General features: G+C 69.9%; 58 protein-coding genes, 1 tRNA gene and 1 riboswitch (2 of these 60 only partly in view). Of the genes, 25 read left to right on the top strand and 34 right to left on the bottom strand.

All coding sequences use genetic code 11. The features are described from left to right. On the top strand, window positions 1-77 hold the 3' end of the coding sequence (locus tag ACIBEJ_RS39475; RefSeq protein ID WP_397188069.1) for a hypothetical protein. Its footprint begins 364 nt before the window's first position; the window shows 77 of its 441 coding nt (coding positions 365-441); the start codon falls outside the window, past its left edge; it ends in the stop codon at window positions 75-77. A 7-nt stretch (window positions 78-84) separates the two neighbouring features. Here ACIBEJ_RS39475 and ACIBEJ_RS39470 read toward each other — a convergent pair whose 3' ends face one another. Both ACIBEJ_RS39470 and ACIBEJ_RS39465 read right to left on the bottom strand, forming a co-directional pair. Beyond that, window positions 85-1,158 carry a hypothetical protein gene (locus tag ACIBEJ_RS39470; protein ID WP_397188068.1) on the bottom strand — a complete coding sequence of 358 codons (1,074 nt, stop codon included), beginning with the start codon at window positions 1,156-1,158 and terminating at the stop codon, window positions 85-87. A 288-nt stretch (window positions 1,159-1,446) separates the two neighbouring features. Beyond that, window positions 1,447-1,959 (bottom strand): hypothetical protein, encoded by a 513-nt coding sequence (locus ACIBEJ_RS39465; protein WP_397188067.1) that lies wholly within the window; start codon window positions 1,957-1,959, stop codon window positions 1,447-1,449. Window positions 1,960-2,117: 158 nt separating this feature from the next. Between ACIBEJ_RS39465 and ACIBEJ_RS39460 the strand changes: the two genes are divergently transcribed. Together ACIBEJ_RS39460 and ACIBEJ_RS39455 are read left to right on the top strand one after the other, a co-directional pair. Next, window positions 2,118-2,654 carry a peptidylprolyl isomerase gene (locus ACIBEJ_RS39460; protein WP_397188066.1) on the top strand — a complete coding sequence of 179 codons (537 nt, stop codon included), beginning with the start codon at window positions 2,118-2,120 and terminating at the stop codon, window positions 2,652-2,654. Window positions 2,655-2,698: 44 nt separating this feature from the next. Continuing rightward, window positions 2,699-3,553 carry a rhomboid family intramembrane serine protease gene (locus ACIBEJ_RS39455; RefSeq protein ID WP_397188065.1) on the top strand — a complete coding sequence of 285 codons (855 nt, stop codon included), beginning with the start codon at window positions 2,699-2,701 and terminating at the stop codon, window positions 3,551-3,553. 34 nt (window positions 3,554-3,587) lie between these two features. Here ACIBEJ_RS39455 and ACIBEJ_RS39450 read toward each other — a convergent pair whose 3' ends face one another. Next, entirely contained in the window at window positions 3,588-3,833 is a 246-nt protein-coding gene (locus tag ACIBEJ_RS39450) for a cell division protein CrgA (protein WP_397188064.1), read from the bottom strand. A gap of 145 nt (window positions 3,834-3,978) precedes the next feature. Between ACIBEJ_RS39450 and ACIBEJ_RS39445 the strand changes: the two genes are divergently transcribed. The 3 genes from ACIBEJ_RS39445 to ACIBEJ_RS39435 are packed head-to-tail and all read left to right on the top strand — an operon-like array spanning window position 3,979 to window position 5,356. Further along, window positions 3,979-4,614, top strand: a complete 636-nt coding sequence (locus ACIBEJ_RS39445) for a class E sortase (protein ID WP_397188063.1) — start codon at window positions 3,979-3,981, stop codon at window positions 4,612-4,614. A 3-nt stretch (window positions 4,615-4,617) separates the two neighbouring features. Then, the gene (locus ACIBEJ_RS39440; RefSeq protein ID WP_397188062.1) at window positions 4,618-4,776 is read left to right on the top strand and encodes a hypothetical protein; all 159 of its coding nucleotides are present in this window, start codon (window positions 4,618-4,620) and stop codon (window positions 4,774-4,776) included. Window positions 4,777-4,783: 7 nt separating this feature from the next. Then, entirely contained in the window at window positions 4,784-5,356 is a 573-nt protein-coding gene (locus tag ACIBEJ_RS39435; protein WP_397188061.1) for an anthranilate synthase component II, read from the top strand. A 148-nt stretch (window positions 5,357-5,504) separates the two neighbouring features. On the opposite strand, the gene pknB is transcribed toward ACIBEJ_RS39435, so the two are convergent. The 7 genes from pknB to ACIBEJ_RS39400 form a co-directional block, all read right to left on the bottom strand. Further along, window positions 5,505-7,343, bottom strand: coding sequence for a Stk1 family PASTA domain-containing Ser/Thr kinase (pknB, locus tag ACIBEJ_RS39430; protein ID WP_397188060.1), 1,839 nt, complete (start codon window positions 7,341-7,343; stop codon window positions 5,505-5,507). Between the two features lie 94 nt (window positions 7,344-7,437). Beyond that, window positions 7,438-8,946: a serine/threonine-protein kinase gene (locus tag ACIBEJ_RS39425; protein WP_397188059.1), complete on the bottom strand. Its 1,509-nt coding sequence runs from the start codon at window positions 8,944-8,946 to the stop codon at window positions 7,438-7,440. Beyond that, entirely contained in the window at window positions 8,943-10,409 is a 1,467-nt protein-coding gene (locus tag ACIBEJ_RS39420) for a peptidoglycan D,D-transpeptidase FtsI family protein (protein ID WP_397188058.1), read from the bottom strand. The genes ACIBEJ_RS39425 and ACIBEJ_RS39420 overlap by 4 nt, the downstream gene beginning before the upstream one ends. Continuing rightward, window positions 10,406-11,773 (bottom strand): FtsW/RodA/SpoVE family cell cycle protein, encoded by a 1,368-nt coding sequence (locus tag ACIBEJ_RS39415; RefSeq protein ID WP_397188305.1) that lies wholly within the window; start codon window positions 11,771-11,773, stop codon window positions 10,406-10,408. Before ACIBEJ_RS39415 ends, ACIBEJ_RS39420 begins: the two co-directional genes overlap by 4 nt. 44 nt (window positions 11,774-11,817) lie before the next feature. Beyond that, the gene (locus ACIBEJ_RS39410; protein WP_397188057.1) at window positions 11,818-13,092 is read right to left on the bottom strand and encodes a Stp1/IreP family PP2C-type Ser/Thr phosphatase; all 1,275 of its coding nucleotides are present in this window, start codon (window positions 13,090-13,092) and stop codon (window positions 11,818-11,820) included. Then, window positions 13,089-13,559, bottom strand: coding sequence for an FHA domain-containing protein (locus tag ACIBEJ_RS39405; RefSeq protein ID WP_379615684.1), 471 nt, complete (start codon window positions 13,557-13,559; stop codon window positions 13,089-13,091). The genes ACIBEJ_RS39410 and ACIBEJ_RS39405 overlap by 4 nt, the downstream gene beginning before the upstream one ends. Window positions 13,560-13,576: 17 nt before the next feature. Then, window positions 13,577-14,317, bottom strand: a complete 741-nt coding sequence (locus tag ACIBEJ_RS39400) for an FhaA domain-containing protein (protein WP_397188056.1) — start codon at window positions 14,315-14,317, stop codon at window positions 13,577-13,579. 198 nt (window positions 14,318-14,515) lie between these two features. On the opposite strand from ACIBEJ_RS39400, the gene ACIBEJ_RS39395 reads away from it, so the two are divergent. After that, window positions 14,516-14,598 (top strand) — tRNA-Leu (locus tag ACIBEJ_RS39395). A gap of 433 nt (window positions 14,599-15,031) precedes the next feature. Here the strand turns inward: ACIBEJ_RS39395 and ACIBEJ_RS39390 are convergent. Both ACIBEJ_RS39390 and ACIBEJ_RS39385 read right to left on the bottom strand, forming a co-directional pair. Next, entirely contained in the window at window positions 15,032-16,042 is a 1,011-nt protein-coding gene (locus tag ACIBEJ_RS39390) for a hemolysin family protein (protein ID WP_397188055.1), read from the bottom strand. Between the two features lie 2 nt (window positions 16,043-16,044). Further along, the gene (locus ACIBEJ_RS39385) at window positions 16,045-17,394 is read right to left on the bottom strand and encodes a hemolysin family protein (RefSeq protein ID WP_397188054.1); all 1,350 of its coding nucleotides are present in this window, start codon (window positions 17,392-17,394) and stop codon (window positions 16,045-16,047) included. 247 nt (window positions 17,395-17,641) lie between these two features. On the opposite strand from ACIBEJ_RS39385, the gene ACIBEJ_RS39380 reads away from it, so the two are divergent. After that, a complete protein-coding gene (locus ACIBEJ_RS39380) occupies window positions 17,642-18,898 on the top strand; it encodes an LCP family protein (RefSeq protein ID WP_397188053.1) in 1,257 nt (418 codons plus the stop codon). Between the two features lie 184 nt (window positions 18,899-19,082). On the opposite strand, the gene ACIBEJ_RS39375 is transcribed toward ACIBEJ_RS39380, so the two are convergent. Beyond that, the gene (locus ACIBEJ_RS39375) at window positions 19,083-19,736 is read right to left on the bottom strand and encodes a GPP34 family phosphoprotein (RefSeq protein ID WP_397188052.1); all 654 of its coding nucleotides are present in this window, start codon (window positions 19,734-19,736) and stop codon (window positions 19,083-19,085) included. Between the two features lie 53 nt (window positions 19,737-19,789). On the opposite strand from ACIBEJ_RS39375, the gene ACIBEJ_RS39370 reads away from it, so the two are divergent. Further along, entirely contained in the window at window positions 19,790-20,668 is an 879-nt protein-coding gene (locus ACIBEJ_RS39370) for an Fpg/Nei family DNA glycosylase (RefSeq protein ID WP_397188051.1), read from the top strand. On the opposite strand, the gene ACIBEJ_RS39365 is transcribed toward ACIBEJ_RS39370, so the two are convergent. Together ACIBEJ_RS39365 and ACIBEJ_RS39360 are read right to left on the bottom strand one after the other, a co-directional pair. Next, the gene (locus ACIBEJ_RS39365; RefSeq protein ID WP_397188050.1) at window positions 20,661-21,140 is read right to left on the bottom strand and encodes a DUF1203 domain-containing protein; all 480 of its coding nucleotides are present in this window, start codon (window positions 21,138-21,140) and stop codon (window positions 20,661-20,663) included. The two genes, ACIBEJ_RS39370 and ACIBEJ_RS39365, sit on opposite strands and share 8 nt — an antisense overlap. 62 nt (window positions 21,141-21,202) lie before the next feature. After that, window positions 21,203-21,526, bottom strand: coding sequence for a rhodanese-like domain-containing protein (locus tag ACIBEJ_RS39360; protein WP_397188049.1), 324 nt, complete (start codon window positions 21,524-21,526; stop codon window positions 21,203-21,205). A gap of 76 nt (window positions 21,527-21,602) precedes the next feature. Continuing rightward, window positions 21,603-21,717: riboswitch (TPP riboswitch) on the top strand. Window positions 21,718-21,781: 64 nt separating this feature from the next. Between ACIBEJ_RS39360 and ACIBEJ_RS39355 the strand changes: the two genes are divergently transcribed. Then, on the top strand, window positions 21,782-23,098 hold the full coding sequence (locus ACIBEJ_RS39355) for a purine-cytosine permease family protein (RefSeq protein ID WP_397188048.1): 1,317 nt from the start codon (window positions 21,782-21,784) through the stop codon (window positions 23,096-23,098). An 85-nt stretch (window positions 23,099-23,183) separates the two neighbouring features. Here the strand turns inward: ACIBEJ_RS39355 and ACIBEJ_RS39350 are convergent, their stop codons facing one another. Next, window positions 23,184-23,741, bottom strand: coding sequence for a methylated-DNA--[protein]-cysteine S-methyltransferase (locus ACIBEJ_RS39350; RefSeq protein WP_397188047.1), 558 nt, complete (start codon window positions 23,739-23,741; stop codon window positions 23,184-23,186). A 102-nt stretch (window positions 23,742-23,843) separates the two neighbouring features. On the opposite strand from ACIBEJ_RS39350, the gene ACIBEJ_RS39345 reads away from it, so the two are divergent. Both ACIBEJ_RS39345 and ACIBEJ_RS39340 read left to right on the top strand, forming a co-directional pair. After that, complete coding sequence (locus ACIBEJ_RS39345; RefSeq protein ID WP_397188046.1) at window positions 23,844-25,703, top strand: PAS domain S-box protein; 1,860 nt, start codon at window positions 23,844-23,846, stop codon at window positions 25,701-25,703. Window positions 25,704-25,845: 142 nt separating this feature from the next. Next, window positions 25,846-26,277 carry an ATP-binding protein gene (locus tag ACIBEJ_RS39340; protein ID WP_397188044.1) on the top strand — a complete coding sequence of 144 codons (432 nt, stop codon included), beginning with the start codon at window positions 25,846-25,848 and terminating at the stop codon, window positions 26,275-26,277. Here ACIBEJ_RS39340 and ACIBEJ_RS39335 read toward each other — a convergent pair. Genes ACIBEJ_RS39335 through ACIBEJ_RS39325 form a run of 3 tightly spaced genes read right to left on the bottom strand, consistent with a single transcriptional unit; the run spans window position 26,261 to window position 27,324 of the window. Beyond that, complete coding sequence (locus ACIBEJ_RS39335) at window positions 26,261-26,878, bottom strand: YidC/Oxa1 family membrane protein insertase (protein WP_397188043.1); 618 nt, start codon at window positions 26,876-26,878, stop codon at window positions 26,261-26,263. The genes ACIBEJ_RS39340 and ACIBEJ_RS39335 overlap by 17 nt on opposite strands. Before the next feature lie 48 nt (window positions 26,879-26,926). Beyond that, a complete protein-coding gene (locus ACIBEJ_RS39330) occupies window positions 26,927-27,157 on the bottom strand; it encodes a DUF6412 domain-containing protein (RefSeq protein ID WP_397188042.1) in 231 nt (76 codons plus the stop codon). Further along, window positions 27,154-27,324 (bottom strand): hypothetical protein, encoded by a 171-nt coding sequence (locus tag ACIBEJ_RS39325; protein WP_397188041.1) that lies wholly within the window; start codon window positions 27,322-27,324, stop codon window positions 27,154-27,156. The genes ACIBEJ_RS39330 and ACIBEJ_RS39325 overlap by 4 nt, the downstream gene beginning before the upstream one ends. Window positions 27,325-27,407: 83 nt before the next feature. Here ACIBEJ_RS39325 and ACIBEJ_RS39320 point away from each other — a divergent pair, with 83 nt between their 5' ends. Together ACIBEJ_RS39320 and ACIBEJ_RS39315 are read left to right on the top strand one after the other, a co-directional pair. Continuing rightward, window positions 27,408-28,097, top strand: coding sequence for a response regulator transcription factor (locus ACIBEJ_RS39320; RefSeq protein WP_397188040.1), 690 nt, complete (start codon window positions 27,408-27,410; stop codon window positions 28,095-28,097). Further along, window positions 28,094-29,158: a sensor histidine kinase gene (locus ACIBEJ_RS39315; RefSeq protein ID WP_397188039.1), complete on the top strand. Its 1,065-nt coding sequence runs from the start codon at window positions 28,094-28,096 to the stop codon at window positions 29,156-29,158. Before ACIBEJ_RS39320 ends, ACIBEJ_RS39315 begins: the two co-directional genes overlap by 4 nt. A 367-nt stretch (window positions 29,159-29,525) precedes the next feature. Here ACIBEJ_RS39315 and ACIBEJ_RS39310 read toward each other — a convergent pair whose 3' ends face one another. The 4 genes from ACIBEJ_RS39310 to ACIBEJ_RS39295 all read right to left on the bottom strand — a co-directional run bounded on the left by ACIBEJ_RS39310 (window position 29,526) and on the right by ACIBEJ_RS39295 (window position 33,492). After that, the gene (locus tag ACIBEJ_RS39310; protein ID WP_397188038.1) at window positions 29,526-30,995 is read right to left on the bottom strand and encodes a hypothetical protein; all 1,470 of its coding nucleotides are present in this window, start codon (window positions 30,993-30,995) and stop codon (window positions 29,526-29,528) included. Continuing rightward, entirely contained in the window at window positions 30,995-32,335 is a 1,341-nt protein-coding gene (locus ACIBEJ_RS39305; protein WP_397188037.1) for a KGGVGR-motif variant AAA ATPase, read from the bottom strand. The genes ACIBEJ_RS39310 and ACIBEJ_RS39305 overlap by 1 nt, the downstream gene beginning before the upstream one ends. Further along, complete coding sequence (locus tag ACIBEJ_RS39300; protein ID WP_397188036.1) at window positions 32,332-32,808, bottom strand: hypothetical protein; 477 nt, start codon at window positions 32,806-32,808, stop codon at window positions 32,332-32,334. The genes ACIBEJ_RS39305 and ACIBEJ_RS39300 overlap by 4 nt, the downstream gene beginning before the upstream one ends. Before the next feature lie 96 nt (window positions 32,809-32,904). Continuing rightward, a complete protein-coding gene (locus ACIBEJ_RS39295) occupies window positions 32,905-33,492 on the bottom strand; it encodes a DUF6461 domain-containing protein (protein ID WP_397188035.1) in 588 nt (195 codons plus the stop codon). 67 nt (window positions 33,493-33,559) lie between these two features. Here ACIBEJ_RS39295 and ACIBEJ_RS39290 point away from each other — a divergent pair, with 67 nt between their 5' ends. Continuing rightward, a complete protein-coding gene (locus ACIBEJ_RS39290; protein ID WP_397188034.1) occupies window positions 33,560-34,210 on the top strand; it encodes a maleylpyruvate isomerase N-terminal domain-containing protein in 651 nt (216 codons plus the stop codon). Between the two features lie 5 nt (window positions 34,211-34,215). Here the strand turns inward: ACIBEJ_RS39290 and ACIBEJ_RS39285 are convergent, their stop codons facing one another. The 4 genes from ACIBEJ_RS39285 to ACIBEJ_RS39270 all read right to left on the bottom strand — a co-directional run bounded on the left by ACIBEJ_RS39285 (window position 34,216) and on the right by ACIBEJ_RS39270 (window position 35,996). Beyond that, window positions 34,216-34,659, bottom strand: coding sequence for an SRPBCC domain-containing protein (locus tag ACIBEJ_RS39285; RefSeq protein ID WP_397188033.1), 444 nt, complete (start codon window positions 34,657-34,659; stop codon window positions 34,216-34,218). A 12-nt stretch (window positions 34,660-34,671) separates the two neighbouring features. Continuing rightward, window positions 34,672-35,013, bottom strand: a complete 342-nt coding sequence (locus tag ACIBEJ_RS39280; protein ID WP_397188032.1) for an ArsR/SmtB family transcription factor — start codon at window positions 35,011-35,013, stop codon at window positions 34,672-34,674. Further along, window positions 35,010-35,462 (bottom strand): SRPBCC domain-containing protein, encoded by a 453-nt coding sequence (locus ACIBEJ_RS39275; RefSeq protein WP_397188031.1) that lies wholly within the window; start codon window positions 35,460-35,462, stop codon window positions 35,010-35,012. Before ACIBEJ_RS39275 ends, ACIBEJ_RS39280 begins: the two co-directional genes overlap by 4 nt. Window positions 35,463-35,603: 141 nt before the next feature. Further along, window positions 35,604-35,996: a hypothetical protein gene (locus tag ACIBEJ_RS39270; RefSeq protein WP_397188030.1), complete on the bottom strand. Its 393-nt coding sequence runs from the start codon at window positions 35,994-35,996 to the stop codon at window positions 35,604-35,606. A 208-nt stretch (window positions 35,997-36,204) separates the two neighbouring features. Here ACIBEJ_RS39270 and ACIBEJ_RS39265 point away from each other — a divergent pair, with 208 nt between their 5' ends. Continuing rightward, a complete protein-coding gene (locus ACIBEJ_RS39265) occupies window positions 36,205-36,552 on the top strand; it encodes an STAS domain-containing protein (protein WP_184959005.1) in 348 nt (115 codons plus the stop codon). Then, window positions 36,549-37,274 carry a glycosyltransferase family 2 protein gene (locus ACIBEJ_RS39260; RefSeq protein ID WP_397188029.1) on the top strand — a complete coding sequence of 242 codons (726 nt, stop codon included), beginning with the start codon at window positions 36,549-36,551 and terminating at the stop codon, window positions 37,272-37,274. Before ACIBEJ_RS39265 ends, ACIBEJ_RS39260 begins: the two co-directional genes overlap by 4 nt. Window positions 37,275-37,421: 147 nt before the next feature. Here the strand turns inward: ACIBEJ_RS39260 and ACIBEJ_RS39255 are convergent, their stop codons facing one another. Beyond that, on the bottom strand, window positions 37,422-38,276 hold the full coding sequence (locus tag ACIBEJ_RS39255) for an NAD(P)-binding domain-containing protein (protein WP_397188028.1): 855 nt from the start codon (window positions 38,274-38,276) through the stop codon (window positions 37,422-37,424). 55 nt (window positions 38,277-38,331) lie between these two features. On the opposite strand from ACIBEJ_RS39255, the gene ACIBEJ_RS39250 reads away from it, so the two are divergent. Then, complete coding sequence (locus ACIBEJ_RS39250) at window positions 38,332-38,667, top strand: winged helix-turn-helix transcriptional regulator (protein ID WP_397188027.1); 336 nt, start codon at window positions 38,332-38,334, stop codon at window positions 38,665-38,667. On the opposite strand, the gene ACIBEJ_RS39245 is transcribed toward ACIBEJ_RS39250, so the two are convergent. Then, window positions 38,664-40,091 carry a serine hydrolase domain-containing protein gene (locus tag ACIBEJ_RS39245; protein WP_397188026.1) on the bottom strand — a complete coding sequence of 476 codons (1,428 nt, stop codon included), beginning with the start codon at window positions 40,089-40,091 and terminating at the stop codon, window positions 38,664-38,666. The two genes, ACIBEJ_RS39250 and ACIBEJ_RS39245, sit on opposite strands and share 4 nt — an antisense overlap. Window positions 40,092-40,182: 91 nt before the next feature. Between ACIBEJ_RS39245 and mptB the strand changes: the two genes are divergently transcribed. Then, on the top strand, window positions 40,183-41,589 hold the full coding sequence (mptB, locus tag ACIBEJ_RS39240) for a polyprenol phosphomannose-dependent alpha 1,6 mannosyltransferase MptB (protein WP_397188025.1): 1,407 nt from the start codon (window positions 40,183-40,185) through the stop codon (window positions 41,587-41,589). Here the strand turns inward: mptB and ACIBEJ_RS39235 are convergent. Beyond that, on the bottom strand, window positions 41,471-43,675 hold the full coding sequence (locus ACIBEJ_RS39235; RefSeq protein WP_397188024.1) for a hypothetical protein: 2,205 nt from the start codon (window positions 43,673-43,675) through the stop codon (window positions 41,471-41,473). The two genes, mptB and ACIBEJ_RS39235, sit on opposite strands and share 119 nt — an antisense overlap. A 60-nt stretch (window positions 43,676-43,735) precedes the next feature. Between ACIBEJ_RS39235 and ACIBEJ_RS39230 the strand changes: the two genes are divergently transcribed. The 4 genes from ACIBEJ_RS39230 to serS all read left to right on the top strand — a co-directional run bounded on the left by ACIBEJ_RS39230 (window position 43,736) and on the right by serS (window position 47,852). Beyond that, a complete protein-coding gene (locus ACIBEJ_RS39230; RefSeq protein WP_397188023.1) occupies window positions 43,736-44,917 on the top strand; it encodes a glycosyltransferase family 87 protein in 1,182 nt (393 codons plus the stop codon). Window positions 44,918-44,952: 35 nt separating this feature from the next. Further along, window positions 44,953-45,354, top strand: coding sequence for a DUF4446 family protein (locus ACIBEJ_RS39225; protein ID WP_397188022.1), 402 nt, complete (start codon window positions 44,953-44,955; stop codon window positions 45,352-45,354). Window positions 45,355-45,372: 18 nt separating this feature from the next. Further along, on the top strand, window positions 45,373-46,293 hold the full coding sequence (gene pheA, locus ACIBEJ_RS39220) for a prephenate dehydratase (RefSeq protein ID WP_397188021.1): 921 nt from the start codon (window positions 45,373-45,375) through the stop codon (window positions 46,291-46,293). Between the two features lie 296 nt (window positions 46,294-46,589). Continuing rightward, window positions 46,590-47,852 (top strand): serine--tRNA ligase, encoded by a 1,263-nt coding sequence (gene serS, locus ACIBEJ_RS39215; protein WP_397188020.1) that lies wholly within the window; start codon window positions 46,590-46,592, stop codon window positions 47,850-47,852. 229 nt (window positions 47,853-48,081) lie between these two features. Here serS and ACIBEJ_RS39210 read toward each other — a convergent pair whose 3' ends face one another. The 3 genes from ACIBEJ_RS39210 to ACIBEJ_RS39200 all read right to left on the bottom strand — a co-directional run bounded on the left by ACIBEJ_RS39210 (window position 48,082) and on the right by ACIBEJ_RS39200 (window position 52,167). Next, window positions 48,082-49,755 (bottom strand): hypothetical protein, encoded by a 1,674-nt coding sequence (locus ACIBEJ_RS39210; protein ID WP_397188019.1) that lies wholly within the window; start codon window positions 49,753-49,755, stop codon window positions 48,082-48,084. Beyond that, the gene (locus ACIBEJ_RS39205) at window positions 49,752-51,119 is read right to left on the bottom strand and encodes a hypothetical protein (protein ID WP_397188018.1); all 1,368 of its coding nucleotides are present in this window, start codon (window positions 51,117-51,119) and stop codon (window positions 49,752-49,754) included. The genes ACIBEJ_RS39210 and ACIBEJ_RS39205 overlap by 4 nt, the downstream gene beginning before the upstream one ends. A gap of 505 nt (window positions 51,120-51,624) precedes the next feature. Continuing rightward, window positions 51,625-52,167, bottom strand: a complete 543-nt coding sequence (locus tag ACIBEJ_RS39200; RefSeq protein WP_397188017.1) for a TetR family transcriptional regulator — start codon at window positions 52,165-52,167, stop codon at window positions 51,625-51,627. A gap of 89 nt (window positions 52,168-52,256) precedes the next feature. Between ACIBEJ_RS39200 and ACIBEJ_RS39195 the strand changes: the two genes are divergently transcribed. Further along, window positions 52,257-53,402 (top strand): FAD-dependent oxidoreductase, encoded by a 1,146-nt coding sequence (locus ACIBEJ_RS39195; RefSeq protein ID WP_397188016.1) that lies wholly within the window; start codon window positions 52,257-52,259, stop codon window positions 53,400-53,402. An 86-nt stretch (window positions 53,403-53,488) separates the two neighbouring features. Here ACIBEJ_RS39195 and ACIBEJ_RS39190 read toward each other — a convergent pair whose 3' ends face one another. After that, the gene (locus ACIBEJ_RS39190) at window positions 53,489-53,692 is read right to left on the bottom strand and encodes a cold-shock protein (protein ID WP_157248489.1); all 204 of its coding nucleotides are present in this window, start codon (window positions 53,690-53,692) and stop codon (window positions 53,489-53,491) included. Between the two features lie 223 nt (window positions 53,693-53,915). On the opposite strand from ACIBEJ_RS39190, the gene ACIBEJ_RS39185 reads away from it, so the two are divergent. After that, window positions 53,916-53,918: the beginning of an HAD family hydrolase gene (locus ACIBEJ_RS39185; RefSeq protein WP_397188015.1), read on the top strand. The gene runs 795 nt beyond the window's last position; 3 of the gene's 798 nt are visible here — the first part of the coding sequence; the start codon lies at window positions 53,916-53,918; the stop codon falls past the right edge of the window.

The following is a 53,918-nucleotide window of genomic DNA, read 5'->3' as shown; positions in this document are numbered from 1 at the left end:
AGCCCCGGCTGACCGTGACCGGCGAGCCGCCCGTGAAGGGGCTGGCCAAGACCATCATGTGCAAGAAGGTCGACTGACCGGGGTTCAGTCGAAGGTCGGGTGCGGTCCCAGGGCCCAGTATTCGTACAGGCCGTGCCCGACCTGGCCGTCGTACTCGAACCGGCCGACCGCGTCGACCATGCCCCACATGCGCGCCGCGTCGTCCGGGAGCGTATAGGTGACACCCTGGACCACCGGGCCGGGGCCCTGGTACATCCCGTGCTTCCAGTCGGGCTCCAGGCCGTACCCGGTGCCGACCATCAGGTGGACGGGCAGGATCGGGCGGGCGTGGACCTCGAACGGCTTGCCGCCGGGCGGGGAGAAGCCGATCACGGCCTCGACCACGTCACGGGTGCCGGGGGCGTAGACGGGCTGGTATTCGGGGCGGCCGAGGTACTCCTCCTCCCGGCCGTCGGACCAGACCCGCGTCGCCTCCTCCAGCACCCTGCGGCCCTTCTCGTCCTCCTGGACGATGCAGAGGATCGCGTGGTCCTCGAACTGCATGGGCGCGTACAGCCAGTAGAAGGTGCCCGGGTTCTTCGCCTGGATGCCGGGCGGCTCCGGCTCGCCCACGGGTCGTACACCCCAGGAACGGTCGCGGGTGCCCTGCCAGCGGTCCGGGGTGACGGCGATCTCCTCGTCGCCGATCACGATGTGTCCGGACCAGCGTCCGGTCTGCGCCATCCGCATCGAGTCGAACATGACCCGCTCCTGCCAGCGCACGAAGTGGCGCGGCTCCAGGGTCGCCGGGATCGTGCCCTCCCAGGTGAGGTCGAAGGACAGGCCATGCTCGTTCGGCTCCAGCAGCACCCGGAGCCGCTTGAGCCCTTCGATGACCTCCACCCGGAACGGGCCGATCCCGGTGTTCATCCGGTCCGCGCCGAGCTCCCGCGAGGCGCGGACCACCCGGTGCAGCCGCTGCGTCCTGACGCAGGCGAAGGCGTCGGTGACGCCCAGGTTGGGGTACTGGCCCACGCCGATGATGAGCATGAGCTCGTCGTTGGCGGCGTGGCAGTTGAAGTAGTAGCGGTCGTAGAAGTTGCGGTCGGAGGTGGCCACGTGCCGCATGACCTGGGGTGTCTGGTGGATCGGGTAGTCGTCCAGGGGTGAGAGCGCCATGGCAGCGTTGTAGCAAGCGCTTGGTACGGCGTCAACGGGGGCGGGACCGTATCCACCGGAACGGCGCCCGCGGGGGCGGAGCCGTACCCACTGAAATGGCGCCCACGGGGGGCGGGGCCGCACCCCGCGACAACGGCGCCCACCGGAACGGCCCTAACGGCGGCCGCGGGACAGGACGAACCGCGCCCATGGGGGCGAGGCCGTACCTACTGAGACGGCGCCCACGGGGGTGGGGCCGGGCAGCAGAAAGCGCGCCGCCTCTGTGGTGGCGCGCTTTCTGCTGATAAATCAGGACATCTTGCGAGATGCCTCGTTGGCCGTGGACGAGATGTGGTCCGCGGTCTTGTCCGCCGCATCGGAGACCCGGTCGGCAGCCTTATCCGCCCGGTCGTTCACCCATTGGGAGGCGTCCGAGGCGGAGTCCTTCATGTGGTCGGTCCACTGCTGCGCGTTGCGGCGGTAGAACATGTAGCCCATAGCGCCCACCGCGAGACCGGTCATCAGCAGGATCACCGGCCATCGGCGGGACTTGGGCGGTGTCGGATCGATCTTGTGCGCGGCCTGCGTCAGCATGGTGCTGACGGCCGGCGCGAGCCGATCCTCCACCTGGTGCGCCGCGTCTTCCAACCTCGGCGCTGCCCAGTATCGGGCGTCTTCGATGCGCTGGGCGGTGGCCACCTTGGCCTGGTCCGCCATCGGCGCGAGCCGGCGGCCCGCATGCACGGCCTGGGCCTTGACGCGGCCCATCCATGTCTCGGGTACTTCGATCACCGCACGGCGTCTTCTCAGTGTCAGGGACACGACAACCTCCCCTGTCGTTGGGGCCCCGAGCCTGACCTTCCCGGTACAAGGCGGCTCAATCATCGGCAGCCGTGGGAGGATGCTGCAAACGGCCTCACGGCCATTGTCATCGAAACACCACAAAACCAACCCTGTGCATAGAGGGGGGCAGCTGTCTCGTGGCTGAGAAGCTGATCGCAAACCTGCAGACAAACCACGGCCTGATCCGGATCAAGCTCTTTCCCGAGCTCGCTCCGAACACGGTCGCCAACTTCGTCGAGCTCGCCGAGGGGACGCGCGAGTGGACCCACCCGGAGACCGGTGAGAAGTCGAACAAGCCGCTCTACAACGGCACGATCTTCCACCGCGTCATCGACGGCTTCATGATCCAGGGCGGTGACCCGCTCGGCCAGGGCGTCGGCGGCCCCGGCTACGCCTTCGACGACGAGATCCACGCCCAGAACAACTTCAACCGCCCGTACCTGCTGGCCATGGCCAACGCGGGCGTGCGGATGGGCAAGGGCACCAACGGCTCGCAGTTCTTCATCACCGTGAGCGCTCAGCCGCACCTCAACGGAGGTCACACGATCTTCGGCGAGGTCATCGAGGGCAAGAACGTCGTGGACGCCATCGGCAAGGTGCCCACCGGCCGCAACGACCGCCCGCAGCAGGACGTGGTCATCGAGTCGCTCACGTTCGACCGCCAGCCCGCCTGATTTCTGGTGCGCGTCGGGCGGGCTGCAGGCCATAGGCTGCGAGCATGACCAGCCAGCCGCCCAGCCCGCCCGAGCAGCCTGCCGAGGCGGTGCCGACGTGTTACCGGCATCCCGACCGTGAGACCTGGGTCCGTTGCCAGCGCTGCGACCGCCCCATCTGCCCCGACTGCATGCGTGACGCGGCCGTGGGCTTCCAGTGCCCCGAGTGCGTCGCGCAGGGCAACCAGGGTGTACGGCAGGCCAAGGCGACCTTCGGCGGCACGGTCGTCAGCACGCCCTACGTCACCTGGGCCATCCTGGGGATCAACATCCTGGTCTTCGGCGCCCAGTACCTCACCGGCAACGTCGTCACGCGCGAGCTGGGGATGTGGCCGGTGGGCGTCGCCTTCGGCGAGCAGTACCACCGGCTGATCACCGCCGCGTTCGTGCACGGCGGAGTTTTCCACATCCTGTTCAACAGCTGGGCGCTGTACGTCGTCGGCCCGTACCTGGAGCGCGCCTTCGGGCACGTGAAGTTCACGGCCATCTACGTCGTCAGCGCGCTCGGCGGCTCCACGCTCGGCTACTGGCTGGACACGCCCGACACGCTCACCGTCGGCGCGTCCGGTGCCATCTTCGGCCTGTTCGGCGCGATCTTCGTGGTCGGCAGGAAGCTCAACATGGACGTGCGCGGCATCGCCGTGCTGATCGTGATCAACCTGGTGATCACGTTCCTGCCCGGTTTCAACATCAGCTGGACCGGCCACGTGGGCGGTCTGATCACCGGATCGGCCCTGGCCGCGGCGCTGGCGTACGCCCCCAAGAACAACCGCGCCGTGTGGCAGACGCTGACCGTGGTGGGGGCGGTGGTCGTCCTCGGCGTGCTCGTGTTGCTCCGGACGTCCGCGATCGTGAGCTGACTTTCCCCAGGTGTGGAAAAGACTGTGGAAAGAACTAACGCCAGCGGGTGGAAAGCACCACACCGAAGATGATGAAAACGAACCCGATCAGTAGGTTCCAGTTCTGCAGGCCGCCGATGAAGGGCGCATCGGGCGCGATGTAGTAGATGGCGATCCACAGGATGCCGATGATCCACGCGGCCACCATGGTCGGCGCCAGCCAGCGGGGGCTGACCTTGACCTGCTGGGTCTTCTGCGGCGGGGTGTAGACCGCCTTCTTGCGAGCCTTGGGCTTGGACACTGGATAACTCCTGCTGAGGGCCTGGGGCATCCGGATCGTCCACAGGCTCTGTGGGTAGCGTAGTTGAAGCGTGGCCAAGGATAGTCGCCACGCGCATGACATGGCGATCCCCAGCGACCGGATCACTGCCCAATACCCTGGCCGGGTGAGGGCCATCCTGCGGACCGTGGGGGAGCTGAGCATCACGGCGGGCGTGATCATGCTGCTCTTCTGCGCCTACCTTCTCTGGGGCACCAGCGCCTACACCCAGCGCCAGCAACTCCTGCTGCAGCAGCAACTCGCGGAGGAGAGCGTGGAGCCGGCGCAGCCGGCCGCCGACGGCAAGGTCCCCAAGATCTCGCTGGGCAAGGCGCTGGCGCTGCTGCGCATCCCCAAGCTGGGCCGCGACTACCGGTACGCGGTGGTCGAGGGCGTGGAGACCGACCACCTGAAGAAGGGCCCGGGCCACTACCCGGGTACGGCGCTGCCCGGCCAGGTCGGCAACTTCGTGGTCTCCGGTCACCGGACGACGTACTCGGCGCCGTTCAACCGGATCGACGAGCTCCAGCGTGACGACGAGATCGTCGTGGAGGCCCGCGAGGCCCGCTACACCTACCGGGTGACCTCCCAGGACATCGTCGAACCCAACGAGATCGAGATCATCGCCCCCGTGCCCGGCAAGCCCGACATCAGCCCCATTCGCTCATATATCACGCTCTCTACCTGTCATCCCGAGTACTCGGCCGCCCAACGACTGATCGTCTACGGCGTGCTCAAGGAGACCGAGGAACGAAAGGTCTGACACATGTACGGCTGGCTCTGGCGCAAGCTCCCGGACCCGCTGGGCAAACGGCTCCTGACGGCCGCGGTCCTGGCCGCGATCGCGGCAGCCGTACTCTGGTATGCGGTCTTTCCGCTGCTCGAACCCGCGGTGACGCTCGACGAGGTCACCGTCAGAAAGTGAGCTCCACGTGACGAGGGTGCTGGTCGTCGACAACCACGACAGCTTCGTCCACACCATCGTCCAGTACCTGCGCGAACTGGGCGCCCGCTGCGACGTGCGCCCGCGCGACGAGGTGCTGCCGGGCGACGCGGACGGGTTCGACGCGGTGCTGATCAGCCCGGGGCCCGGCACGCCCGAGGCGTCCGGCGTGAGCGTCCCGCTGGTCCACCACGCGGCGAACCACGGCCTGCCGCTGCTGGGCGTCTGCCTCGGCCACCAGGCCATCGCCGTGGCCTACGGCGCGGCCGTATCGACCGCCCCCGAGCTCATGCACGGCCGCACCAGTCAGATCGCGCACGACGGCAAGACCGTCTACGAGGGCCTGCCCAGCCCGGTCGAGATGACCCGCTACCACTCGCTGGCCGTGGACCCGGCGACGGTCCCCGACGTCCTGGAGGTCGTCTCCCGGACCCCCGACGGCGTCATCATGGGCCTGCGCCACCGCACGGCCCCCGTGGAAGGCATCCAGTTCCACCCAGAGTCGATCCTTTCCCATCATGGGCACCGACTCCTGGCAAACTGGCTGAACTCCACGCTGTAACGCGCTCGGGGCCGCGTACGACTACTCATTAAGCGTCCCCGCCGTTGCCCCCGAGCGGCGGGGGCGCCTTTTCACGCACCCGGTTCTCACGCACCCGGCCGGGAACGCCGGCGGGCCCCCCGGAAACCGGAGGGCCCGCCGTCTGGCCTCAGAAACCGCCGTCGTCGCCCGGCGGCTCGTCCTCCGTCGGCTCACCCGTCGGCTCGCCCGTGGGGAACGGCGGGTCGGTGCTCGGAATCTCGGTGGGCTGCTCCTCAGGGCCGGTCGAGACCACGATCGTGACCTGGGTCTTGGGCGCCAGCTTGGTTCCCTCACCCGGGTTCTGCTGGATGACGACGCCCTCCGGCTTGTCCGGGCTGGACTGCTGGATCACCCTGACCCGGAACCCGGCCGCGCGCAGCGCCGCGGAGGCGTCGGCCTCGGTGAGGTCGACCACGCTCGGCACCTCGGACAGCTCCGTGGGCACGAAGAGCGTGACGGTGCTGCCCTCGTTGACCTCGGCGCCGGACTCGGGGTCGGTCTTGTAGACCTTGCCCTGCGCCTTGCTCGAAGTACCGGTCTTGAAGACGGGTTTCAGCCCGAGGTCGGTCAGCAGCGTGCGGGCCTCGTCCCTGTCGAGCCCGATGAGCCCGTCGGGCACCTTGACCTTCTGCACGCCCTTGGACACGGTGAGCGTCACCTCGCCGCCCTTGGGCACCTCGGCGCCGACCGCGGGATTGGTGGAGATCACGACGCCCTTCTTGACGTCGCTGCTGAACTCCTCCTCCACCTTGGGCACGAGCCCCAGCGAGGTGATCTCCGTCTCGGCTTCCTTCTGCGTCTTGCCGGTCAGCAGCGGCACCTTCACCGGCGCCGCGGCGGTGGGCGTGCCGCCTCCGCCGCCGCCGAGGAAGGCGTAGGCGACGCCGATGAACGCGCCGATGATCAGCAACGGGATCACGATCCACAGGGCGGTCTTGACCGCCTTGTTGCCGCCTCCGCCGCCCGCGCGCCGGCGACCGCCACGGCCGCCGTGCTCGGTGTCGCCGTACTCGTAGGGCGGGATCGCGCCCGTGCGGCCGGTCGCCGGGCCGCCCTGCTGCTGCGTGGCGGCCATCGTGCGGGTGCCGCCGTAGTTGGTCATCGCCATCGTCTGGGCGTCGACCGGCATCCCCGACATCGCGCGCTGGATGTCGGCGCGCATGTCCTGGGCGCTCTGGTAGCGCTGGGCGGGGTCCTTGGCCATCGCCTTGAGCACGATCGCGTCGGCCCACGCGGGGATCTCGGGGTCGATCTGCGACGGCGGGATGGGCTCCTCGCGCACATGCTGGTAGGCGATCGCGACGGGGGAGTCGCCGGTGAACGGCGGCTGCCCGGTCAGCAGCTCGTAGAGCACGCACCCGGTGGAGTAGATGTCGCTGCGGGCGTCGACGCGCTCGCCGCGCGCCTGCTCGGGCGACAGGTACTGGGCGGTCCCTATCACCTGCGCGGTCTGCGTCATGGTGGCGGCCGAGTCGGCCATGGCGCGGGCGATGCCGAAGTCCATCACCTTGACGTCGCCGGCGCGGGTGATCATCACGTTGGCCGGCTTGATGTCGCGGTGCACGATGCCGCCGCGGTGGCTGTAGTCGAGCGCCCGCAGGATGCCGTCGACCAGCTCGACCGCGCGCTCCGGCATCAGCCGCCGGTCCTGGCGCAGCAGGTCGCGCAGCGTCCTGCCGTCCACGTACTCCATGACGATGTAGGGCACGGGGGTGCCCTCGGTGCCGTCTTCTCCGGTGTCGTAGACCGCGACGACGGCGGGGTGGTTCAGGGAAGCCGCCGACTGCGCTTCGCGTCGGAACCTGGCCTGGAACGTGTGGTCCCTGGCCAGGTCGGACCGGAGCGTCTTGATCGCGACGATGCGGTCCAGCCGGATGTCTCGGGCACGATACACCTCGGCCATGCCGCCGCGCCCGACGACACCGTCGAGTTCGTAGCGACCACCGAGTAGCCGAGGCTGAGTCATTTCCTGCACTGTCCCTTACCGTTCATCTTGGGTACCGGCCTGCACCGTGCTGTAACGAGTGGCCGCCGGTGTCCATCATCAACCCCGAGACGCATCACGTCTCCTCCTTCGGCGGGTTTGTGTCACCCGGGTCAGGTGAGGCCGTCGGTGTCGGTGTCGGCGTCATCGTGGGCGTTGGGGTGGGTGTCGGAGTCGGAGTCCGGGTCCGGGTCGTCGTCGGGGTCGGTTTCGGAGTCGGCTTCTGACTTGGAGTTGCCGACGAGCTTACGGTAGCTGACCGCGAGGTTACCGGCCTCGTCGACTTCACCGGAACCACCGGCGGGCGCGGGGTCGGCGACTTCGACTTGCGAGGTTTGACCTCCGCGGGCCGGTTAAGGGAGGCCTGGGTGGGTTCTGCCACGTCAGGCGGGGGTAGCGGCTCCTGCCCCTTCGTGGCCATGAACGCGGCGAAACCTACCGCCGCCACGGAGGCCGCGGTGGCGAAAAGCACCACGGTCCGCCGTCCCTTGCGGGCCGCCGGGGCCTGCCGCGTGGTGAGCGGCGCGCCGCCGCCGAGGTCGTCGGTGGTGCGATCGGACCCCTCGGGCTGCGAATACCCCCGCGCGACGTCCCCGCCCGCGCCCTGCTGGGACACACCGGTGTACGGCTGGCGCACACCACCCGGCTGGGGGGCGCTGCCCGCACCCGTGTACGCCTGGGGGGCGCTGCCCGCACCCGTGTACGGCTCCCGCACCCGGAACCCGGCCGGGTCGGTGAACATGCTCAGGTCGGTCCCCTGCTGGAGCGAGGCCAGCGAGTCGCGCAGCACGTACGCCCGGTCGGCCAGCTCCATAGCCGACCCCGGCCGGCGCTCGGGATCCTTCGACAACAACGCCATGACCAGCTCGCGCACCGGCCGCGGCACGTCCGCGCCCAGCGGGGGCGGCGGCTCGTTGAGGTGCATGAGCGCGATGGCGACCTGGGTGTCGGCCTGGAACGGCGGCCGCCCGGCCAGGCACTCGTAGGCCACGACGCCGAGGGAGTAAAGGTCTGTCGCCGGGGTGAGGGTCGTGCCCTGGGCCTGTTCGGGGCTGACGTACTGGGCGGTGCCGAGAACGGTGCCCGTCTGGGTGACCGGCGCGGCCTCCAGCGCCCTGGCGATGCCGAAGTCGGTCACCTTGATCTTGCCGTCGGGGGTGACCATCAGGTTGCCGGGCTTGATGTCGCGGTGGATCACGCCGGAGCTGTGGGCGGTGTGCAGCGCCTTGGCGGTCTGGTTCATGACGTCGAGCGCCACCTCGGGCCCGAGCGCCCCGTTGCGCGCGAGGATCGCCGACAGGGGCTCGCCCTGGACCAGCTCCATGACGAGGAAGGCCAGGTCGGCCTGCTCGCCGTAGTCGAAGACCTGCGCGATGCCGGGGTCGGCGAGCCCGGCGGTGATGCGCGCCTCGTTGCGGAAGCGGCTACGGAAGGTCGGGTCGCCGGAGACGTGGCTGCGCAGCACCTTGACGGCGACCTCGCGGGCGAGCAACTGGTCGCGGGCACGCCATACCTCGCCCATGCCGCCCGCGGCGATGCGGGAGACCAGGAGGTAGCGGTTGGCGAGCAGCGTGCCCGGGGTCACCTGTCGAGCACCGCCTCGGTGATGGCCTTGCCGATCGGCGCGGCGACGCCGCCGCCGGTGGCCTCCTCGCCGACCCTGGCGGCGCCGGACTCGACGAAGACGGCCACGGCCACCTGCGGGTCCTGGGCGGGGGCGAAGGAGATGAACCAGGCGTGGGGCGCCCGGCCCTGGCGGGTCTCCGCGGTGCCGGTCTTGCCGCCGACCTCGACGCCGGGGATCTGGGCGTTCTTGGCGGTGCCGTTGGCGACCACGCTGACCATCATGCCCTTGAGCTTGGCGGCGTTCTCGGGGCTCATCGCCTCGGAGAGCTCCTCGGGCTCGCCCTGGTCGACCGCGTCGCCCTTGGCGTCGGTGATCTTGTTGACGAGGTAGGGCTTCATGACCGAGCCGTTGTTGGCGATGCCCGCGGCGACCATGGCCATCTGCAGGGGCGTCATCACCGCGCTGCGCTGGCCGATCGAGGTCATCGCGATGGCGGCGGGGTCGTCGGCCTCCTCCTTGCCGATCGTGCTGGCCTCGACCGCCATGGGGATGCTCAGCGGCTCGCCCACGCCGAACCTCTTGGCCTGCTCGGCGATCTTGGCGTAGCCCAGGTCAAGGCCGATCTTGCCGAACGGGGTGTTGCACGAGCGCTCCAGCGCGTACACCATCGGCACCTGCCCGGTGCCGCAGGCCGCGCCGCCGTAGTTGGGCAGCGTGGTGGTGGTGTTCGGCAGGCTGAGGCGGGTGGGCGCGTCCACGACCGTCTGGCCGTCGCGGCTGGAGTCGTCCTCCAGCCAGGCGGCGGTGGTGACGACCTTGAACGTCGAGCCGGGCGCGTAGAAGTCCCCGATCGCACGGTTGATCAGCGGCTTGTCGGGGTCCTTCGCCAGCTTGTCGTACGCCGAGAACGCCGCCGGCTTCTCCGGCACGGAGATCTTGGCCGGGTCGTAGGTCGGCAGCGAGACCAGGGCGAGGATCTTGCCGGTCTTGGGCTCGATCGCGACCGCGGCCCCGCGCTTGCCGCTCTGGCGCAGCGCGTCGTAGGCGGCCTTCTGCGCCTTGGGGTTGATCGTCAGGTCCACGTTGGCGCCCTTGGTGGGCTCGCCGGTGAACAGGTCGATGCTGCGGCGCAGGAGCAGGTCGGAGCTGGAGCCGTCGAGCAGGCTGTTCTCCGAGCGCTCGACGGCCGACTCGCTCTCGGGGGAGAAGAAGCCGGTGACGTGCGCGTAGAGCGGGCCCTCCGGGTACTCCCTGACGAAGCGGAACGTGCCCTTGGTCTCCTTGGACTGCGCCAGGATCGTCTTGCCGCTGGCGGTGATGCGTCCGCGCTGGACGGCGTAGCGCTCGTAGTAGTTGCGGGTGTTTCTGGCGTCCTCGCGGTAGCCGTCGGCCTTGACCGCCTGCAGATAGTTGACGTTGATCATGAGCAGCGCGAACATGGCCAGGCAGGCCACGGCCGCGCGCTTGAGTGTGCTGTTCATCGCTGGAACACCTGCGTCAGTCCTTCGTCCTGGATCGCCTGGGGCGGAGGCCTTCTCGCTGCGTCCGACATGCGTACCAAAAGGGCGATAAGTATCCAGTTAGCCAGTAGGGCGGAACCACCCTGGGACATGAACGGGGTGACCAGTCCGGTCAGCGGGATCAGGTTCGTGACGCCGCCGACGATGATGAAGACCTGCCAGGCCAGCAGGAAGGACAGACCGCCCGCCAGAAGCTTGGTGAACGGGTCGCGGGCCGCGATGGAGGTGCGCAGGCCGCGCTCCACGATCAGCGCGTAGACCATGAGCAGCGCCATCAGGCCGGTCAGCCCGATCTCCTCGCCGGTCGCGGCGAAGATGAAGTCGGAGAAGGCCAGCGGGATCAGGTCGGGGTGACCCTGCCCGAGGCCGCTGCCGAGGATGCCGCCCGAGCCCATCGCGAACAGGCCCTGCATGAGCTGGGCGCTGCCGCCGAGCTCCCGGTCGAAGAACTCCGGCCGGCCCGGGTCGAGCCAGACCTCGAAGCGGGCGCCCACGTGGTCGAAGAGCATCCCGGCCAGTACGGCGCCGCCCACGAACAGCAGGATGCCGATGATGACCCACGAGATGCGCTGGGTGGCGACGTAGAGCATCGCGATGAACGTGCCGAACAGCAGCAGCGACGAGCCGAGGTCCTTCTGCATGACCAGCACGCCGAGGCTGACGCCCCAGGTGATGAGGACAGGGCCGAGGTCGCGGGCGCGGGGCAGGTCGATGAAGAGCAGCCGGCGCCCGGCCAGCGCGAGCACGTCGCGCTTGGCGACCAGGTATCCGGCGAAGAAGATGACCAGGGCCAGCTTCGCGAACTCGGCGGGCTGGATCTGGCCGATGCCCGGGATGCCGATCCAGATGCGGGCGCCGTTGATGTCCTGGCCCAGGCCCGGGATCAGGGGCGAGACCAGCAGGAAGAGCCCGGTTGCGCCGGCGGTGTAGGTCAGCCGCTGCATCGCGCGGTGGTCGCGCAGGAAGATCAGGGTGAGGCTGAACAGCACGATGCCGATCAGCGTCCAGAGCAACTGCGTGTTCGGCGAGGCCAGCTTGGCCGACGGCAGCCCGGAGTCGGACTCCGACAGCCGGTAGATCATCACCAGGCCGAGGCCGTTGACCAGCGTCACCAGTGGCAGGATCAGCGGGTCCGCCCAGGGCGCGAACTTCGCCAGCACCAGGTAGGCGGCCAGCATCAGTCCGCCCAGGCTGAGGCCGTACGTGAGCATGCCGGACGGGATCTGCTCGTCCATGGCCAGGCCGACGTTGGCGTACGCGCCCATCACGACGGCCACCGCGAGCGCGAGCATGAGAAGCTGCGCCACACGCCGTTTCGCGGGCATGGGGACGGGGGCTGCTGCCACTTCGTTACTCACCTGTTCGGACCCTACTGCGACTTCTTCGTCGCTGTTGGGGTGGGCGAGGTGGAAGCCGGCGGAGTTGTCTTGTTCGTGGAGGGCTTCAAGCCACTGATCCTCTTGATGCCGTCATCAATGCTTTCGACAGGGATGCCCTGCTGGATGTCGGCTTTGTCGGGGTCTGAAAGGTTGGATACCTGCAGGCCGGTCCCCTTGACCACCTCGTAGAGCTGGAGCGGCCCGACTTCTTGCTGGATGCCGCGATATATGACCACTTCGTCGCCCCTAGCTCCAACGAAGAACTGGTCCTGGGTCCACTGCCATCCGAAGTAGCCGCCGACGCCTACGCCGACCGCACCGATGGCGAGCACGGTGACCAGCACGGGCCACACCCGGCGACGCTTCTGCGAGCGGCGGGACGTCTGGACGCCCGGCTCGTCGAAGTCGTCGTCGGTGATGGCCGGCTGGGGCGCTGTCACCGCGCTTACTCGCCCCGCCGGACTGCCCGAGGGGTTGCCGCGTGAGCGAGTCATGCCCGCCGCGCCGACGACCGCGGCCTCCGCGGGCACGGGTTGCCCGTCGGTCAGCTCGATCACGTCGGCGAGCACGCACGTGATGTTGTCGGGACCGCCGCCCCGGTTGGCCAGGTCGATCAACTGGCGCACGACCTCTTCCGGGTCGTCGATGTTCGTCAGCGTGGCGTGCAGCGTCTCCGCGCTCACCACCCCCGACAGCCCGTCGGAGCAGAGCAGGTAGCGGTCGCCGATCTGCGCCTCACGGAGCGTGAGGTCGGGATCGACCTCGCCGCTGCCGTCGAGCGCCCTGAGCAGGATCGACCGCTGAGGATGCGTCGCCGCCTCCTCGGGGGTGATCCGCCCGTCGTCGACCAACTGCTGCACCAGCGTGTGATCGTGGGTGATCTGGTAGAGCTCCCCGCGCCTGAGCAGGTAGGCGCGCGAGTCGCCGACGTGCACCAGGGCGACCTGGGTGCCGTTCCAGAGCATGGCGGTCAGGGTGGTGCCCATGCCCTTGAGGCTCGGGTCCCTGCCCACCATCTCGTGCAGCTTGCGGTTGGCGTCGCGTACCGCTGCCTCGATGGCGTTGAGCAGGTCACCCCCCTGCTGGGCCTCTTCGAGCGAGGCCATTGCGGCGATGGCGACGGAGCTCGCCACCTCGCCGTGTGCGTGCCCGCCCATACCGTCCGCGACGGCGAGCAGGCGGCCGCTAGCGTACGCCGAGTCCTCGTTTCCTTCGCGGAGGAGGCCGACGTCCGAGCGGGCGGCGTAGCGGAGTGCGATGGTCATTTGCGCAATTCAATGACTGTCTTGCCGACGCGGATCGGAACACCGAGCGGCACCGGGGTCGGACGGGTGACTTTTGAGCGGTCGAGATACGTGCCGTTGGTCGAACCGAGATCTTCCACGATCCACTGACCGTCCTGAGGGAAGAGCCGGGCGTGCCGGCTGGAAGCGTAGTCGTCGCTGACTACCAGCGTGGCGTCGTTCGCCCGGCCGATGGTGATGGGCGTCTCCGTGAGGTTAATGGTGGTGCCTTGCAGGGGGCCACCCGTCACAACCAGTTGGCGTGGCTCGCCCTTCTTGGGCTTTGGCTTTGCCACGGGTTTGGCGGGTTTGGTGCCCTTGCGTGGCCCCGCGGGAGCAGTGCGTGATCCGAACAAGTCAGTCCGGATCACGCCGACTGCGGCAATGACGAAGAACCACAGCACCGCCAGGAAGGCGAGCCGGATCAGCAGCAGCGTGAGCTCGGACATGGACCGTTTGTCTACCCCTAATCGCGCCGGAACACCAGGGTCGTGCGTCCCAACGTCACTCGCGTGCCGTTCTGGAGCTCGATCCTGCGTACCGGCTGGCCATTGACGAATGTGCCGTTCGTGGATCCCAGGTCGACGAGGGCGACCTGCTGGCCCTCGACGCGCAGCTCCGCGTGGTGACGGGAGACGCCGGGATCGACGAGACGGAGATCGCAGTCGGTGCCCCTGCCCAGCAGGGTCACCGGCGTGGTGAGCTCGTACGAGCGGTCGCCCTGGGGGTCGTCCTGTGTGGACACCAGCAGGCGGGGCCGGCCGTTGAAGGCGTGCGGCCGCGAGGGCGGCAGGTCGCTGGCCGGCTGGCGGATCTCGTCCTGCTCGACCGTGGCGCCGCGGATGACGCCCGACCTGATGCGGAACAACCCGACGGCCAGGTCGCCGGCCGTCTCGAAACGCACCCGGACCGGTCCCACGAAGGAGTAGCCCTGCTCTTTGGCGTACTCCCTGGCGAGGTTGGCCAGCTCGTGGCTGATGCTGTCGGCGTAGACCTCAAGCCGTTCACTGTCCGTGGTGGACAGCTCAACCACGAAGTCGTTGGGCACGAGTGTCCGACCCTGGGCGACGATCGCCGCGCGCTCGTCCATCTCACGCTGAACCGCGCTGGCGACCTCGACCGGCTGAAGGTCAGACTTGAACGCCCGCGCAAAGGCCCCCTCAACCAAGCCTTCGAGCCGTCGCTCGAAGCGCTGAAGGACTCCCACCGGGTACCTCCCTTCCTCCGTGCATATGATCGCGGCCGCAAGAAGCTGCTGCTCCTGGCTTCCGCTCGTTCCACGCGACCGTGAGCCAGGCGCTCGTCGGCAGTCGCGCCCAGCTCATCCGCTCCCGTGTCTTATGCGATCGTATCCGGGTTCAGTACCAGCGGCAGTTCCGTGCTACTGTTTCTCCGCACCCAACAAGGGCGGGTGGCGGAACGGCAGACGCGCACGGTTCAGGTCCGTGTGTCCGAAAGGACGTGAGGGTTCAAATCCCTCCTCGCCCACGAGTAGGCGGAGGTTTGTGGTCGCAGCTCCTTCGGAGCTGCTCCCGCAGGCCTCCTCTTTATTTCCCCCGGGGGATAACCCCCGGACCCCCAGCCAGGCTTTCGCCCGGGCACTTTCCCCTGCCCGAGTCTTCCCCCTGCCCGGGTCTTCGGGCTGTCTGTCTCTGCCCGGGTCTTTGGGCTGCTTGGTTTTCTTGTTGCCCGGCGCGTCCAGGTCATCTTGATTGCCAGGTCCTTCCCTTTTCCCCGGGTTTCTTGATGCCTTGGCCTTGCTGGTGGCAGACCCACAGTGACGAAACGAGCCCCGGTTCGCAAGAGCCGGGGCTGTTCTTTTTGCTGGGCGCCCGCGTCCGGAGAAGGTAGACGCGGGCGCTTGCAACTTGGTTTCTAACCGCTTTCGCGGGTTTCGCCATGAGCGGACAAGATTTGACCCTTAGGCGGCTATCGCCCGCATGTCGAGGAGTTCGCCTAGAAGGTCGGTCAGGCTGACCAAGCCGATTACCGTGCCGTCTGCGCTGGTCACCAGGCCCAGGTGGGCTCTTGCCTCCTGGAGGACGGTCACCGCCTCGGGGACCTGGGTTACGCAGGCTAGCCGTGGCAGGGGGCGGGCCAGATCTGTTGCCGTTGCTTCCTTCTGGAGGATCGCGTCCCTCGCGTGCAGGACGCCCTGGACGTCTGTGCCGGAGCCCACGAGAAGTCTCAGGTGTCCGGTTCTGGCCGCGACCTCCTTGATCCTGGTCGCGTCGGCCTCACCGTTGACGCAGGCGGCGTCGGCTATCGGAACCATGAGGCGTTCGATGCCCTCGGCCTGCAGGCGCAGGGCGCGGGTGAGCAGGTCGTGCTCCTCGCGGTCCAGCAGGCCCATCCTGGCCGACTCGCCGACCAGCATGGCCAGTTGGCGCGGGGTTCTCGTGGTGGCCAGCTCGTCGCGGGCCTCTACGCCGAACAGGCGCAGGATGACATTCGTCACTCCGTTCAGCGTCCACAGCAGCGGCTTCATCAGCGAGGTGAACGCGCGGAACGGCACCGTCAGCAACAACGCCGCCCGCTCCGGGTGGGTCAGCGCCCACGACTTCGGCGCCATCTCACCGATGACCATGTGCAGGAAGGTGACCAGCGCCAGCGCGATCGTCAGCGCGATCGGCATCCGCAGCGACTCCGGTACGCCCATCGCGGCGAAGACCGGCTCCAGATAGTGCTCGATGGCCGGCTCCGTCACCTGGCCGAGGCCCAGCGTGCACAGGGTGATGCCGAGCTGGGCGCCGGCCAGCATGAGCGAGAGCTGCCTGCTGCCGCCCGCGGCGGACTTGGCGGCGAACCTGACCACGCGGTTGCCGCCGGTCGCCACCTCCTCCAGGCGGTGGCGCCTGGCCGAGACGAAGGCGAACTCGGCCGCGACGAACAGGGCGTTGAAGGCCAGCAGCGCGAGGCTTATGATGATCATGGTCATCGGGCGGCCTCCGCGTGGTGCGGGACCGGCGCCAGCCGTACCCACTCGGGGACCCTGCGGCTGAGCGACAGGACCGTGAGTTCGGCGAGGTGCTCATCGGGGTCTTCCGTGAACGGGTCGGTCTCCGGCACGCACTCGACCGTCACCGCGTCGCCCGGCTCCGCCATGCGGCCGAGCCTGGCCAGCACGAGTCCGGCCAGCGTGTCGTAGTCGTCGCTCTCGGGCAGGGCGATGCCGGTCGCGCGCTCGACCTCGTCGAGGCGGAAGGACGCGGGCACCTCCCAGGTGCCGTCGGGGTGCCGGGTGGCGCCCTCGGGCTCGGGGTCGTTCTCGTCGACGAGCTCGCCGACCAGCTCCTCCGCGAGGTCCTCGACGGCTACGACGCCGGCCAGCCCGCCGTACTCGTCGATGACGCAGGCGATGTCGTCCTTGGCCTGGCGCATGCGCTCCAGCACGAGCGGCAGGGGGAGGGAGTCCGGCACCAGCAGCGCGGGACGGGTGATCTCGGCGATCAGGCCGTCCTCCAGGCCGGAGCCGAGCAGTTCGCGGACCCCGGTGACGCCCGCGACGTCGCCGTCGGCGCCCAGGACGGGGTAGCGGGAGTGGCCGTGTTCCCGCATCGCCTCGACCAGGTCGGAGACCGGCCGGTCGGAGCGGAGGACCACGACGCGCGGGCGCGGGACCATGATCTCCTCGGCGTTGCGGTCGCCGAACTCCAGCGCGCGCTCCAGCAGCTCGGAAAGGCGCGGGGGCAGCTCGCCCGCCTGGGTGGACTCGGCGATGATCCGGGAGAGCTCCTCCGGGGTGGCGCCGTGCTCCACCTCCTCGACCGGCTCGATGCCCACCCTGCGCAGCAGGCCCGTGGCGGCGGAGTCGAACAGCCGCACGACGGGGCCGACCACGGCCAGGTAGACCAGCGTGGAGCGGGCCAGGAACTTGGCGACGGGCTCGGGCCTGGCGATGCCGAGGTTCTTGGGGGCCAGTTCGCCGAAGACCATCTGCACCACCGTGGCGACGAACACGCCCGCGGTGAGGGACAGGCCGGTGATCGCGGCGGGCGGCAGGCCCATGTCGGTCAGCCAGGGTCGCACCAGCGTCGCGATGGCCGGCTCGGCGAGGAATCCGACGAGCAGCGCGGTGACGGTGATGCCGAGCTGGGCGCCCGACAGCATGAAGGAGAGCCGGGAGGTCACCTGGAGGGCCTTCTCGGCGGACTTGTCGCCGGCCGCGGCCTGCTCGCGCAGGATCCCCCGGTCAGCGGCGACGAAAGCGAACTCCTGCGCGACGAAGTAGCCGGTCGCGACGGTGAGGAGGAGGAGGGCCAGCAGGCCCAGATAGGCGCTCACCGCAGTGAGCCGCCTTCAGCGGAACCCGTGCTCGTGCACGGGCTGCTACTCCATGGGTCCGAAGCGGACACAATCTTCCCTTCGATAGAGGTCGTCCATAAACCGTAACGACGCTGGTGGCGTCAGATGTTTCCGGAGTGACCCGGAGTGTGTTCCGCGTACTTTTCCGTGGGAAATCCTTGGTGGGGCGCATCCACTGGTGGGGGGCTCGACGTAGCGTTATGGCAACCGATGGGAGAGGGAAGACGTGGCAGAGGAAGATCGCACGCGCCCGCTGCGCTCGCCGGGCGAGGGACGCCCGTTGCCGAGCCGGCCTGACGACGGCATGCGGTCGGCCGGCGCTCCGGCGCATCAGTTCCCGCCATCTCCGGCCGAGCCGCCGCGTTCGAGCGGGCGGGTCTACGGCCGCGAGCGTCCCGGCAACAGCCCGGTGAAGCCGCTGAAGTCGCGCGGCGGCGGTGGCGGCGAGGTGCCGCCCACGGCCGTCCACCAGGGTGGCGGCGGGCGGTTCAACCGGCCGCCCAAGCCGCCTCGGTCAGGGCGGCGCCGGCCCATCGGGAAGATCGTCGCGATCAGCGTGGCGGGCTTCCTCGTGGTGCTGCTGGTCGCGGCCATCGGCATGTTCTTCTGGGTGAACTCGCGGCTCACCGGCATCCCCGGCGTGCTCGACGACTACGAGGGGCGTCCCGGCGACACCCCCGGCACCAACTGGCTGCTCGTCGGCTCCGACAGCCGCAAGGGCCTGACCGCCGCGCAGCGCAAGAAGCTCGCCACCGGCCGCGCGGCCGGGCAGCGCACCGACTCGATGATGCTGCTGCACATCCCCGAGGGCAGCGACAAGGCGACGCTGGTCAGCCTGCCGCGCGACTCGGCGGTCACGATCCCCGGCAGGGGCCGCAACAAGCTCAACGCCGCCTACACGCTCGGCGGGCCGAAACTCCTCGTCCGGACCATTGAGAACGTCACCGGTGTGCACATCGACAACTACATGGAGATCGGCTTCGCCGGGTTCGTGGGCATCGTGGACGCGATCGGCGGCGTCGAGATCGACGTCAGGGCCGCCATCAACGACCCCAAGGCCGGGCTCAACCTCAAGAAGGGCAAGCAGGTGCTGACCGGCGGCGAGGCGCTCGGCTACGTGCGCACCCGCAAGGGCGGCGCGCTGCCGGACTTCGAGCGGACCAAGAGGCAGCGGCAGTTCCTGGGCGCGGTGGTGAAGAAGGCGGCCAGCCCCGGTGTGCTGATCAACCCGTTCACCTCGATCCCGCTGGCGGCCAGCGCGACGGACGCGGTCGTGGTGGACGACTCGACGGGGGCGTTCGACATGCTGTCGCTGGGGCTGGCGATGGGCGACAGCCCGGTGACGACCGTGGTGCCGTTCGGCGGCAACGAGATCGCGGGCGGCGGCCAGGCGGTCAAATGGGACACCCAGAAGGCGCTCGCCCTCTTCAACGCCCTCAAGGAAGACAAGCCCGTCCCCAAGGCCATCCTCGACGCCAACTAAAAGCCCTCCATCCGTTACGGCCCAGCCGCCCCCACCCCACCCGCCGCACCCCTGGCCCTCTGTTGAGGGAGACGGCAGGCAGGGCGCGCGGGCGGCCCGCCGCAACGCCGCCCCGCCGGCCCGCGGCGGGGCCCCGGCGTCGGCATGCGGCGGGCCGGTTCCGTCCCGGCTCAGGCCCGGTGCGTCAGGTTGTCGTCGTGGTCGCCGTCACCGCGGCGGTCGTGGCGGTGATCAGGATGACCGAGTTGATGGCGGCGATCGTCTTGGCCACCGCGTCGCCTGCCCACTGGCCCTCGGCGATCTCCTTGACCCGCTTCCTGTCGGCCCCGGGGAAGGCCTTGCGGTCCAGGTTGGCGGCGTGCAGGACCGCGATCAGCACGGCCGTGCGCGGGTCGGGGTCGGTGCCGCCCAGCACGGCGGCCACGCGGGCGCGGATCTCCGCCTCGACCCGCCCGTCCGCCTCCGGCCAGCGGGTGGTGGGGAACAGGCCGAGCACCTTGGCCCGCTCCTCGCTCAGGACTTCCGCCGCGGCCAGCCGTTCCAGAAGGCGCTTGCGGAGTTTGCCCGAGTACAGTTTCTGCACCCACCACACCGGGCGGCGGGCCTTGCCGTCCTCGGCCATACGGGCCAGGACGGCGTCGAGCTCGGGGTCGCCGAGCGGGGCGGCGTTCTTGACGGAGACCTTCTTGTCCGACAGTTCGAGCCGGTCGTTGATCGCCAGCTCGGCGAGGATGGCGCCGCCCAGCGCGGTGTCGAGCTGGGTTCCGGAGATGAGCTGCTTACCCTCGTCCTCGCTGTGGGCGAGAAGGAGGACTTCTTCGGCGATCGTCACGTTCATACCTTGACCCTAGCGCCGTGTTTTCCACAGCCTGTGGACCATAATCTGGATGCATGCCCGAACTTCCAGAAGTGGCCTCGCTCACCGAGTTCCTGCGTGAGCGGGCGGTGGGCCGGACGATCCTGGCCGTCGACGTGGTCGCCTTCCAGGCGCTGAAGACCTTCGACCCGCCGGTCAGCGCGCTCGGCGGGCTCACGGTGACCGGCGTGGCGCGGCACGGCAAGTTCCTCGACCTCGACTGCGACGGCCTCCACCTGATCATCCATCTGGCCCGCGCCGGGTGGCTGCGCTGGAAGGAGGACCTGTCGGGCGCGAAACCGGTCCGTCCCGGCAAGGGCCCCCTCGCGGTCCGGGTACGGCTGGCGCCCGACGACGAGGGCCTGGCGCCGGGGTTCGAGCTGACCGAGGCGGGCACGCAGAAGCGCCTCGCCGTCTATGTCACGAAAAATCCGGACGAGGTGCCGGGCATCGCCGCGCTCGGCCCCGACCCGCTGGCCGACACCTTCACCGTGGACGTGCTGAAGGGGATCTTGGGTGGCAACCGTACCCAGATCAAGGGTCTTCTGCGCGATCAGAAGGTGATCGCGGGCATCGGCAACGCCTACTCCGACGAGGTGCTGCACGCGGCCAAGATGTCCCCGTTCAAGATCGCGGCCACGCTGACCGACGCGCAGGTGGCCGACCTGCACGAGGCGATCGTCACCACGCTGCGCGAGGCGGTCGAGCGGGCGCACGGGGTGGCGGCCAAGGACCTCAAGGCGGAGAAGAAGTCCGGCCTGCGCGTGCACAACCGGGCCGGTCAGCCCTGCGACGTGTGCGGCGACACCATCAGGGAGGTCTCGTTCGCCGACTCCTCGCTGCAGTACTGCCCGACCTGCCAGACCGGCGGCAAGCCGCTGGCCGACCGGCGGATGTCGAAACTGCTCAAGTAGCCCGGTGGGCGGCGAAGTGGTAGCAGCCGTACTCGACCGCCCGTACGTGGACCATGGCCACCTCGGGGTCGGACAGCACCTCCTTGAGCGCCACCTGCGGGTCGGCGCCCTCGGGCAGGAGCCGTCCGCCGTGGATGCGGCCTTCCGAGGTGTAGGCGCGCAGGACCCGGTGGGCGGTGTGGGCGGCGGGCCAACCGGCCGAGTCCGGGCCCGCGCACGGCTCGGCGTGGACGAAGATCGGGCCCAGTTCGTCGTAGGGCCCGGGGTGGGCGCCGGTCTCGGCGGCCCAGCGGCGCAACGGCGCGTACGACACCAGGGCGATCCGATCGCCCGCCGCCGCCTTGCGCAGACAGCACCGCAGCGGCGCGCCGCCCTCCTCGTCAACGCTGAAGACGGGCGCCCTGCCCGCGTCGTCGGCCCGGAGCAGCTCCCGCACGATCACCGGGTCGATCGCTCTGATCTCGTATTCCATGTCCCGATGCTCTCCCGCCCCGCCCTGGAACGCTGGCGGCGGTCGGACCCGGCAATCGGGATTCAGGCCACGAACGGCTCCTGGCCGCTCTCGCTCACCATCGGCAGCCTGGCCGCCTCCCACGACTGCATGCCGCCGCCGACGTTGACCGCCTCGCGGCCGACGTGGTTGAGCCAGGCCGCCGCGTGCGCCGAACGCCCGCCGACCCGGCACACCACGTAGACGGGCTGCCCCGCGGGAACCTCGTCGAGACGGGCCTGCAACTCGCCCATGGGGATGTGCACCGCATCAGGAGCGTGCCCCGCCACCCACTCGCCCTGCTCACGCACGTCGAGCAGGTACGCGCCCGCGGGCACGTCCTTCGCCTCGATCTCAGGAACCGTCATGCACCCATTCTCCCAGGCCCCGAGACCGCCCCGTGTCTTGCCAGTTTCCGGCCGGATGGCATAATCCGCTCGAAACTTACATAAGCGCGGGAGCTCGGGCACGGCCGGGCTGAGAGGGCAATCCCCACGCATTGCCGACCGCATGAACCTGACCGGGTAATGCCGGCGTAGGGAGCGTTCACGATGACGCGTGTCGTCGATGGATCACACAACTCGGAGGGATCACACAACTCGGAGGGATCTCACCACTCGGAGGTGGCCCTGACCCTGGACGGGGCCACGCCGAAAACCCTCGGCGTGCTCGACCAGGGCGCGCTGTGGGCCAACCTCGCGGTCAGCCTGCTGGGCTTCTCCGGCGCGCTGCTGCTGCTCAACCCCCTCGGCGACGCGCCGCTGAGCCTGGCCGCGGCGCTCACCGCCACCGCGGTCGGCAGCCTCATCGGCACCGCCATGGTGGGCCTGTCGGCCATCCCCGGCACCCAGACGGGCAAACCGGCCATGGTCCTGCTGCGCGGGCTGTTCGGGGCGAAGCTGTCGTACATCCCGACCGTGCTCAACATCGTCCAGATGGTCGGCTGGGGCGCGTTCGAGCTCTGGGTCATCTCCAACGGCGCGATGGCCATCTTCGGTACGGCGGTGCCGTACGCGGTATGGGTGCTCGTCGCCGGAGCGGTCACCACGGCGCTGACGATCTGGCCGCTGGGCGCGATCAGGCTGCTGCGCAGGTACGTGACGATCGCGGTGATCCTGGCGATGATCTGGTTCGCGGTGGACTTCCTGGGCAAGGCCACGCCGCAGACCGGCGGCGACTGGAGCGCGTTCGCGCCGGCCGTCGACTACGTGATCGCGCTGTCGATCTCGTGGGTGCCGCTCGCCGCCGACTTCGCCCGGCACTCGCGCTCCAGCAGGGCCGCCTTCACCGGCGTCGTGGGCGGCTACACGCTGGCCCAGATCGCCTGCCTGGGCCTGGGTGTCTACGCGGTCGCGCTGGCGGGGTCCGCGGCGGTCACGGCCGACTCGACCGCGGTGTTCGCGCCGTTCGTGGCGGCGCCGCTGGGCGCGCTGTTCTTCGCCGTCCTGGTGCTGCGCGAGACCGACCAGTCGTTCGCGAACGTCTACTCCACGACCGTCTCCCTGCAGAACCTCATGCCCAGGGTGGACCGGCGGATCTTCTCCACCGTCATCGGCGTGCTGACGATCGCGATCGCGCTGGCCGTGGACGTCACCTCCTACGGCGCGTTTCTCGGGGTGATCGGCGCGGTCTTCGTGCCGATGTTCGCGGTGCTCGCGGTCGACTACTTCCTGCTCGGCGGCCACGCCCGGTGGAACACCGCGGAGGACGCGCCGGCCCGCTGGTCGATGCTGATCCCCTGGGCGCTGGGCTTCGCGGCCTACTGGGTGACCACGGGCACGCCCACGGTCGCGGCGTGGGACGGGATCTGGCTGTCGTTGCGCGAGGCCGTACGCCAGCCGTGGATGAACGGCGCGCTCGGCGGCGCCATCGTGGCGGCGCTGGTGACGCTGCTGGTCGGGCTGCTCGGCGGCGCGCGCGGGCGGGAGCGGGCGAAGTGAGCCCGCGGCTCTCGCCGTTCGGTCAGTGGCTCTCGACGGTCGGTCAGTGGCTCTCGAAGGTCGGTCAGCGGCTCTCGGCGGCCCGTCAGCGGCTCTCGACGGTCAGGAGGTGGCGCTTGGCGGCGGCGCCCCCGGCGTAGTCGCCGAGCCCGCCGTCGGCCTGCACGATCCGGTGACACGGGACGATCACGCAGACGGGGTTCTCGGCGAGCGCGTTCCCGACCGCCCGCAGCGCGCGCGGCCGGCCGATGCGCTCGGCGATCTCGCCGTAGGTCGTGGTCGTCCCGTACGGCACCGCCATCATCTTCTGCAGAACCGTCCTGGCGAACGGCGTGGCGAGGGTGAGGTCCACCGGCGTGGTGAACGTGCGCAGGCGGCCGGAGAAGTACGCGTCGAGCTCGCGGCGCACCGGGTCGAGCCGGGCGGCGTCGGGCCCGATGAAGGAGCCGAACTGCCTGGCGACCCGCTCGAAGACCGTGTTCTCCTCGTCGAAACTGCAGGTCACGACCCCGCGGGCGGTCACGGCGAGCACGAGGGCGCCGACCGCGCCCTGGTAGAGGCCGAAGGCGACGTCGGGCGGCTCGTCGCTGCGGTAGGTCGAGGAGGTCACGCGGAGCAGGGCATCGAGGTCACCGCTCGACATACCCTCACCCACTTCGCCACCTGGGAACCCGTGACCGCAGCGTATCGGACGGATCGCCCGACGGAAGCACCCCGCCACGGGCACTATGGAGATGTGGGAGACATGCGGGCAGGTAGTGACGACGACCTCGCCGCCGTGGTGCTCGCCAGTTCCCCGAACGCGATCATCGCCCTCGACCGGGACCAGACGGTGCTCCACTGGAACCCCGCGGCCGAGCGGCTCTTCGGCTGGACGGCCGCGGAGATCGTCGGACGCCGGGCCCCGATCGTGCCGGCGGAGCTGACCGCCGAGCACAACGCGGTGCTCGAACGCGTGCGCACCGGCGGCCAGGTCTCGCTGCACACCAAGCGTTTCCGCCGCGACGGGAGCCTGCTGGACGTGCGCATCGACACCAGCGCGCTGCTCCAGGGCAGCGCGGTGGCCGGGTACGTCTGCGTGCACCACCTGACGCAGGAGGACGAGGGCGCGCGGGTGCGCGTGGCGCGTCGCGAGCGGCTGGTGCGCCGGCTCAACGACGTGGTGGGCGACATCAACTCCGAGCTGGAGCTGCCCGCCGTACTCGACCGCATCGCCGCCAGCCTCACCGAGCTGACCGGCGCGGACGCGGGCGGTTTCGTGCTGATCGAGGGGGAACGGCTGCGCCTGGTGAGCGTGCACCAGTTGCCGGAGTCGCTGAAGGACACCACGGCCGACATGCGCAACAGCCTGGTCGGCAAGCTCTTACGCACCGGCAGGACCGTCCTGCTGGAGTCCCACGGGCTCGGCGACCTGGTCTGGGCCCGGCTGCCCGGACTGCACACGATCGCGCTCGGCGTGGCGGCGGTGGGCGGCCGGCCGTACGGGGCGCTGTACGCGCTGTTCGCCGACCACAAGCCGGGGCACGTCGAGCTGGAGCTGCTGGAGCTGCTCGCGGGGCACGCCGGGATCGCGGTCGGCAACGCGATGGCCTACCAGGACGCGGTACGCCAGCGGGCGCACGAGCGCGCGGTGTTCGACGCCAGCGCCGACGGCATCGCGGTCCTCGACGAGGAGGGCCGGGTGCTGCAGTGGAACCCGGCGGCGGCCGAGATGACCGCCTTCAGCGCCGAGGCGGTCCTCGGCGGCCCGCCGCCGTTCCCGCTGCCGCGGCCGGGGGAGAAGCTGACGTTCCAGATGGAGACGGGGCGCTGGCTCGACGTGGTGAGCGCGCGGATCGAGGAGACCGGGGAGATCGTCGTCGACTTCCGCGACGTGACGACGGCCAAGGAGCTCGAGGAGGCCAAGGATCTGTTCCTGGCGACCACGAGCCACGAGCTGCGTACGCCGATCACGATCGTCGGGGGTTTCGCCAGCACGCTCGACGCGCGCTGGGACAAGCTCAGCGACACCGAGCGGCGCTCGGCCGTGCACACGATCGCCGAGCGGGCCAGGTCGCTCGGGCAGCTCATCGACCATCTGCTGCTCGGCTCGCGGGCGGGGGCGGAGGAGCTGTCGGTGCGGATGGAGACGTTCGACCTGGCCGAGCGGGTGCGGGCGGCGACGCTGGGGCTGCCGGTGCTGTCGGACCGGCACAGCGTCGAGGTCGTCGTGCCGGAGGGCCTGCCGTCCGTGCGGGGCGACGCGCTGGCCACCGACATCATCCTGGGGCAGTTGCTGGAGAACGCGTTCAAGTACTCGCCCAGGGGCGGTCTCATCACCGTCGAGGCGTGGCAGGAGGACGATCGGGTGATCGTGGTGGTGGACGACGAGGGCGTGGGCATCGCCGCCCCGGACCGCGAGCGCATCTTCGAGCGGTTCGTGCAGGTGGACAGCGGTGATCGGCGCAGGTTCGGCGGGGTGGGGCTCGGGCTCTACATCGTGCGCAGCCTGGCCAGGGCGCAGGGCGGCGAGGTGAGCGCGCATCCCAGGCCCGGCGGCGGCACCCGGATCAGGCTGGCTTTGGGCCGTGCTCCTGATATCCGATCCGACACACCGGTGCGGTAACGAGGTGGTAACGGATGCGCTGATCTATCGTCCAATGTGTACAAGCTGTGATCGAGATGCGGTTTCTGGGACTGGGTAACGGGGCATTTCGGTCGTACCGGGGAGTGTTCCCTCGGGGGGAACTGGGAGCGGGGAGGTGCGCGTGTCGAGCGTGGTGCTGTTGCCTTACGCACCGTCCAGCGTCGCCGTCGCCCGCCAGCGTCTGAGCACTGATCTGCAGGCGAGCGGCGTGTTCGAGAATGCCATCGACGACGCCGTCCTGGTCGTGAGCGAGCTGCTGAGCAACGCTCTGAGGCATGCCCATCCACTGCCGTCCGGCATGGTCAGGGTGGCGTGGCTGTGGAGCGATGATCACATCGAAGTAGCGGTGAGCGACGGCGGAGCGGCCACCGAGCCGCGCGCGGGCCGCCCCACGCTCTCCTCGCTCGGTGGCCGTGGCCTGGGAATCGTCGAGTACGTCGCGGAGAGCTGGGGCGTTCGGCACGACGGCGACACCACTACGGTGTGGGCGGTCCTGCCCGCGCCGAACGGCGTGGCGAACGGGCAGGTGCCCGCGCTCAGAGAGGCCGGGTAGCCAGCACGGCCCGCTCCCCGGCCGTCCAGGCCGTGGAGACGAGCAGGTACAGCCCGGCCGCCAGCGGCATGAAGAGCGCGAAGAGCGCGGAGGCGAACGGCAGCGCCTTGATCCACGCCGGACCGTCGATCCTGCGGGCGGTCAGCCATGCCACGAAAGCGATCAGGAAGATCACCACGGCGAAGACCAAAAATGGCCAACTGATCAGTCCGTAATTCGCGACCAGTGCGGCAACCTGGTGCCCCAGGGGTGCGCCGAAAAGGGTTTGCCCGGCCAGCGCGGTCGGGTGCGTCGCGACCTGATACACCAGCCACAGGAACGGCGCCTGCGCCAGGCCAGGCCCGATCCCCGCGAACGGCGAACTGCCCTCCTTGGCGTAGAGCGCGTTCATCTCCTTGCCGAGCCGCTCGGGGTCACGGGCGTGGCGCTTCTGGAGCTCCTTCAGCTTGGGCGCGAGCCGTTCGCGGAGTCTGGCGGCTCTGGCCTGCTTGACGCCCAGCGGGATCAGCAGCACGCGGACCGCGACGGTGAACAGCACGATGCCGAGCGCGGCGTTGCCGCCCGCCGTGCCGATGACGAAATGGACCAGAGAGTCGATCATGAGCCCTTCCTCAGGGGGAATGAGGGCTCGCCCGGATACGAGCCCCGCCTAACGTGAAGCGGGGCTCGGTGACGGGGCTCTCGGTCTGGCCCGGCCGGAGGCGTCGGGATCGCGCTGCCGTACGAACGCGGTCCGGCGCGCGTAACGCAGCGGGAAGCTCGGCGCGGCGCCGTCACGCGCGGGCAGCAGCCTGGCCGCCCACGCCGACAGCAGCAGGATGCCGACGCTCGCCAGCGTGGCCAGCGCCACCAGCCAGGCGGGATCGAACAGGAAGGTCACCGCGAGGGCGACCCGCTGATCACCCTGACCGCGATGAACACGACCAGAGCGATGACGCCGATGATCAGAGCCACCTTGAACAGCACGGCGACCATCGGGAGGACGAAGTTGAACAGCACGAAGACAGCGGCCAGCGTGCCCAGCACCAGCGCGACAATGCGACCCATGTGACCAAGGTACGTCCTTCGGCGTCCTTACGGCTCGGTGACGTCCATATCGGTTGCGTCGCGCGGGGCCGTACCGTGAAGAGGTGAACACCCGCATCCTGGTGGTCGACGACGACCCCACGGTGGCCGAGGTCGTCGCCCGCTACCTGGAGCGCGACGGTCACCAGGTCGAATGCGTCGGCGACGGGGCCGAGGCGCTGCGCCGCGCCCTCGCCAGGCCGCCCGACCTCATGGTGCTCGACCTGATGCTGCCCAAGGTCGACGGGCTCCAGGTCTGCAGGAAGCTCAGGGAACGCTGGCCGGTTCCGGTCATCATGCTGACCGCGCTCGGCGAGGAGATCGACCGGGTGGTCGGCCTGGAGACCGGCGCCGACGACTACGTGACCAAACCGTTCAGCCCGCGCGAACTGGCCCTGCGCGTGCGTTCCGTCCTGCGTCGCGCCCGCGGCGCGACCGGCACCTCCGGCACCGGCGTCCTGCGCGACGCCGACCTCGCCGTCGACGTCGGCGCCCACGAGGTACGGCTCGGCGGCGAGCAGATCATGCTGACCGCCCGCGAGTTCGACCTGCTCGCCTACCTCATGCGCAACCCCCGGCAGGCATTCAGCCGCGCCCAACTGCTCGACCAGGTGTGGGGCTGGTCGTTCGGCGACTCCTCCACCGTGACGGTGCACGTGCGGCGGCTGCGCGAGAAGATCGAACCCGACCCGACCGCGCCCCAGCGGATCGTCACGGTCTGGGGTGTCGGGTACCGGTACGAACCGCTGCCATGACCGCCCTCTCCGTCCTCGTCGCCGCCGGGCTCGGCCTGCTCGTGGCCATGGCCGGGATCGGGGTGCTGCGCTGGCGGCGGGCCCGCTCGATCGGCGCCATGCTCGCCGTCGTCGTCGTGGCGGCCGTGGCCGCGACGCTGGCCGGGGTGGTGGCGATCACCATCGACATGGTCATCGAGGGCCGGGCCAGGGACGTCGTGCTGGCCGTCGTGGGTGTGGGGGCGCTGGTGGGGCTCGGGGTGGCGTACGTGGTGGCCCGGCGGGTGGTGCGGGAGAGCCGGCGGCTGGTCGAGGCGGTGCGGTCGGCGCCGTTCATCGCGCCGCAGGGGTTGCCGACCGAGCTTCAGACGATCGCCAACACGCTGGAGGAGGCTTACGCGCGGGAGCAGGCGCTGGAGGGGGCGCGGCGCGAGCTGGTGGCCTGGGTGAGCCACGACCTGCGTACGCCGCTGGCCGGGATGCGGGCGATGGCCGAGGCGCTGGAGGACGGCGTTGTCACCGACCGGCGGTATGTGAGCCGGATCCGGCATGAGGTGGAGCGGTTGTCTTTGATGGTGGACGACCTGTTCGAGCTTTCCCGGATCCATGCGGGGGCGTTGCGGCTGAGCCGTAGCAGGATCGGGCTGGCCGACCTTGTCGCCGATACGTTGGCCGGGGCTGAGGCGCTGGCGGCGGCCAAGGGGGTACGGCTGGCGGCCTCGGCGGCCCCTGCGCCGGTGGAGGCTGACGCGGGGGCGCTGGGGAGGGCGCTGGCCAACCTGGTCGTCAACGCCATCCGGCACACGCCCTCCGACGGGACGGTGACGCTCACGTCGGGGGTGCTGGACGGGACCGCGTATCTGGCCGTGGCGGACGGGTGCGGGGGGATCCCGGCGGCTGACCTTGACCGGGTGTTCGACGTCGCCTTTCGTGGGGAGGCTGCCAGGACGCCGTCTTCCGATGGGGGAGCGGGGCTTGGGCTGGCGATCGCCCAGGGCATCGTGGAGGCGCACGACGGGATGATCGGCGTGGTCAATTCTGGGCCGGGCTGCCGCTTCGAAATCCGCCTACCGCTGGCCTGACCAGGCACGGTCCTGCGCGCGCTGAGGCATGGTCCTCACGGGTGGGGCGCGCTGCGCGCGTGGGGCGGTCGGGCTGGTCTGTGTGGGGGGCCGAGCCCCCCACGGCCCCCTGCCGGGGGCCCGCCCCCGGTCCCCCGGGTGTTGGCCGGGCACGGTGGGAAAGGCGTGGTCCTCGCGGGTGGGGGCGCGCTGCGCGCGCTGGAGCGGTCGGGCTGGTCTGTGTGGGGGGCCGAGCCCCCCACGGCCCCCTGCCGGGGGCCCGCCCCCGGTCCCCCGGGTGTTGGCCGGGATGGGAATCCAAGTGCGCCATGGGCCAAACACACGGGACCCGACTCACCATGCGCTGGTTGCGTCGGAGAGTGGTTGATCAGGACTTGACCTTTGGCACTCCGCCCTTGCGGCCAATCGAAAAGGCGATCCGATAAACGTCGGGCAGATCGATGCGGCCATCCTTGCGACGTCTCATAACGCCCAACTCTATGAGCTCTTCAATGAGTTCGGGATATCGGTCCGGGTATCGTGGACCGGTCCGCACTTTACCGTTGGGAGCCTTGCCTTCGAGTCTGTACTCCGTCTGTTGACGCAAGGTCTCTGTCAGTCCACTCTCCGTCCATAGGTGTATTACCGCGCTCTCATCGATCGGTACTTGCTGTCCTGTCAGGGGCGCGATGGCCACTGGCACCCACGGCAGGTCTTCCTTGATTTCCGCCACGCGGGTGGCCGATGCGGCTTGTACTCCACGGCGAATGCCTTCATGGTGGATGGCATATTCATGTGCGGCGTACCGTGCGATGGTTTCTTCCACGGCCTTGGTCAGTGCGCTGAGGAAGCTGCGTGGGCTGACCTGTTCCGCACCGTCCATCAGATGGTTGGGCAGCCAGGTGTACGTGTGGCCTTTGCGGAAGTTGGCGCCCATGTAAGGGCCGGCGATCGCGGTGAACAACTCGGTCTGTTGCTGTTCGTCGCCGAGTAGAAACGGCGGTGGGAGATGTCGTTCGCTCGTGGCTTCGATCCAGCCTGGTACCGCTGCTCGGAATCGCTCCACGACCGGAGAGTTCTTGTTGTTTCCCAGATAGTGGAACAGCAGGCCGTAGAGATTGGTGGTCGACCATTTGAGGCTGGCGGCGTTTGCGGCAAGCTTCGATGCGTCGGGAAACGAGAGCGCGCCGTCGAGCATGTCGGGCCTGATGAATACCTTGAATCGAATATTGCGGGTACTCAGTCGTAGCTCCAGGGCAAGCTGGAGAATCCCTCTGACGAGTTGATCCGCTTGTCGGCGGTTGTGATGAAGATGCTCCAGTGCGTCAAACAGGACGAGCCGCAGCGTTCCGTCGGCGGCGGCCTGACGGTCGGTTTCCGCGATGGTCCGATCTCGTTCGGCAGGATGTTCACGCGTCCATCGCACGCGTTCGCCCCACGAGGAGATGTTCTTGAGTTCCGGCACGTCAAGCGTGGTGAGCAGCACCGCGTCCCACAGGTGCCTCGGGTCGATGCCACGGTCCACGAGATCATGGAGCTCTGCGGATCCGGGATAGTGTTCTGGAAGGTTGTCCGCGCCATAGCCGGGATGGGCCGTCACATGTGCCAGCCGATCGATTCGGTACTCGTCCGCTGCTACGGCACGCAGTTGGTCCTCAAGGAGTGACCGGAACCAGAAGGTCTTCCCCACACCTCGTCCACCCTTTACGACGGTGGTGTCCACGTTCAATGCGAGACGGTGACTGTCCGGCGTGAACAACGTGGTCACGTCGGGCCTCACGGTGTCCGCATCCTGTGCGTCGGGCAAGGAAGTGCTCAGCAGTGTGCGGAGTTCCTCGACTCCGAGTTTCGCGATCATTACAGCCCTCCGGTGATGAGGGGCGTGGCCGTCGTCAGGAACTCGCGATAGGCCGCCTGCACAAACGTGCGTTCGCTCCAGCCGGGATCGGTCGCTCCGTCGAGACCGACCAATTCCTGGGTGAACAGGATAGAGATGGGGTAGTGCGGGGCCGATGTGTCCTCTGGGCTTGGGTTGAAGCCGGACACGTCGCCGGGGGGTAGATCGTCGTAAAGGACCGAGAAGCATGCCCACGCATGTTCACGGAAGGATTCCAGGTAGTGGACGCGTCTCTCGTCCGGAACCATCGATGCGATCATTCGGAGTTTCTCGCGGATCGCCTCGGCCTGACCTGATGTCCGCCACGCCGTGAAAAGGTCGTTGTAGCCCTGCCACGTTTGGTTGCTGTCGGAGCCGAAGAGCAGGGCGAGGTCACATAGCCGTGAGATGGCGATCGCGGCGATGTCGTGAATGCCGGCACGACTGTCGAGGAGAACGATGTCAGGCGCTCGACTTCGTTCTGCGACAGCCGCCTCGCAAGCTGTGACCGAGTGCTCCAGTCGATCCGCAAAAGAAGGCAGCGTGCTTCCTGGAGCGTCCGCGTAGACGCGGTTGAGCTTGTCGACATAGGCGTATGGAACTCCCTCCGAGCCTCGTCCGCGCGCCGGAGCGACCCACAGCTCACCGTTCCCTGTCAGCGGCACGCCGGAGGCCCGCTCAACAAGATCAAGCCCTTCGGCGTTGCCAATGGCGAACTCAACGAGATGGTCGACAAGCCCGTAACGGGGCATCGCTTCTTCATCAAGGAGGAGAGGGCCGGAACCAGGTGATTCCAGGTCGAGATCTACGACTAGGACGCACCATCCCTGATTGGCGAGATGTTTTGCGAGCATGAACGTCGCTGTGGAGCGGCCGACACCGCCCTTGAACCCATAGAGCGCAACGCGCGCCGTTCGGGTGTCCGTCGCCTCAGACGAGGGAGTGGTGACGTGGGCCCAGTCCTCACCCACCACGGTGTTGTCCAGCGCGCGAATGCGTCCCTGCCCTGGCCGGTTCTCCAAGCCTGGCTCATCGGTCACACGTGGCGAGTCGAAGACAGCCTCCGCCGCGAAGAGCTCCGAGGCGAGCACTACGGTGTTCGGCGCGGCATACAGGCCAAGTCGGTCCCTGAGTTCGGCTCGCCATCTCTCGACGTCCGCTTGCTGCAGTTGCTCAGACCGGTCGTCGAGAGCGAGGCAGAGGCGGCCCAGAACATCGCGTATCAGGACGCAGTTGATCCCCTTCGCCGCGGCCTCGTGCGCTGTGGCAAGAGCGATGGGCCGGGCTTCGTCAAACCGGACGATGCCGTGTGCAGGACTCACTGGAGCAGCCCCGTGATGAGTGTCTGCTGATGCATGGTGAGGATCTGTGCAGCAGCGCTCTTGCGTTCGTCCACAGTGGTGAGGCTGAGCGGGGGGTTTCCGTGATAGCGATCTGCCACGTCCCAGTTGGCGAAGGGCGCACTGGAGTTCAACATAGCGGCCAGTGTGCTACCTGACCGCCCATGAACGAGAGTCGCCACGTCGGACCAGAGCCCGGGCAGATGCTTGTGCTGCTTAGGCTTGCCGCTCGCATCGGGAGTCCACGGACATGGGGATGGCTTCCCACCCGGTTTGAGTGGTGCCATGGTCGCGTTGAGGTGTCGTAGCAGCAGACTTTTCAGCGCACATTCCACGGAGAAACCGTAATGGTGGTCGGCGTTGGGCAGCCGACCATCGTCGTGCAGGTAGACCGCATCGTCGTAGTGGCGGAGGGCTGCCTGCGCGAAGTGTTCCTCGGGGGGCGTCGGAAGCACGCTCAGATCCTATTCAGCGGCCGTGGCCCGGGTGTTCCTCATCGAGTAACCGGCTTACGGACCCTGTGTAATCACCGATGGCGGACACGACTTCACTCAGGGCCGTACCGATGGAGCTTCCCCGCACAAGAACGTAAGCCCACCCAGCAGCTCAGGCGTGATGCGAAGGCCGGTGAGGCGTTCGGCGAGGGCGAAGGAGGCGGCGATGAGGGGGAAGGTGAAGTCGACGTCCTCCAGCGTGGCGTCGTCGCGCAGGTCGTAGCCGATGTCCACCATGTCGGTCAGCAGGGCGTCGGGGGTGCTGCCGCGCCGGTCGTTGGCGTAGAGCGGGTCGAAGTCGAGGCGGACGTCGCCGTCCTCCGCCCAGAAGAACCGGTATCGCCCGTTCCCGACCTCGCAGTGGGAGACGACGCGGGTGCCCGTGGAGACGGGGATCATCGCCTCCGCGGTGACGCCGAGCCGGCCGTCGCTCTCGTAGACGAGGGTCCAGTCCGCGCCGGGCACGGCCGCGGCGCCGAATGGCACGCCCTCGCCGAGCCTGCGCCGGGAACGGGTCTGGGCGTCGACCCGGGCCATGAACTCCTCGGGCGTCAGCCCGCGTACCAGAGTCAGGCAGTAAGGATCGTCGAGGGCGCCGCCGTCGGCCCAGGCGTAGTCGGTCGTGGTCGGCATCGCTGCGGTCATCCGTTGATCTTAGGAAGGGATGGGCCGTGCGTGGTGCGGGATCGTGTCACCGCATAGCCTGCCGGATGTGGATCTCTTCTCGCGTTCCTGGACGGCGTTGCGTACGGCGGTGGCCGAACTCCCTGACGAGGACTTCGCGAAGCCGTCCGGCTGTTCCGGATGGCTGGTACGTGACCTGGCCTGCCACCTCGTCATCGATGCCCAGGATGTCCTGATCACGCTCGTGACTCCGGCCGAGACGCCGCCGAACCGCGACGCGGTGACCTACTGGGAGGTCACCGGCACCCCGCCGACCGGCGAAGATCCGCTGGACGCGCTGACCGTGCGGCTGGCGGCGGCCTATGGGGAGCCGTGGATGCTCAAGTTCCACCTGGACGACGTGGGGTCGGCCGCCGGGCGCGCCGCCGTACTCGCTGATCCGGGGGCTTGGGTCGGCACCAAGGACATCGTGATCACCACTGGTGACTACCTGTCCGCGTACGTCATGGAATGGACCCTCCACCACCTCGACCTGATCGCCCACCTGCCCGACGTGCCGGGACCGCCCGCCGAGGCGCTGGCCGAAGCGCGCGGGATGCTGGAGAAGATCGCCGGGGCGCCGTTCCCCGCGTCGTTCTCCGACACGGACGCCCTGCTGGTCGGCACCGGACGGCGGGCCCCGACCGAGGACGAACGGGTGGCGCTCGGTGAGCTGGCCGTCCCGTTCGTCCTCGGGTGAGGGGCTCAGCCCCAGTTGTCGATGTGCACGTCGTCCGGGTACGGCGCGCCCTTCCCGGTCTCGACCAGGGACTTCAGGCTCATCAGGAAGACGGCCCACTTGGTGCTGCAGTGGTGCATGAACTCCACCGGCTCCGCCCAGCCCGTGTGCCGGAACAGGACGATGGTCTGGTCGTCGGCACGGTCGAGGTCCCAGGTCACGTGGGTACCGATCCACTCCTTGGGCCCGCCGACGACCTCCCAGTCGACGCGCGTGTCCGGCTGGAGTTCGCGGACCTTCATGTCGAACCCGTCCGACTTGAACCGGAACAGGGCCACCCCGCCGACCTCGTCACCCACGCCCTTCGTGTCGGCCGTCCACCAACCGGCGAGTCCGCCGACGGTGGTCAGGGCCGCGTAGACCTCGGAAGCCGGGGCCTTGATGCCCACTCTGTGAAGGATGTCCACCATGTCGAGCTCCTTTCACTGATCTTCTTTGCCACGCTGGATCGCCTCGGCGATCCGCTTGATGCGCCGCAGCCTGGCGTCCCACGCCGCGCCCACCGCGGACAACTGGGCGACCGCGCGCGCGAGTTGCGCCTCGTCCACCTGGTACCGCCTCTCCCGTCCGTACGGCGCCGCGTGCACCAGACCGGCGCGGTCGAGCACGCCGAGGTGTTTGGCGATGGCCTGCCGGGTGACCGGCAGCCGTTCGCTGAGGCTGGTGGCGGTGCCGTCGCCGTACGTCAGGAGCAGGTCGAGGATCCGCCGACGGGTCGGGTCGCCGACCGCGGACCACAGGTCGTCGTCGACGGCGGCACTCACCGCGCCGACACCAGCTTCGTGATGTACTCCCCGAGCCGCGGCACGAAGGTGTCCCAGCCGATGCTGTGGTCGCGGTAGCACTCCTCGAGCTTGGCCGCCTCCCAGCCCATCTCCCGGAACCCGGTCTCGGTGAGCCGGATCCGCGTGCCCCCGTCTGACGGGGTGAGCTCGAAGGTGACCAGCAGGGAGGCGGCGGAGTCGTCGATCGTGCCGCCCGGATGGCACCACCGGAACGAGAACAGCCGGGGCGGCACCGCGTCGACCACCGCGAACGGCACGACCTCCGCCCGATCCCCCCACACGAGCTCCCCGACGGCGCCGGGCACGGGCTCGATGGAGGCGTCGTCGCTCCACCACTGCGAGATGTGCTCGGGACGGCTGACGACCTCGTAGACCACTTCCGGCGCGGCCTCCACCTGGATCTCCCGCTCGATACTCCCGTACTCCATGCTCTCCACCCCTCGTCCATTCGCAACCTTTGGTTGCATATCAAGCTACCCCAGCTCGACCGAATCCGCAACCATTGGTTGCGTGTTGGCTGGTCGAGCAGTTGGGAGACGGGGGACGGCCGACCGGCCACCGGAGTGATCTCAGGCGGGGGAGGGGATCCGGGGGGTGCCGAAGGATTCGGACATCGCGCGGAAGGTCGGGCAGGGCCAGCGCCACATGCAGCTTCTGCAGCGCAGGATCGGGTGGGCCGTGTCGCTCGTGATCCCCCCGGCGTCACGAGGCTGGTGCAGGTCGAGCAGGCGCAGGCCGAGTTCGGCGAAGGCCAGCACGGTGTCCTTGGCGTCGCCGAGGAAGTCGAGGTCCTCGCCGGCCAGCCTGGTGCGGACGGGGACGTAGCCCTCGCTGTTGAGCAGCCCCCGCAGGCGGCCTGCTTCGTCGTGCCACGAGGTGGCCTTCTCGGTACGGGTGAGGATGGCCTCCAACTGCTCGCGCAGGCGCTGGCGCTGGAGATCTTCGGAATGCTCTGTCGTCATGTGTACGCTCGGGCCCCTGGCTTCCGTGATGCGTTGTTCCTGACCAGGAGGGCCCGGGCAACCCCCCTTTCCGGCACGTGCCGGTGTCACAGTGTCAAGCTTCGCGTACTCTCCGTTTTGATGAGGCCCAAACGCGGGACAAAAACCCGGCGTTCCACTATCGGCGTGAGAACGTGACCAGACGCCTCGACCCCGCTAGCCTGCCCATGTGGAGCTCAAGGTCTCGACTCGATCACATGCCGGCCATGCACTCGTTGCGATCGCCGGTGAAATCGACCTCTATACGGCGCCCCGCCTGCAGCAGGAGTTCACTCGCCTGCTCCAGGACGGGCCCAATCGCGTGGTCATCGACATGTCCCTGGTGGAGTTCTGCGACTCCACGGGGATGAACGTGCTGCTTTCGGCACTCAAACGCATGAAGGAGCAGGGGGGTGAGCTCGACGTGGCCGCCCCGCGCCCCGCGGTGCGCAAGATTCTGCAGGTCACCGGACTCGACTCGGTGTTCACCGTGCACGATGAGGTGCCCGAGGAGTTTCTGATCTCCGAGGGGTCATGACGCCGGACACCGCGGTCGTCATCCCGGCCAAGAACGAGGCCGACCGCATCGGCGCGACCGTACGGGCGGCTCTGGAACTGCCCGGGGTCGATCTCGTCGTGGTCGTGGACGACGGCTCGCTCGACCAGACGGGCCGGGTGGCGCGGGCGGCGGGGGCCAGGGTGGTGCGGCACAGCCGTAACCGGGGCAAGGCCGCCGCCATGGAGACGGGCTCGGAGGCGGTTCGCCTGCTCGACGGCGACACGCCGCGGCACCTGCTGTTCCTGGACGCCGATCTCGGCGAGTCCGCGCGTACGGCTGCCGCCCTGATCGAGCCGGTACGCGCCGGCAAGGCGGACATGTCCATCGCGGTCTTCGCCACCCGGGTACGGCTCGGCGGCCACGGCATCGTCGTCCGCCTGGCCAGGGACGGCATCCGGCGGGCCACCGGCGGGTTCGAGGCGACGCAGCCGCTCAACGGCCAGCGCTGCCTGACCAGGGCGGCGTTCGAGGCGGCCAGGCCGCTGGCCCACGGGTTCGGCGTGGAGACGGGGCTGACGATCGACCTGGTGCGCAAGGGCTACCGGGTGGCCGAGGTCGAGGTCGAGATGGCCCACCGGGCCACGGGCAACGACTGGCGTGCCCAGTTGCACCGTGCCAAGCAACTGCGGGACGTGGCCCTGGCCCTGGCGCTCCGCGAGCCGGCGGTCCGCGGCGCCCGCACCAGACGCCCCTCCGGCTGAACGCCGGCGGCACCACGGCAGGCTGAACCAAGCAGGTCGAACCAAGCAGGCTGAACGGCAAGCAGCACGCCCGTTACCCCGGTTCCGGTCCTCAATCGCACGTGTTGCGGACGCTGACCGGCGGTTTCGGCTGCCCGGCGTGCGCCGTTACGGCCGCTTGCGGAGAAGCTCGACCAGAGACGCGATGCTCTGGTCGGCGCGTCCCTCCGCCACGGCCCGCCTGAGCAGGTCGTGCAGCGGCTCGTGCCAGGTGACGTCCAGGTCGCCCTCCCGCCCCATCTCGTGGTCGTACGGAATGGCCTCGTGGAACAGCCCGAGCGCCGACTCCGGATCGGCGTAGTCGCCGCTGTCCACGGCCTCGGCCAGGTCGGGCAGCAACTGGATGATCATCTCCAGCCACTTCGCCTCGTACCGCACCAGGGAGCTCGCCGGCAGCCCGCGCGAGGTGACCAGCGCCGCTCCCTGAAGGAAGGCGACGACGGTGGGCAGCAGCGTGCCGCCCACGGCCATCTCGTAAAGCCCGGCCAGATCCGGCTCCTCACCCAGGAACACGGTGTCACCGCCCAGGACCCGCAACGTGGGCACGTGCCGGTCGAAGAGGGCCCGGTCGCCGCTGTAGTAGAGCAGGGTGTCCGGCAACCCGACCGCGGAGGGCACGTTCTTGATCGCGCCCGCGAGGAAGTCCACGCCGTGCCCGGCCGCCCAGACCGAGGTCTCCCGCGCGCCGGCCGGAGTGCCGGAGTTCAGGGTCACCAGGGCGCGCACCTTCCCCGCCACGGGTTCCAACGCCTCCCGCGTGGCGTCAAAGGTGGTCAGAGCCCCGATGACCAGCTCACTCGCCGCGACGGCCGCCGCGACACCCGCCGCCCGCTCCGCGCCCTCGGGCGTCGGTCTGTCCGCGGAGCGGTTCCATACGGTCGTGGGATGCCCGGCGTTCACGAATGCCCTGGCCAGAGCGGTGCCGATGGCGCCCAGGCCGATGATCGTCACTGGAGTACTCATGGCAGCCATGCTTCTCGCCTAGCGCACATTTCATCAAGTACCTACTATTTTGTTCGTGAAGAAGACGCGCTACACCTGCGGTCTCGACGCCGCCATGGACGTGATGGGCGGCAAGTGGAAGGTGCTGATCCTGTGGGCCCTGTACGACGGCCCGCGCAGGTTCGGCGAGGTGCGGCGGGAGGCGCCCGGCATCAGCGAGCGCATCCTCGCCCTGCAACTGCGGGAGATGGAGAAGGCGGGACTGGTGCTGCGTGAAGACCATCACCAGATCCCGCCCAAGGTCGTGTACTCGCTGACCGACTTCGGCTCCTCGCTCCTCGCCGCGCTCATCCCGCTGGGGGACTGGGGTGAGGAGCACATGGCCCGCATCGAGGCCATCCCACGCGACTAGCCGGTGAAGGGAGCCGTGCGGCGTCGGGCGCGGACGGTGTGGAAGACGCGGAGACCGGCCACCACCAGGGCGGTCACCGCGGCCGTGGCCGACCAGACGAACAGGGCGGGCCAGGCGTAGGAGATCTGGGCGAGGGTGCCGGAGCGGTTCATCAGCAGGCCGAAGAGCTCGGCCAGACCGGCGAACAGGGCCACCGGCAGCGCGTACGGCGCCAGCCGTACCGCAAGACGCCAGGTCGCGCGCCCCGAACGGCGGCGCGCCCAGGTGCGGGCCCGGTAGCCGCCCAGGACGCCGAGTGCCAGCGTGAGCAGGGTCATCCCGGCCAGGATCGGGTCGGCCGTGGCGGTGAAGGGGGCGAGCCCCTGGTCGGGGCGGCCTTCGGCGAGGTCGACCAGGCCGTCGGCGATGATCGAGGCGTCGTCTCCCGAGACCATGCCGGTGTTGGTGACCACGGCGATGCCGTAGCCGCTGCCGGGCAGCAGGACCTGCGCGGAGTTGTGGGTGAGCAGCCAGCCGGTGTGCTTGAGCATGGGCCTGCCGCCGGGGGTTTCGGTGCCGGCCCAGCCCATCGCGTACGCGCTCCCGCCGACGCCGGAGGGCTGGTGGGTGGCCTTGATCGCGGCCTGGTCGCCGTTCTGGGCGATGAGCCACCTGCTCATGTCGGCGGCGGTGGAGACCATGCCGTAGCTGCCGTTGATGAACCAGGTGGGGTGCGTGCGCGGCACGACCTGGCCGTAGGCGCGGACGTAGCCCTTGGCGGCGCCGGGCAGTTCGCGGGTGGTGTCGACCGTCTTCGTGGCGTTCATGCCGAGCGGGCGGAAGACGCCGGCGGCCATGTGCTCGGCGAACGGGCGTTTCACCACGACCTCGACCAGGCGGGCCAGGAGCGAGTAGTTGGGGTTGTGGTAGTGGTACCTGGCGCCGGGCGCCGAGTCCAGCCCGGCGGTGCGCAGCATGGCCACCGAGTCCTTCAGCGTCGCGGGGGCGTCGAGCGTCAGCTCGGGGAAGCTGCGGTCGGACATGCCGGAGGTCTGGTTGAGCAACTGCCTGACGGTGATCTTCGCCGCGCGCGGGTCGGCCATGGTGAACTCCGGCAGGTACCGCCTGACCGGGGCGTCGAGCTCCACCTTCCCCTCCTCGGCCAGCTTGGTGACCGCGAGGGCGGTGAACGACTTGGAGACCGAGGCCAGCGGCATCGGGGTGTCCTTCGTGATCGCCGCGCCGTCGGCAGTGTGGCCGTAGCCCGCGGTCAGGACGACCTTGTCGCCCTTGGTGACGGCGACCATGGCCCCGGGCAACCCGGTCCGCTCGACGTAGGCGCGTACATAGGAGTCGAAGCCGGTGTTGTCGTCGGCGGCGGCCGTACCCGCGGCGGAAAGGAGGAAAGCGCCGGTCAGCGCCGTGATCACCATCGTGGTTCGCATGAGGAAAAGGTAGGAATCCGGACCACCCTCGCGGATTGCCCGATCGGCAGCCGTGTCCCCCGACTTTCGTCAGGTGTGCTGGAATTTGCGGGTGACCTCCGAGATCAGGGCCTTGAGCGCGTCCTTGTGCACCGCGGCGAGCGTCCTGCTCACGATCGTCATCGGGCTGCTCGGGCCGTCGGCGGTCGTCCCCGACCTGGGCGGGCCCTCGCTCGGCCTGCACCCCGGCCCCCACCTCGTGGTCGGGCTGGCCGCCGCGGCGATCGTGCTGGGCGGTCTCGGCCTGCTCGGCGGCCTCGCGTACGGCTCGCGCCTGCCCGCCAGGCTCCTGGTCGTCCTCGGCTGTACGGCTGCCGCCGTCCTGGCCTTCCTCCCGCCCTCGGGCTCGGCCGACCACCTCAACTACGCCGCCTACGGCCGCATGGTGGCGCTCGGCGTCGACCCCTACACCCACGGCGCCGCCGACCTGCCCGGCGACCCGATCGCCGCGGCCGTGGAGGAGCCGTGGCGCGAGGAGGCCAGCGTCTACGGGCCGGTCGCGACCGCCGTCCAGGCGCTGGCCGGATGGGTGGGTGGCGGCTCGCTGTGGCTGACCGTGCTGGTGCTCGCGCTGGTCAACGCCGCCGCGTTCATCGTCACCGGGCTGCTGCTCGACCGCTTCACTCGCGACGACCCCGGCCGCAGGCTCCGCGCCGCGCTGCTGTGGACGGCCAACCCGCTGCTGCTCTACCAGCTCGTCGCCGGGATGCACGTGGACACGCTGGCCATCGCCTGCGTGGTCGCGGCCCTGCTGGCCAGGGCGCGGCCCGCGGGGTCCGGGCTGTTGATGGGGCTCGGGGTGGCGGTCAAGCTCAACGCCGGGATCGTGGCGCTCGGCCCCGCCTGGGAGCTGCGGCGGCGGCCGCTACGGCTGGCGCTGATGGCGGGGGTGGCGCTGGCCGTGGTCGTGGCCGGGTACGCGCTGGCCGGGCTCGCCGCGCTGGAACCGGTGACCAGGACCAGCAAGGCGATCTCGCACGCCTCCTACTGGAAGCCGTTCCAAGCGATGTTGCAGGCCGTGGTGGGGGAGGGCAGCGCGTACCGGGGGGAGATCCAGGTGGCGTCGCTGCTCGTGCTGGGGCTGCTGGCGTGGGCGCTGTTCCGGGCGTTGCCGGGGCGGGACGCGCCGGCCGTGGCGGCGGTGCTGTCGGTGGCCTACGTGTTCGCCACGCCGTACATCCTGCCCTGGTATGACGGGCTGGCCTTCGCGATGGTAGCGATGGCGGGGGCCTCGCTGGCGGACCGGTTGCTGGCGGGGCATCTGGTGATCCTGTCGCTGGCGTACCTGCCGGCCAGGATCGAGATGCAGCCCGCCGACCTGGAGTGGCTGCGGACCGTCGTCAGGCAGCAGGTGGCGCCGTGGGCGCTGCTGGCGCTGACGCTGGCTCTGGCGGGATGGGCGTGGACAACTGCAGCGCGCGCACGGACGCGGCCACGGACAGCGGCACCGCCACGGTGAGCGCCATGGCCGGGATCGCGATGCCCGAGTCGTTGATCAGGAAGCCGACGAAGGCGCAGGTCAGCGCGCCGAACAGGCCCGCCCGCAACGGCGGCGCCAGCCGGTAGGCCTGACCGAGCGCGGAGGCGCCCCAGCGGGAGGGCCGGTTGAGCACCAGGAACAGGAAGGCCAGCGCCACCAGCGACAGCAGCGTCAGCGACCAGTTGCCGACGGTCACGCCGACCATCGCGCCGAACTTCCTGGCGATCACCGTCCACGCCTGCCCGTCGAGGATCTGCTGGACGAAGTTCCCCAGGTGAGTGCGCTGCGCCACCGGCCGCATGAAGTCGAAGACCATGATCGAACCGATCAGCAGCGCGCCCGCCACGCCCACGACCAGCAGCTTGCCCACCGAGACCCGGCGCCCGGACAGCAGGATCAGGAACACCGCCAGCCCGATCACGAACGCCGGAACGCCGCCGAAGTCCGCCCCCCACCCCGGCCATCCATCGGCGAACACCGCGAACATCCCATACGCCGCGCACACCCCCAGAGCCAGCCAGGTACGCGCCCTGAGCAGCCAGGCGACGCCCGACAGCGCCAGGATCGTGCCGGTGGACTGGATGGCGAAGGCGATGTTGCTGAACCCGTAGAAGCGGCCGCCGGTGACCGGCTCGTACCCGCTGACGGCGTTGACCTGCAGCCTGGAGCCGGTCATCACGTCAACGAGCAGGGCCAGCGAGGTCACGCCCGCCACCACGGTGAGCGGGCCGAGCACCGCCGCCCGCCACGGCCCCGCGAAGGCCAGCCCGGTGATCAGCCCGGCCGCCGCCACGATCGTGACGATCAGCGCGAGCATCGGCGCGGGCAGGCTCCACCAGGGCACGAGCTGAGCCAGGAACGTCGACACCGCGATCGAACCGGCCAGCACCGACACGACCTGGACGACCACGAGCAGCCGCGACGCCGCCGCCCCGCCCTCGTCCTGCGGCGCCTCGCCCCGCGCGCGGCGACGGCGCAGCGCGAGGGCGGCGAACAGGTAGAACAGCAACTGGACCACGACGAACACCGCGAAGAACGGCCCGCGTACCTCCCGCAGCACCTGGCTGGCGAGGTCGGCGTCGGCGAGCTGGGCGACGGTCTCCTCGGTGGTCTCCGGCGCGGCGCCGCCGTCGTTCCAGGCCCGGCCGACGACCGCGCGCGGCGCCTCCAGTCCGAGCGCGCCGATCGCGGTGGCGGTCAGGTCGGTGATGGTGACGAGCGCGTCCTGCCGCGTCGAGGCCGCGGTGAGGAAGCCTCGACGGTACGGCGGGCCGCCGGGAGAGGGCCCGGTGGCCATGGCCACGTGCAGATGGGCGGCCGGCGAGGTGTCGGAGACGCCGCCGACCAGGACCGTGCTCCCCTGGGGCACCCGGGCCAGCAACGTGCCCACCCGCCGGTCCGCCTCGGCCGCCGCGGTGGCGCGGGCCGCGGCCGGCAGGCCGGCGGGCACGCCGTACTCGTCCTGGGGCATGCGGGCCCAGGCGGCGGCGAGCGCGTCGGCCTCGAAGACGATCAGGGAGTAGCCGGTCAGCTCGCCGAGCCCCTCCACGTTGTCCGCATATTTCGGGATCCGGCCGCTCTTGTCGGCGGCGGCCAGCGCCGCCCCAGGACCCACGGCCCCCACGGCGCCGCCCGAGTCGGCCACGAGCTGGCCCAGCGTCCCGAGGACCGCGCCGTAACCGGTGCCGGACTGGTAGGCGGCCAGCGACTCCCACCCGGGAACCCGGGCGCCCGCGCCGTCCTGCTCCGGCCGAGGCGCCGGGGCGCAGCCCTTGCCCGCGGTGCCGGAACGCTGCCCGGCCCCGACCGTCAGCCAGCCCGCCACCGGGCAGGTCACGCCCCGCTCCGGCGGCGGCACCGCACGCGTCGACATCGAGGCCGAGCCGCCCGCGGCGACCAGCTTCCACAGGTTGGGGGTGCGCGAGGGGTCGAGGTCACCCCATTCCAGACCGGGCACGCCGACCAGCACGACCCGGCCGCGTGGGGCGGCGGCAGCCGTACCGGAGCCGAGGACGCCCGCCAGGACGGCGCCCAGCACCAGAGCGGCCAGGAACCGACGTGCCATGAGCGCAACCCCCGCAGTGTGCGTCCTCGATCGACTGGAGCCACGGTAACGTGCCAGACCGTGACAGGTGGCAAGCGGCAGTGGTGGGCGTGGGCGCTGGCGGCGGTGGTCGTGGCGCTGGCGGCGTGGCCGCTGGTGGAGCAGTGGCTGACCAACCCCGACGACCAGCGGCTGGTCGACCTCGACGTCTACCGCACCGGCGGCGAGATGATCAGGGAGGGACGGCCGGTCTACGAGTTCTTCACCCCCGCGCCGCAACTGCTGCCGTTCACCTACCCGCCGATCGCGGCGCTGCTGGCCGTGCCGCTGGCGATGATGTCGTGGACCACCGCCCAGTGGGTCTGGACGGTCGGCGTCTTCGCGGCCCTGGCCGTCGCGGTCTGGTTCAGCTTCAAGCAGGCTCAGGTGGACAGGAAGCCGCTGCTGTTCGCGCTGGCCATGGTCTGCTGCACCTACTTGATGCCCATCCGCGACCAGGTGCGCTTCGGGCAGGTTGACATCCTGCTCGTCGCCCTGTGCGTGGCCGACCTGCTGGCGGTGCGGCCGAAGTGGCCGCGCGGCTTCCTCATCGGCCTGGCCACCGCGGTCAAGCTCACGCCCGGCGTCTTCCTCATCTACCTGCTGGTCACGCGGCAGTGGCGGACGTTCTGGATGGCCTGCTTCGTGACCGCGCTGCTCACGCTGCTGCCCTTCGCCGTCATCCCCTCGGACGCCGCCGGGTTCTGGTTCTCGGCGCTGCTCGATCCCGAACGCCTGGGCTCCAACGCCGCCACCACCAACCAGTCGGTGCGCGGGATGCTGATCCGGCTGTACCTGCCCGACCTGCTGACGTCCGCGATCTGGCTGGCGCTCGTGGCCTTCATCGGCTGGTACGGCTTCCGCGCGGCCTACCGGGCGTACCAGGAGATGGAGTTCGTCACCGCCGCCGCGCTCACCGGCCTGATGGCGGTGCTGCTGTCGCCCGTCGCCTGGATCCACCACCTGGCCTGGGTCGTCGTCGTACTCGGCGCGATCGTCGGCGACGGGCGCGACCGGGTCCGGCTGTGGGTCGCGGCCGGGGTCTGGCTGTACTACGTCGTCCCGATCCCCTGGTGGGGCGTCTCGCTCAAGGCGCTGGAGATCCCCGTCGTCAGTCCCGTCCTGGGCAAGATCGTGCAGAACGCCTATGGGCTCGGCGCGATCGCGCTCGTCTGGCTCCTGGCCGCCTGGTTGCCCAAACGCCGCGGGATCTTGACCGACTGATTACCCTATGTGTTGTGCTCGTTACCGTATGGGTCATGATCGGCGTCCTCACGGGCGTCAGCGGCGTCGTCATCGGCTACGTCGCGCTCAAGCAGGCCAGGCTGGCCGTGCAGGACTGCCAGCAGATGCTGGCCAGGCAGTCCACCGTCAGCACCATGGGCGGCGACCTCAAGGCCATCCGCGACGTCGCGGTCTACCGCTACGACGCCCTGGAGGAGATGACCGGGAGGCTGTCGTTCTCGATCGCGATGATCAACGGGTTGGGCGACGGCATCGTCCTCACCTCGATCAACGGCCGCTCCGAGACCCGCACCTACGTGCGGCCGGTCGTGGGCGGAAAGGGCCAGACGCCGCTGGCCCCCGAAGAGGAGGAGGCGGTGCGCGCGGCCAGACTCGGACTCGGCCCCGAGATAGAACCACAGGTGGCACGCCGCTGAGCTGGTTACTCTGGTGTCATGCCCAGAATCGCCTATCTCGGACCTGAGGGCACCTTCACCGAGGAAGCCCTGCGGCTCATGGAGCCCGACGCCGACCGCATGCCCTGCGCCACCGTCGGTGCCGCGCTCAACGCCGTACGGACCGGTGAGGCCGACGGCGCGGTCGTCCCGCTGGAGAACTCGCTGGAGGGCGGCATCACCACCACCCTCGACGAGTTCGCGTGGGGCGAGCCGCTGCTGATCACCGCCGAGCTGCTGCTGCCGGTGCGCTTCTCGCTGCTGGCCCGGCCCGACACCGAGCTGGTGCACATCAAGCGCGTCTACACCCACCCGGCCGCCATCACGCAGTGCCGCGGCTACATCAACCGCGAACTGCCCGACGCCGTCGTGGTCTCCGCCCCTTCCACGGCGGCGGCGGCCCAGGAGGTGTCGTTGCCGGGCTCGCCGTACGACGCGGCGATCGCCGCGCCCATCGCCGGAGAGCACTACGGCCTGGTCGAGATCGCCGCCGACATCGGCGACCGCACCGACACGGTGACCAGGTTCGTCCGCGTCGCCCGGCCGGGCACGCTGCCGGACCCCACCGGCTCCGACCGCACCACGCTCGTGGTCTTCCTGGCCGACGACCACCCGGGCGCGCTGCTGGAGATGCTGACGGAGTTCTCGGTGCGCGGGGTCAACCTGACCAGGATCGAGTCGCGGCCCACCGGCGACGGGATCGGCCGCTACTTCTTCCACTTCGACTTCGAGGGGCACGTGGCGGACTCGCGGGTCGGCGAGGCGATCTCGGGCCTGCACCGGATCTGCGGCGAGGTCCGCTTCCTCGGCAGCTACCCGCGCGCGGACGGCGTCGCACCCCAGATCAAACCCGCCACCACCGACGGCGCCTTCACCGAGGCCGCCCACTGGCTGTCTCAGGTTCGTTCCGGTCTTTCCTGACCCCTCGATCCGTTTTCCTAACCCCTCCATCCGTTACGGCTCCGCCACCCCCACGCCACCCGCCGTCGCGGGTTTCCGCCGATCGTGGGGATCGCTTCTCACGTCGGACGTGGTCCCCGCCGTCACGGCCCACGTCGTCCGGATGGGTGGCCAATGCCTGGCCAGTGGGTCGGCCGGATGGGTGGGCCGGCGGCTGGCCGGGTTGGTTGGCGGTGGGTTGGGTGGGTTGTTGGTGGGGCCGTTGGGTGGTGGTAAATGGGTCCTGGGGTCGTGGGGGGAGCGAGTACGCTTGGCCTGTGATTGACCTGCGGACACTTCGGGAGGACCCTGAGCGGCTGCGAGCGTCGCAGCGTGCGCGGGGTGAGGACGACTCGGTCGTCGACAAGCTGCTCGCCCTCGACGAGCGTCGGCGATCTGCGCTGACCTCGTTCGAGACCATGCGCGCCGAGCAGAAGTCCATGGGCAAGTCCGTGTCCAAGGCGCAGGGCGAGGAGAAGCAGGCGCTGCTGTCGCGTGCCAAGGAGCTCGCCGCGCAGGTCAAGGCCGCCGAGGTGGAGGCCGAGCAACTGGGCGCCGAGCTCGACGAGATGGCCCAGGCGGTGCCCAACATCGTCGAGGAGGCGGCTCCGCACGGTGGTGAGGACGACTACGTCGTACTGGAGACCGTCGGTGAGCCCCGGGTCTTCGACTTCGAGCCCAAGGACCACCTGGAGCTCGGCGAGGCGCTCGACGCCATCGACATGGAGCGCGGCGCCAAGGTGTCGGGCTCGCGGTTCTTCTTCCTGAAGGGCGTGGGCGCCCGCCTGCAACTGGCCCTGCTCAACATGGGCATGCAGCACGCGATCGAGGCCGGGTTCATCCCGATGATCACGCCGGTGCTGGTGCGTCCGGAGACGATGGCGGGCACCGGGTTCCACGTCGCCCACGACAAGGAGATCTACCGCCTGCCCGAGGACGACCTCTACCTCGTCGGCACCTCCGAGGTCTCGCTCGCCGGATACCACGCCAACGAGATCCTCGACGGCGCCGAACTTCCGCTGCGTTACGCGGGCTGGTCGTCCTGCTTCCGGCGCGAGGCCGGCTCCTACGGCAAGGACACCCGGGGCATCATCCGCGTCCACCAGTTCGACAAGGTGGAGATGTTCACCTATGTCCGCCCGGAGGACGCCGCCGCCGAGCACCAGCGCCTCCTGGCCTGGGAGAAGGAGATGCTGGCCAAGATCGAGGTGCCGTACCGGATCATCGACACCGCTGCGGGCGACCTCGGCATGTCGGCGGCGCGCAAGTTCGACTGCGAGGCGTGGATCCCGACCCAGGGCCGCTACCGCGAGCTGACCTCGACCTCCAACTGCACCGACTTCCAGTCGCGCCGGTTGGCGGTCCGCTTCCGCGACAAGGACGGCAAGCCGCAGCACGTGGCGACCCTCAACGGCACGCTGGCCACGACCCGCTGGATCGTCGCCATCCTGGAGAACCACCAGCAGGCCGACGGCTCCGTGGTGGTCCCCCAGGCCCTCCGCCCCTACCTGGGCCTGGACGTCCTGGAACCCACCAAGTAACCAGCCGAACCCCAGACCCGCCCCACCAAACGGCCGAACGCCCCCGGAGTCCGGCCCCATTCGGCCGAACGGCTCGACCCACTACGGCCGAACGCCCTGAAGTCCGGCCGACAACGACCAGACGCCCAGGATGTCCGGCCGACAACGACCGGATGCCCAGGATGTCCGGCCCAACCTCGGCGGAACGCCCCGGATGTCCGGCCCGCCAACGGCCGGACATCCTGTTCCGCTAGCGGCCGGAGGTTTCGGGGACCGGCAAGGAGCGGCTGGGGTCCGTCGTGTTGCTGATCGTGGCGGAGCGTGACACCGCGTTCCGCCGTACGATCGCCAGCCCTGCCGCGCCGATGCCGAGGCCGAAGAAGCCCGCGAGGGCGAGCGCCGCCGGGTAGGCGTCCGGCCAGCCCGCGCTCCATCCACGGAACGGCAGCGCCACTCCGGCCGCCACCAGCACCGCCACGCACAGCGCCTCCCGCACCGACTCGCCCGCCGCGCCCTCTCGCCAGGCGGCCAGCGCGGCGCTGGTGAGCACGACGAGCAAGAGGACTCCGCCGCCCACCCCGGCCACCGCGCCAATGAGTCCGGGCAGGTTGATCAGCCAGTAGTAGCCGACGAGCCCCTCATAACGCCAAGGCAGCAGAAGCAGCACCCCGGTCAGCCCGAACCCCAGGGTCGCCCGGCCGGAGCGCACCAGCTCGGGGGTCGCCGCCACCAGGCCCGCGAGCAACGTCCACAGCCCGGCCAGAATCGCCACCCGCGTCTCGCCGTCCACCCGCTCGCCCGGCCCGGTCAGGGCGGCCGCCGCGCCGGTGCTCAGAACGTTGTCGGCCCCGTAGTCGTGGCGTCGCCAGGTCCCGCCGGTGTCGCGCACCACGACGCCGTCCGGGCCGTTGGCGACGACGACCACGTGCCCGTCCGGCCGTTCCAGCACGGCGATGGCGAGCGAGCGCGGGGTCGGCGGGCGGCCGTCGCCGACGTGCCCCCGCTTCAGCCACTCGGTACGGCCCGGCGACACCTCCCACGCCGGCACCCACGTCCTCCCGGCATCGGCGGACCGCTCGACCTTGAGCCGACCGGCGACGATCCGGTAACAGAACTCCACACCACACGCCGAACCCCGAGGCACAGGCACCTCAACGCCCGGCGCCGTAGGCCCCATGGCACTGGAGGACTCGGTGGCAACCGCGGTCTCAGCGGCGCCCGTGGGCTTGGCACCGGTGGGCTCGGACTCGACGGCGTCCGTGGGCCGAGCGTCCGTGGGCCGAGCGTCCGTGGGCCGAGCGTCCGTGGGCTGGGCGTCCGTGGGCGTGAGTTCGGTGGTGTTTCGGGGTGTGGTCGGTGTCTCGGGGGCCGGGTTGGCCGGGGGCAGAGTGCGCCAGGTTCGGCCGTCCGGTGAATGGTTGTCCGCTCCCCAACTCCCCACCACCATGATGCCGCCGTCGGACAGGTAGACGTTGTCCGCGCTGGGCGGACCGCCCACCGGCCCGGTCGCCCCCACCGCCAGTACGGCCAGCGGCACCCCCACCACCGCCGTCCACCGCCTGGGCGCCTCGTGCCTCCTGATCCGCCACGCCAGCCCCAGCGCGGGCAGGGCCAGCAGGTCGGTCGGGTCGGCGAGGATCCGGGACGGCCCGGCGACCAGCGTCCAGGCGTGCGAGGCTAGCTCGGCCCCCGTCCCGGTCGTCTTCACCAGCGCGAACACCACCCCGGTCAGCACCGTGGCGGCCAGGTCCGCCCGGCGCGCGAACACCAGGGACACCAGCGGCGCGGCCACCACCAGCCCGGCCAGGTCGCTCAGCTTGCCGGTGACGAAGCCGGGCCACAGTTCCTTGAGCACGTGGTCGTTGATCAGAAGGACCAGGGCGGCGGCCAGCGTCGCCGGGTGGCACAACCAGGCCCGCTTCATGGGCGGTCGGCCGGGGTCGTGGCGGCCCGCCGTACCAGAGCGAGGCCGAGGGCGGCGAGGGCGACGGCGAGGAAGGCGGCGAGGGCGAGGGCGACCTCGTAGGAGTCGGGCCACCCGAACGCCCAGCCCCGGAACGGCACCGCGATGCCCAGCGCGACCAGCACCCCCGTGCCCAGCGCCGTCCAGAGCGCGGTGGAGTGGATCTTGGCGAGCACCGCCTCCACGATCGCGACCACGACCCCCGCGAGCAGGAGCGGAGCCCCGGCCAGCCACAACAGGGCGGGCACGCCGCCCGGCCACGGGTCGAGCAGCACGTAGGGGAGCACGCCGGCGGTGGCGAGGGCGGGCGCGATCCAGTGCGCGGCGCTTCTGCGCCTGCCTGCCGCCGCGACCATGAGCCCCGCCACGCACGCCCAGAGCCCCGCCAGCACCGCGACGGCGAGTTCGCCGCCGACCTCGTCACCGCCGTCCACGGGCGTCGCGGCCCGCGCGGTGAGCCGTCCCGACGGGTCGTAGCCGAGCCGGGTCCACTGGCCGTCCTCGTCCCGTACGGCGACGCCGTCCCGGCCGTTCGCCACCACGACCACGTGCCCCCGCGCCGTCGCCTGGACCGCCAGCGACGCCGACGAGACCTCCTCGCCATAGGCGCGTTCGAGCAGCTCGTGGCGGCCCGGCGAGAGCTCCCAGGACGGCCGCCAGGTCACGCTGGCGTCGTCGGACTGCATCACCCTGACGCCGTCGCCGCGCACCCAGTAGCAGCGCCGGGGCTCGCGCGGCACGCACATGGACCGCTGGCTCGCAAGATCCGGATCCCTCCGGCCGGAGAGGTGCCAGGTGCGGCCGCCGTCGGTGGAGACGTTGCTCGCCGCCCAGGTGCCCGTCACGGTGATCCGGGCGCCGTCGACCCGCACGACGTCCGCCGCGGGCGGGCTGTGCGTCGCGCTCGTCGCCGCCACGGCCAGGACGGCCAGCGGCACCCCCGCCACCGCCGTCCACCGCCTGGGCGCCTCGTGGTTCCTGATCCACCACGCCAGGACGAGCGCGGGCAGGGCCAGGAGGTCGCTGGGATCGGCCAGGACGCGCGAGGGGCCCGCGACAAGGGTCCAAGCCACGGACGCCGCCTCCGCGCCCGTCTCCGTCGTCTTCACGAGGATGAACAGCGCTCCGGTGAGCAGCGTCGCCGCCAGGTCGGCCCGGCGCAGGAGGAGGAGGGAGAGCAGGGGAGCGGCGACCACCAGCCCGGCGACGTCGCTCAGCTTGCCGGTCACGAACCCCGGCCAGGCCTGCTTGAGCAGGTGATCGTTGACGAGCAACAGCAACGCCGCGACGACCGTCGCGGGATGGCACAACCACGCGTACCTCATGCACTGATCGACGGCGCCCCTTCCGCCGGCGTTCGGCCCCCACCCACTTCGAGTCGCACTCGTGATCCTCGTACGTCCGCCGGACACCCGTCCGTTATGGACGTGAGACCGGGCGTTCGTCCCGGAACCACGCGTTCGTCACGGCTCCAAGACCACCCATCCGTTACGGCTCCCGCCACCCCACCCACCACCCGCCGACGCGCGCGGGCGCCGATCGTGGGGATCGCTTCTCACGTCGGACGTGGTCCCCACCGCAACGGCCCACGTCACCCACCTCCTGGGAAACCCACCCAACCCGAGCCCAAGGGGATGCCCGGCACAAACGGGAGCCGGGCCTGGAGGAGAGCCCGGCCCCAAGGAGATGTTCGGCCCCATGGGGGGTGTCCGGTCCCGAGGGGTGTCGGGCCCCATGGGGGTGTCCGGTCCCAAGGGATGTCGGGCCATGGGGGAGCCCGGTCCCAAGGGGGTGTCGGGCCCCGAGGGGAGTGCGAGCGCGCGGGGTGGGTCAGTCGCAGAGGTAGCGCTGGATGGTTGGGGCGGTCCAGGTGATGAGGTCTTCACGGGGCATCGCCACGATCGGCGGGAACTTCAGGATGTAGCGGGCCAGAGCCAGCCCCAGGATCTGGGAGGCGGCCAGGCCGGCGCGGATCGGGGCCTGTTCCGGGCTGGTCAGGGCGGCGACGACCGGGGTCAGTTGGCCGGCGAAGATGGCGCGCATGCGTTCGGCCGCCGCCTCGTTCGTGACGCCGGTGCGCAGGAGGACCTGGAGCGCCTCGTTGTGCTCCCACAGCCCGAGGAAGTGGGAGACCAGCGCTTTGCCCAGTTCCTCACGCGGCAGGGCGGCGAAGTCCGGAAATTTCAGGTCGATGTGGGCGGCCGCGGCGAACAGCTTCTCCTTGTTGCCGAAGTAGCGCATCACCATCGCCGGATCGATCCCGGCGTCACCGGCGATTGACCGGATCGTGGCCTTCTCGTAGCCGTCTGCGGCGAAGCGTTCCCTGGCCGCGGCCAGGATGACGGCCTTGGTGTCCGCGGAGCTCCTTCTCATGTCAACGATTGTAGGCCAACAAGTGTTGACATAGCCAGCGCGCCGGGCGCACACTAATGCCAACAAGCGTTGACCAAGAGGAGAACGAGATGCTTCCCACCGCCACCGACGTCCTGGTCATCGGCGCCGGCCCCACCGGCCTCACCCTGGCGCTCTCGCTCACGCTCCAGGGCCTGGACGTCACCGTCGTGGACAACCAGGAGGAAGGCGACAACACCTCCCGCGCCGCCGTGGTGCACGCCCGCACGCTGGAACGGCTGGAGCCGCTCGGCGTCGCCGCGCCCATGGCCGGGCGGGGCATCCACGCCAAGCAGTTCACGATCAGGGACAGGGATCGCGTGCTGGTGCCGGTGCCGTTCGGGAATCTGCCGACCGACTACCCGTACACGCTGATGATCTCCCAGGCGGAGACCGAGCGGATCCTGCTGGACCGGCTGGTCGAGCTGGGCGGGCGGGTGGCCAGGCCGTACACGCTGACGGGGCTCACCCAGGACGGCGCGGGCGCCACCGCGGTCTTCTCGGACGGCAGCACGGTGCGCGCCCGCTACGTGGCCGGCGCGGACGGCATGCACAGCACGGTCAGGCAGCAGGCCGGGATCGGCTTCGGCGGCGAGGCCTACCCGGAGTCGTTCTCCCTGGCCGACGTACGGCTCAGCGGCGGCGTGCCCAGCGAGGAGGTCGTGCTGTACTTCTCGCCGGCCGGGCTCGTCGTGGTGGCCCCGCTGCCCGACGGGACGTTCAGGATCGTCGCCACGGTCGACGAGGCGCCCCAGGAGCCCGGCGTCGAGTACGTGCAGCGGCTGCTGGACGAGCGGGGCCCACGGCGCGACAGGGCCGTGGTGAGCGAGGTCGTGTGGGGCTCGCGCTTCCGGATCCACCACCGGGTGGCGGACACGTACCGGAGCGGCAGGGTGGTGCTGGCGGGCGACGCCGCGCACGTGCACAGCCCGGCGGGCGGCCAGGGGATGAACACCGGCATCCAGGACGCCGTGGCGCTCGGTGAGGCGCTGGCGGAGACGCTGAAGACCGGGGACGAGGCGCCGCTGGACGCCTACGCCGCGGCCCGCCGTCCGGTCGCCGAGCAGGTCGTGGCCTTCGCCGGCCGGTTGACCGCGCTGGCGACGATGAGCAGGACGCTGCGGCCGGTCAGGAACGTGGTGCTGCGGCTGCTGGCCATGCTGCCCGCCTTCCGGCGGTCGCTGGCCTGGCGGCTGTCGGGGCTGATCTACCGGTGACCGGCCGGCCGGTGAGCAGGGCCCTGGACAGCGGAAAGGGCGAGGTCCGCTGGAAGCGAACCCCGCCCTACCTCGCTTACTTCAGATCAGATGGCGCGGACGGCAGAGGCCTGCGGCCCCTTCTGTCCCTGCGTGATCTCGAACTCGACCCGCTGGCCGTCTTCGAGGCTGCGGTAGCCGTTGCCCTGGATCTCGGAGAAGTGCACGAACACGTCCGGTGCACCGCCGTCCGGAGCGATGAAGCCGAAGCCCTTTTCAGCGTTGAACCACTTGACGGTTCCCTGAGCCATAAAAGCTCTCCCTCAGGATGTGAATCTATGGGACCCACACCTCATGGGTCCCGGTGTGTCGTACAGCAGCAACCCGGGGTGGCTCAGACAAAGTCATGCTGGTTTTCACTACGGGATCAGCTAATACAACGCCATCACATCTAACACCATTCCACCGCCTTGGTGTTCCCCTCGCTAGGAAGATTTCTGTTGGACGGCATCACCGGGCAAACTGGAACCCGTTATG

Origin of the sequence: Nonomuraea sp. NPDC050790 (genome assembly GCF_044456745.1) — a bacterium.
In the GTDB taxonomy this organism is placed as follows: Bacteria; Actinomycetota; Actinomycetes; order Streptosporangiales; family Streptosporangiaceae; genus Nonomuraea.
Note: the sequence above shows the minus strand (reverse complement) of the source record. Positions and strands in the feature narration are given on the sequence as shown.

What these genes read in the sequence shown, in the direction of transcription:
- ACIBEJ_RS39470 (WP_397188068.1), bottom strand. Translation starts at nt 1,158, where the DNA reads ATGGCGCTCTCACCCCTGGACGACTACCCGATCCACCAGACACCCCAG.
- ACIBEJ_RS39455 (WP_397188065.1), top strand. Translation starts at nt 2,699, where the DNA reads ATGACCAGCCAGCCGCCCAGCCCGCCCGAGCAGCCTGCCGAGGCGGTG.
- ACIBEJ_RS39440 (WP_397188062.1), top strand. Translation starts at nt 4,618, where the DNA reads ATGTACGGCTGGCTCTGGCGCAAGCTCCCGGACCCGCTGGGCAAACGG.
- pknB (WP_397188060.1), bottom strand. Translation starts at nt 7,343, where the DNA reads ATGACTCAGCCTCGGCTACTCGGTGGTCGCTACGAACTCGACGGTGTC.
- ACIBEJ_RS39420 (WP_397188058.1), bottom strand. Translation starts at nt 10,409, where the DNA reads ATGAACAGCACACTCAAGCGCGCGGCCGTGGCCTGCCTGGCCATGTTC.
- ACIBEJ_RS39415 (WP_397188305.1), bottom strand. Translation starts at nt 11,773, where the DNA reads ATGCCCGCGAAACGGCGTGTGGCGCAGCTTCTCATGCTCGCGCTCGCG.
- ACIBEJ_RS39410 (WP_397188057.1), bottom strand. Translation starts at nt 13,092, where the DNA reads ATGACCATCGCACTCCGCTACGCCGCCCGCTCGGACGTCGGCCTCCTC.
- ACIBEJ_RS39405 (WP_379615684.1), bottom strand. Translation starts at nt 13,559, where the DNA reads ATGTCCGAGCTCACGCTGCTGCTGATCCGGCTCGCCTTCCTGGCGGTG.
- ACIBEJ_RS39390 (WP_397188055.1), bottom strand. Translation starts at nt 16,042, where the DNA reads ATGATCATCATAAGCCTCGCGCTGCTGGCCTTCAACGCCCTGTTCGTC.
- ACIBEJ_RS39375 (WP_397188052.1), bottom strand. Translation starts at nt 19,736, where the DNA reads ATGAACGTGACGATCGCCGAAGAAGTCCTCCTTCTCGCCCACAGCGAG.
- ACIBEJ_RS39370 (WP_397188051.1), top strand. Translation starts at nt 19,790, where the DNA reads ATGCCCGAACTTCCAGAAGTGGCCTCGCTCACCGAGTTCCTGCGTGAG.
- ACIBEJ_RS39365 (WP_397188050.1), bottom strand. Translation starts at nt 21,140, where the DNA reads ATGGAATACGAGATCAGAGCGATCGACCCGGTGATCGTGCGGGAGCTG.
- ACIBEJ_RS39360 (WP_397188049.1), bottom strand. Translation starts at nt 21,526, where the DNA reads ATGACGGTTCCTGAGATCGAGGCGAAGGACGTGCCCGCGGGCGCGTAC.
- ACIBEJ_RS39350 (WP_397188047.1), bottom strand. Translation starts at nt 23,741, where the DNA reads ATGTCGAGCGGTGACCTCGATGCCCTGCTCCGCGTGACCTCCTCGACC.
- ACIBEJ_RS39345 (WP_397188046.1), top strand. Translation starts at nt 23,844, where the DNA reads ATGCGGGCAGGTAGTGACGACGACCTCGCCGCCGTGGTGCTCGCCAGT.
- ACIBEJ_RS39335 (WP_397188043.1), bottom strand. Translation starts at nt 26,878, where the DNA reads ATGATCGACTCTCTGGTCCATTTCGTCATCGGCACGGCGGGCGGCAAC.
- ACIBEJ_RS39325 (WP_397188041.1), bottom strand. Translation starts at nt 27,324, where the DNA reads ATGGGTCGCATTGTCGCGCTGGTGCTGGGCACGCTGGCCGCTGTCTTC.
- ACIBEJ_RS39315 (WP_397188039.1), top strand. Translation starts at nt 28,094, where the DNA reads ATGACCGCCCTCTCCGTCCTCGTCGCCGCCGGGCTCGGCCTGCTCGTG.
- ACIBEJ_RS39310 (WP_397188038.1), bottom strand. Translation starts at nt 30,995, where the DNA reads ATGATCGCGAAACTCGGAGTCGAGGAACTCCGCACACTGCTGAGCACT.
- ACIBEJ_RS39295 (WP_397188035.1), bottom strand. Translation starts at nt 33,492, where the DNA reads ATGACCGCAGCGATGCCGACCACGACCGACTACGCCTGGGCCGACGGC.
- ACIBEJ_RS39285 (WP_397188033.1), bottom strand. Translation starts at nt 34,659, where the DNA reads ATGGTGGACATCCTTCACAGAGTGGGCATCAAGGCCCCGGCTTCCGAG.
- ACIBEJ_RS39275 (WP_397188031.1), bottom strand. Translation starts at nt 35,462, where the DNA reads ATGGAGTACGGGAGTATCGAGCGGGAGATCCAGGTGGAGGCCGCGCCG.
- ACIBEJ_RS39270 (WP_397188030.1), bottom strand. Translation starts at nt 35,996, where the DNA reads ATGACGACAGAGCATTCCGAAGATCTCCAGCGCCAGCGCCTGCGCGAG.
- ACIBEJ_RS39260 (WP_397188029.1), top strand. Translation starts at nt 36,549, where the DNA reads ATGACGCCGGACACCGCGGTCGTCATCCCGGCCAAGAACGAGGCCGAC.
- ACIBEJ_RS39255 (WP_397188028.1), bottom strand. Translation starts at nt 38,276, where the DNA reads ATGAGTACTCCAGTGACGATCATCGGCCTGGGCGCCATCGGCACCGCT.
- ACIBEJ_RS39245 (WP_397188026.1), bottom strand. Translation starts at nt 40,091, where the DNA reads ATGCGAACCACGATGGTGATCACGGCGCTGACCGGCGCTTTCCTCCTT.
- ACIBEJ_RS39235 (WP_397188024.1), bottom strand. Translation starts at nt 43,675, where the DNA reads ATGGCACGTCGGTTCCTGGCCGCTCTGGTGCTGGGCGCCGTCCTGGCG.
- ACIBEJ_RS39225 (WP_397188022.1), top strand. Translation starts at nt 44,953, where the DNA reads ATGATCGGCGTCCTCACGGGCGTCAGCGGCGTCGTCATCGGCTACGTC.
- pheA (WP_397188021.1), top strand. Translation starts at nt 45,373, where the DNA reads ATGCCCAGAATCGCCTATCTCGGACCTGAGGGCACCTTCACCGAGGAA.
- ACIBEJ_RS39210 (WP_397188019.1), bottom strand. Translation starts at nt 49,755, where the DNA reads ATGAAGCGGGCCTGGTTGTGCCACCCGGCGACGCTGGCCGCCGCCCTG.
- ACIBEJ_RS39205 (WP_397188018.1), bottom strand. Translation starts at nt 51,119, where the DNA reads ATGAGGTACGCGTGGTTGTGCCATCCCGCGACGGTCGTCGCGGCGTTG.
- ACIBEJ_RS39200 (WP_397188017.1), bottom strand. Translation starts at nt 52,167, where the DNA reads ATGAGAAGGAGCTCCGCGGACACCAAGGCCGTCATCCTGGCCGCGGCC.
- ACIBEJ_RS39195 (WP_397188016.1), top strand. Translation starts at nt 52,257, where the DNA reads ATGCTTCCCACCGCCACCGACGTCCTGGTCATCGGCGCCGGCCCCACC.
- ACIBEJ_RS39190 (WP_157248489.1), bottom strand. Translation starts at nt 53,692, where the DNA reads ATGGCTCAGGGAACCGTCAAGTGGTTCAACGCTGAAAAGGGCTTCGGC.